At 43.9% G+C, this 57,504-nt stretch carries 56 protein-coding genes (2 of these 56 cut by a window edge); 28 read left to right on the plus strand and 28 right to left on the minus strand.

Annotated elements, in window-relative coordinates; all coding sequences use genetic code 11:
- Window positions 1-1,712: the 3' portion of an acetate--CoA ligase gene (acs, locus tag B2746_RS12920; protein WP_290794553.1), read on the plus strand. 202 nt of this gene lie to the left of the window's left edge; only the last 1,712 of its 1,914 coding nucleotides appear in the window; its start codon lies off the left edge, out of view; it ends in the stop codon at window positions 1,710-1,712.
- Here acs and B2746_RS12925 read toward each other — a convergent pair.
- From B2746_RS12925 to B2746_RS12970, 10 genes are all read right to left on the minus strand, one after another.
- Window positions 1,693-2,952, minus strand: a complete 1,260-nt coding sequence (locus B2746_RS12925; protein ID WP_290794556.1) for a 1-acyl-sn-glycerol-3-phosphate acyltransferase — start codon at window positions 2,950-2,952, stop codon at window positions 1,693-1,695. The genes acs and B2746_RS12925 overlap by 20 nt on opposite strands.
- A gap of 67 nt (window positions 2,953-3,019) precedes the next feature.
- The gene (locus B2746_RS12930; RefSeq protein ID WP_290794559.1) at window positions 3,020-5,713 is read right to left on the minus strand and encodes a T9SS type A sorting domain-containing protein; all 2,694 of its coding nucleotides are present in this window, start codon (window positions 5,711-5,713) and stop codon (window positions 3,020-3,022) included.
- A 230-nt stretch (window positions 5,714-5,943) separates the two neighbouring features.
- The gene (locus B2746_RS12935) at window positions 5,944-6,501 is read right to left on the minus strand and encodes a L,D-transpeptidase family protein (protein ID WP_290794562.1); all 558 of its coding nucleotides are present in this window, start codon (window positions 6,499-6,501) and stop codon (window positions 5,944-5,946) included.
- A 144-nt stretch (window positions 6,502-6,645) separates the two neighbouring features.
- Window positions 6,646-7,023, minus strand: a complete 378-nt coding sequence (locus B2746_RS12940) for a LysM peptidoglycan-binding domain-containing protein (RefSeq protein ID WP_290794565.1) — start codon at window positions 7,021-7,023, stop codon at window positions 6,646-6,648.
- 11 nt (window positions 7,024-7,034) lie between these two features.
- Entirely contained in the window at window positions 7,035-7,514 is a 480-nt protein-coding gene (locus B2746_RS12945; RefSeq protein WP_290794568.1) for a BON domain-containing protein, read from the minus strand.
- A gap of 44 nt (window positions 7,515-7,558) precedes the next feature.
- Window positions 7,559-7,966 carry a DUF4332 domain-containing protein gene (locus B2746_RS12950; protein ID WP_290794570.1) on the minus strand — a complete coding sequence of 136 codons (408 nt, stop codon included), beginning with the start codon at window positions 7,964-7,966 and terminating at the stop codon, window positions 7,559-7,561.
- 122 nt (window positions 7,967-8,088) lie between these two features.
- Entirely contained in the window at window positions 8,089-8,928 is an 840-nt protein-coding gene (locus tag B2746_RS12955; protein WP_290794573.1) for an outer membrane beta-barrel protein, read from the minus strand.
- A 27-nt stretch (window positions 8,929-8,955) separates the two neighbouring features.
- Window positions 8,956-10,065, minus strand: coding sequence for a hypothetical protein (locus tag B2746_RS12960; protein ID WP_290794576.1), 1,110 nt, complete (start codon window positions 10,063-10,065; stop codon window positions 8,956-8,958).
- A 25-nt stretch (window positions 10,066-10,090) separates the two neighbouring features.
- Window positions 10,091-10,576 carry an RNA polymerase sigma factor gene (locus tag B2746_RS12965; protein WP_290794578.1) on the minus strand — a complete coding sequence of 162 codons (486 nt, stop codon included), beginning with the start codon at window positions 10,574-10,576 and terminating at the stop codon, window positions 10,091-10,093.
- 113 nt (window positions 10,577-10,689) lie between these two features.
- Window positions 10,690-10,920, minus strand: a complete 231-nt coding sequence (locus tag B2746_RS12970) for a hypothetical protein (RefSeq protein WP_290794581.1) — start codon at window positions 10,918-10,920, stop codon at window positions 10,690-10,692.
- Between the two features lie 156 nt (window positions 10,921-11,076).
- Between B2746_RS12970 and kbl the strand changes: the two genes are divergently transcribed.
- Window positions 11,077-12,270 carry a glycine C-acetyltransferase gene (gene kbl, locus B2746_RS12975; RefSeq protein WP_290794584.1) on the plus strand — a complete coding sequence of 398 codons (1,194 nt, stop codon included), beginning with the start codon at window positions 11,077-11,079 and terminating at the stop codon, window positions 12,268-12,270.
- Here the strand turns inward: kbl and B2746_RS12980 are convergent.
- The gene (locus tag B2746_RS12980; protein WP_290794587.1) at window positions 12,254-12,634 is read right to left on the minus strand and encodes a RidA family protein; all 381 of its coding nucleotides are present in this window, start codon (window positions 12,632-12,634) and stop codon (window positions 12,254-12,256) included. The genes kbl and B2746_RS12980 overlap by 17 nt on opposite strands.
- A gap of 31 nt (window positions 12,635-12,665) precedes the next feature.
- Between B2746_RS12980 and B2746_RS12985 the strand changes: the two genes are divergently transcribed.
- The 4 genes from B2746_RS12985 to B2746_RS13000 all read left to right on the plus strand — a co-directional run bounded on the left by B2746_RS12985 (window position 12,666) and on the right by B2746_RS13000 (window position 15,125).
- Complete coding sequence (locus B2746_RS12985) at window positions 12,666-13,307, plus strand: 3-hydroxyacyl-CoA dehydrogenase family protein (protein ID WP_290794590.1); 642 nt, start codon at window positions 12,666-12,668, stop codon at window positions 13,305-13,307.
- Complete coding sequence (gene tsaB / locus B2746_RS12990) at window positions 13,304-13,981, plus strand: tRNA (adenosine(37)-N6)-threonylcarbamoyltransferase complex dimerization subunit type 1 TsaB (protein WP_290794593.1); 678 nt, start codon at window positions 13,304-13,306, stop codon at window positions 13,979-13,981. The genes B2746_RS12985 and tsaB overlap by 4 nt, the downstream gene beginning before the upstream one ends.
- Window positions 13,982-14,059: 78 nt before the next feature.
- The gene (locus B2746_RS12995; RefSeq protein WP_290794596.1) at window positions 14,060-14,401 is read left to right on the plus strand and encodes an ArsR/SmtB family transcription factor; all 342 of its coding nucleotides are present in this window, start codon (window positions 14,060-14,062) and stop codon (window positions 14,399-14,401) included.
- A gap of 70 nt (window positions 14,402-14,471) precedes the next feature.
- Window positions 14,472-15,125, plus strand: coding sequence for a rhodanese-like domain-containing protein (locus B2746_RS13000; protein ID WP_290794599.1), 654 nt, complete (start codon window positions 14,472-14,474; stop codon window positions 15,123-15,125).
- On the opposite strand, the gene B2746_RS13005 is transcribed toward B2746_RS13000, so the two are convergent.
- The 6 genes from B2746_RS13005 to B2746_RS13030 all read right to left on the minus strand — a co-directional run bounded on the left by B2746_RS13005 (window position 15,097) and on the right by B2746_RS13030 (window position 20,891).
- Entirely contained in the window at window positions 15,097-15,762 is a 666-nt protein-coding gene (locus tag B2746_RS13005) for a response regulator transcription factor (protein ID WP_290794602.1), read from the minus strand. The genes B2746_RS13000 and B2746_RS13005 overlap by 29 nt on opposite strands.
- A gap of 54 nt (window positions 15,763-15,816) precedes the next feature.
- Window positions 15,817-16,749 carry a lysophospholipid acyltransferase family protein gene (locus B2746_RS13010; protein ID WP_290794605.1) on the minus strand — a complete coding sequence of 311 codons (933 nt, stop codon included), beginning with the start codon at window positions 16,747-16,749 and terminating at the stop codon, window positions 15,817-15,819.
- Window positions 16,750-16,835: 86 nt separating this feature from the next.
- Complete coding sequence (nadB, locus tag B2746_RS13015) at window positions 16,836-18,437, minus strand: L-aspartate oxidase (RefSeq protein WP_290794608.1); 1,602 nt, start codon at window positions 18,435-18,437, stop codon at window positions 16,836-16,838.
- Window positions 18,434-19,114 (minus strand): lysoplasmalogenase, encoded by a 681-nt coding sequence (locus B2746_RS13020; RefSeq protein ID WP_290794611.1) that lies wholly within the window; start codon window positions 19,112-19,114, stop codon window positions 18,434-18,436. The genes nadB and B2746_RS13020 overlap by 4 nt, the downstream gene beginning before the upstream one ends.
- On the minus strand, window positions 19,114-19,902 hold the full coding sequence (locus B2746_RS13025) for a hypothetical protein (RefSeq protein ID WP_290794614.1): 789 nt from the start codon (window positions 19,900-19,902) through the stop codon (window positions 19,114-19,116). Before B2746_RS13025 ends, B2746_RS13020 begins: the two co-directional genes overlap by 1 nt.
- 26 nt (window positions 19,903-19,928) lie before the next feature.
- On the minus strand, window positions 19,929-20,891 hold the full coding sequence (locus B2746_RS13030; protein WP_290794617.1) for an aldose 1-epimerase: 963 nt from the start codon (window positions 20,889-20,891) through the stop codon (window positions 19,929-19,931).
- A 39-nt stretch (window positions 20,892-20,930) separates the two neighbouring features.
- On the opposite strand from B2746_RS13030, the gene B2746_RS13035 reads away from it, so the two are divergent.
- Genes B2746_RS13035 through ispG form a run of 4 tightly spaced genes read left to right on the plus strand, consistent with a single transcriptional unit; the run spans window position 20,931 to window position 25,401 of the window.
- Window positions 20,931-21,695, plus strand: coding sequence for a penicillin-binding transpeptidase domain-containing protein (locus tag B2746_RS13035; RefSeq protein ID WP_290794620.1), 765 nt, complete (start codon window positions 20,931-20,933; stop codon window positions 21,693-21,695).
- A gap of 21 nt (window positions 21,696-21,716) precedes the next feature.
- Entirely contained in the window at window positions 21,717-22,715 is a 999-nt protein-coding gene (locus B2746_RS13040) for a VWA domain-containing protein (RefSeq protein WP_290794622.1), read from the plus strand.
- Entirely contained in the window at window positions 22,712-23,338 is a 627-nt protein-coding gene (locus tag B2746_RS13045) for a tetratricopeptide repeat protein (protein ID WP_290794625.1), read from the plus strand. The genes B2746_RS13040 and B2746_RS13045 overlap by 4 nt, the downstream gene beginning before the upstream one ends.
- Window positions 23,339-23,382: 44 nt before the next feature.
- Window positions 23,383-25,401, plus strand: coding sequence for a (E)-4-hydroxy-3-methylbut-2-enyl-diphosphate synthase (gene ispG / locus B2746_RS13050; RefSeq protein ID WP_290794628.1), 2,019 nt, complete (start codon window positions 23,383-23,385; stop codon window positions 25,399-25,401).
- A gap of 35 nt (window positions 25,402-25,436) precedes the next feature.
- Here ispG and B2746_RS13055 read toward each other — a convergent pair whose 3' ends face one another.
- Window positions 25,437-25,967 (minus strand): hypothetical protein, encoded by a 531-nt coding sequence (locus B2746_RS13055; RefSeq protein WP_290794631.1) that lies wholly within the window; start codon window positions 25,965-25,967, stop codon window positions 25,437-25,439.
- Window positions 25,968-26,061: 94 nt separating this feature from the next.
- Here B2746_RS13055 and B2746_RS13060 point away from each other — a divergent pair, with 94 nt between their 5' ends.
- The 5 genes from B2746_RS13060 to B2746_RS13080 all read left to right on the plus strand — a co-directional run bounded on the left by B2746_RS13060 (window position 26,062) and on the right by B2746_RS13080 (window position 29,736).
- Window positions 26,062-26,472, plus strand: coding sequence for a hypothetical protein (locus tag B2746_RS13060; RefSeq protein WP_290794634.1), 411 nt, complete (start codon window positions 26,062-26,064; stop codon window positions 26,470-26,472).
- 63 nt (window positions 26,473-26,535) lie between these two features.
- Window positions 26,536-26,850 (plus strand): hypothetical protein, encoded by a 315-nt coding sequence (locus tag B2746_RS13065; protein WP_290794637.1) that lies wholly within the window; start codon window positions 26,536-26,538, stop codon window positions 26,848-26,850.
- Between the two features lie 42 nt (window positions 26,851-26,892).
- Entirely contained in the window at window positions 26,893-27,738 is an 846-nt protein-coding gene (locus B2746_RS13070; RefSeq protein WP_290794639.1) for a hypothetical protein, read from the plus strand.
- Window positions 27,739-27,748: 10 nt separating this feature from the next.
- Entirely contained in the window at window positions 27,749-28,429 is a 681-nt protein-coding gene (locus B2746_RS13075) for a response regulator transcription factor (RefSeq protein ID WP_290794642.1), read from the plus strand.
- Complete coding sequence (locus tag B2746_RS13080; RefSeq protein ID WP_290794645.1) at window positions 28,426-29,736, plus strand: sensor histidine kinase; 1,311 nt, start codon at window positions 28,426-28,428, stop codon at window positions 29,734-29,736. Before B2746_RS13075 ends, B2746_RS13080 begins: the two co-directional genes overlap by 4 nt.
- A 94-nt stretch (window positions 29,737-29,830) precedes the next feature.
- Here B2746_RS13080 and B2746_RS13085 read toward each other — a convergent pair whose 3' ends face one another.
- The 5 genes from B2746_RS13085 to B2746_RS13105 form a co-directional block, all read right to left on the minus strand.
- On the minus strand, window positions 29,831-30,913 hold the full coding sequence (locus B2746_RS13085) for a hypothetical protein (RefSeq protein ID WP_290794648.1): 1,083 nt from the start codon (window positions 30,911-30,913) through the stop codon (window positions 29,831-29,833).
- Between the two features lie 21 nt (window positions 30,914-30,934).
- Entirely contained in the window at window positions 30,935-32,302 is a 1,368-nt protein-coding gene (locus B2746_RS13090) for a vanadium-dependent haloperoxidase (protein ID WP_290794651.1), read from the minus strand.
- Between the two features lie 16 nt (window positions 32,303-32,318).
- Complete coding sequence (locus B2746_RS13095; protein ID WP_290794654.1) at window positions 32,319-33,869, minus strand: phosphatase PAP2 family protein; 1,551 nt, start codon at window positions 33,867-33,869, stop codon at window positions 32,319-32,321.
- Window positions 33,859-34,797 (minus strand): hypothetical protein, encoded by a 939-nt coding sequence (locus tag B2746_RS13100; RefSeq protein ID WP_290794658.1) that lies wholly within the window; start codon window positions 34,795-34,797, stop codon window positions 33,859-33,861. Before B2746_RS13100 ends, B2746_RS13095 begins: the two co-directional genes overlap by 11 nt.
- A gap of 72 nt (window positions 34,798-34,869) precedes the next feature.
- Window positions 34,870-35,445 carry a hypothetical protein gene (locus tag B2746_RS13105; protein WP_290794661.1) on the minus strand — a complete coding sequence of 192 codons (576 nt, stop codon included), beginning with the start codon at window positions 35,443-35,445 and terminating at the stop codon, window positions 34,870-34,872.
- Between the two features lie 149 nt (window positions 35,446-35,594).
- On the opposite strand from B2746_RS13105, the gene B2746_RS13110 reads away from it, so the two are divergent.
- The 3 genes from B2746_RS13110 to B2746_RS13120 are packed head-to-tail and all read left to right on the plus strand — an operon-like array spanning window position 35,595 to window position 42,652.
- Window positions 35,595-38,951: a methylmalonyl-CoA mutase family protein gene (locus B2746_RS13110; protein WP_290794664.1), complete on the plus strand. Its 3,357-nt coding sequence runs from the start codon at window positions 35,595-35,597 to the stop codon at window positions 38,949-38,951.
- A gap of 53 nt (window positions 38,952-39,004) precedes the next feature.
- A complete protein-coding gene (locus tag B2746_RS13115; protein ID WP_290794666.1) occupies window positions 39,005-42,211 on the plus strand; it encodes a VPS10 domain-containing protein in 3,207 nt (1,068 codons plus the stop codon).
- Between the two features lie 6 nt (window positions 42,212-42,217).
- Window positions 42,218-42,652 carry a hypothetical protein gene (locus tag B2746_RS13120; protein ID WP_290794668.1) on the plus strand — a complete coding sequence of 145 codons (435 nt, stop codon included), beginning with the start codon at window positions 42,218-42,220 and terminating at the stop codon, window positions 42,650-42,652.
- 154 nt (window positions 42,653-42,806) lie between these two features.
- Here B2746_RS13120 and B2746_RS13125 read toward each other — a convergent pair whose 3' ends face one another.
- Window positions 42,807-43,364, minus strand: a complete 558-nt coding sequence (locus tag B2746_RS13125; protein ID WP_290794671.1) for a transposase — start codon at window positions 43,362-43,364, stop codon at window positions 42,807-42,809.
- Between the two features lie 187 nt (window positions 43,365-43,551).
- Between B2746_RS13125 and B2746_RS13130 the strand changes: the two genes are divergently transcribed.
- A complete protein-coding gene (locus tag B2746_RS13130; protein WP_290794674.1) occupies window positions 43,552-44,430 on the plus strand; it encodes an aldose 1-epimerase family protein in 879 nt (292 codons plus the stop codon).
- 3 nt (window positions 44,431-44,433) lie between these two features.
- Here B2746_RS13130 and B2746_RS13135 read toward each other — a convergent pair whose 3' ends face one another.
- Complete coding sequence (locus B2746_RS13135) at window positions 44,434-45,348, minus strand: SAM hydrolase/SAM-dependent halogenase family protein (protein WP_290794677.1); 915 nt, start codon at window positions 45,346-45,348, stop codon at window positions 44,434-44,436.
- Between the two features lie 84 nt (window positions 45,349-45,432).
- Between B2746_RS13135 and B2746_RS13140 the strand changes: the two genes are divergently transcribed.
- Window positions 45,433-46,812 carry a DEAD/DEAH box helicase gene (locus B2746_RS13140; RefSeq protein ID WP_290794680.1) on the plus strand — a complete coding sequence of 460 codons (1,380 nt, stop codon included), beginning with the start codon at window positions 45,433-45,435 and terminating at the stop codon, window positions 46,810-46,812.
- A gap of 35 nt (window positions 46,813-46,847) precedes the next feature.
- Window positions 46,848-47,657, plus strand: coding sequence for an N-acetylmuramoyl-L-alanine amidase (locus B2746_RS13145; protein ID WP_290794682.1), 810 nt, complete (start codon window positions 46,848-46,850; stop codon window positions 47,655-47,657).
- Window positions 47,658-47,669: 12 nt separating this feature from the next.
- On the opposite strand, the gene B2746_RS13150 is transcribed toward B2746_RS13145, so the two are convergent.
- The gene (locus B2746_RS13150) at window positions 47,670-48,803 is read right to left on the minus strand and encodes a metallophosphoesterase (protein ID WP_290794685.1); all 1,134 of its coding nucleotides are present in this window, start codon (window positions 48,801-48,803) and stop codon (window positions 47,670-47,672) included.
- On the opposite strand from B2746_RS13150, the gene B2746_RS13155 reads away from it, so the two are divergent.
- Window positions 48,804-49,817: a DUF72 domain-containing protein gene (locus B2746_RS13155; protein ID WP_290794688.1), complete on the plus strand. Its 1,014-nt coding sequence runs from the start codon at window positions 48,804-48,806 to the stop codon at window positions 49,815-49,817.
- A gap of 240 nt (window positions 49,818-50,057) precedes the next feature.
- Here B2746_RS13155 and B2746_RS13160 read toward each other — a convergent pair whose 3' ends face one another.
- On the minus strand, window positions 50,058-51,350 hold the full coding sequence (locus B2746_RS13160; RefSeq protein WP_290794691.1) for a Y-family DNA polymerase: 1,293 nt from the start codon (window positions 51,348-51,350) through the stop codon (window positions 50,058-50,060).
- Window positions 51,351-51,390: 40 nt separating this feature from the next.
- The gene (locus tag B2746_RS13165) at window positions 51,391-51,837 is read right to left on the minus strand and encodes a LexA family protein (protein WP_290794694.1); all 447 of its coding nucleotides are present in this window, start codon (window positions 51,835-51,837) and stop codon (window positions 51,391-51,393) included.
- A gap of 107 nt (window positions 51,838-51,944) precedes the next feature.
- On the opposite strand from B2746_RS13165, the gene B2746_RS13170 reads away from it, so the two are divergent.
- The 6 genes from B2746_RS13170 to B2746_RS13195 all read left to right on the plus strand — a co-directional run.
- The gene (locus B2746_RS13170) at window positions 51,945-52,592 is read left to right on the plus strand and encodes a hypothetical protein (RefSeq protein WP_290794697.1); all 648 of its coding nucleotides are present in this window, start codon (window positions 51,945-51,947) and stop codon (window positions 52,590-52,592) included.
- 16 nt (window positions 52,593-52,608) lie between these two features.
- Entirely contained in the window at window positions 52,609-53,280 is a 672-nt protein-coding gene (locus tag B2746_RS13175; protein WP_290794700.1) for a hypothetical protein, read from the plus strand.
- 56 nt (window positions 53,281-53,336) lie between these two features.
- A complete protein-coding gene (locus B2746_RS13180) occupies window positions 53,337-54,401 on the plus strand; it encodes a PA0069 family radical SAM protein (protein WP_290794703.1) in 1,065 nt (354 codons plus the stop codon).
- Between the two features lie 26 nt (window positions 54,402-54,427).
- Window positions 54,428-55,888 carry a RapZ C-terminal domain-containing protein gene (locus B2746_RS13185; protein ID WP_290794705.1) on the plus strand — a complete coding sequence of 487 codons (1,461 nt, stop codon included), beginning with the start codon at window positions 54,428-54,430 and terminating at the stop codon, window positions 55,886-55,888.
- Window positions 55,885-56,637, plus strand: coding sequence for a nucleotidyltransferase family protein (locus tag B2746_RS13190; protein ID WP_290794707.1), 753 nt, complete (start codon window positions 55,885-55,887; stop codon window positions 56,635-56,637). The genes B2746_RS13185 and B2746_RS13190 overlap by 4 nt, the downstream gene beginning before the upstream one ends.
- Window positions 56,638-56,756: 119 nt before the next feature.
- On the plus strand, window positions 56,757-57,504 hold the beginning of the coding sequence (locus B2746_RS13195) for a DUF1553 domain-containing protein (RefSeq protein ID WP_290794710.1). Its footprint extends 2,147 nt past the window's final position; only the first 748 of its 2,895 coding nucleotides appear in the window; it begins with the start codon at window positions 56,757-56,759; its stop codon lies off the right edge, out of view.

Here is a 57,504-nt window from a genome sequence, read left to right on the forward strand (position 1 = left end):
GCCTGGATCGTCATCTGGGCTCTCTTGGTAACAAACCGGCTATCATTTGGGAGCCGAATGATCCGGAAGAACACCACCGGGTTCTTACCTATCGCGAACTTCACAGTAAAGTGATTCAATTCGCCAATGTTTTGAAAAACAATGGTGTTTCAAAAGGTGACAGGGTTTGTCTGTATATGGGTATGGTTCCTGAATTGGCAATTGCGGTGCTGGCCTGTGCGCGAATAGGAGCAATTCATTCTGTGATTTTTGGCGGATTCAGTGCGCAGAGTATTGCGGATCGTCTCATGGATGCACAGGCAGAATTTGTAATTACCTGTGATGGTGCATTCCGGGGTAACAAGGAAATACCTTTAAAATCGGTGATTGATGATGCACTGGTTCAGTGCCGGTTTGTAAAACGTGTAATTGTATTAACCCGCACCCGTACGCCGGTTTCTATGATTAAAGGACGGGATGTTTGGTGGGAAGATGAAATCAGAAAAGTGGAAACGATGGGGAATCCGGATTGCCCGGCAGAAGAAATGGATTCAGAAGACCCGCTTTTTATATTATATACATCCGGCTCAACCGGTAAACCGAAAGGAGTGGTTCATTCCTGTGCCGGTTATATGGTATATACGAACTATACTTTTGTAAATACCTTCCAATACGAGCCCGGTGATATTCATTTTTGTACGGCTGATATTGGGTGGATAACCGGTCATAGTTATATTGTTTATGGACCACTAAGTGCAGGAGCTACCACGCTTTTGTTTGAAGGCATACCAACCTGGCCGGATGCCGGACGATTCTGGGAAGTGGTAGATAAATTCAAGGTAAATGTATTGTACACAGCTCCAACTGCCATTCGTTCTTTGATGGGCTTTGGTCTTGGCCCATTGCAGGGTAAAAATCTGGCTTCGCTGAAGGTACTGGGAACGGTTGGTGAACCCATCAATGAAGAAGCCTGGCATTGGTATGATGAAAATATTGGAAAGGGTCGTTGTCCAATTGTGGATACCTGGTGGCAGACGGAAACCGGTGGGGTATTAATCAGTAATATGGCCGGAGTTACCCCCTCCAAACCCAGTTATGCCACCCTTCCGATGCCTGGAGTACAGCCTATCCTGGTTGATGAAAATGGTAAGGAAATCGAAGGAAATAATGTCAGCGGTAATCTTTGTATTAAGTTCCCCTGGCCATCGATCATCCGCACTACCTATGGCGATCATGAGCGATGCAGAACGAACTATTTTTCTGCCTACGAGAATATGTATTTTACAGGTGATGGATGTTATCGGGATGAGGAAGGAAATTACCGAATTACCGGTCGGGTGGATGATGTGTTGAATGTGAGTGGTCACCGGATCGGTACTGCAGAAGTTGAAAATGCCATTAATATGCATGCAGGGGTTGTTGAAAGCGCAGTAGTTGGCTATCCGCATGATATCAAAGGACAGGGAATCTATTGTTATGTGATATTCCAGGGTTCACACGGAGATGAAAACCTGAATCGCCAGGACATTACACAAACAGTTAGTCGAATAATCGGACCAATCGCAAAGCCTGATAAAATTCAATTTGTTTCCGGTTTACCCAAAACCAGAAGTGGAAAAATCATGCGCAGGATTCTTCGCAAAATCGCAGAAGGTGAAATGCAGAACCTGGGTGATACCAGTACGCTGCTTGATCCTGCGGTGGTGGATGAAATCAAGAAAGGTAAGCTCTGAGTTCATTCCTGATTTTTGACCTGTTTACCCGCATCAGTTGAACCGTTGATGCGGGTATTTTTTTGCCTTTAGCAATTCTGTTCGCCTGAATGATGGCTGGAGAAATTTTAAGTGAAATCCTGCCGGCGATTAAGCTTACAACCAAAAACAACAGGGCAAATCTGTATGACATAATGGAGCCAATCAGAATGAATAGGAGAAAATGCCATGCCAGGTCAATTAACGCTCCTGCTGCCACCAGGATCCATGCATAGAAATCAATCCGTTTTACTTTGTTGTCTGCTATCCATTTTGCAATGAGGAGTGGAATGCCATGGATAAGAAATCCCGGAGTTGCAAGCAGCCAATTTAGCAGATGGAGCCATCTGTTGGGAGATGGTTTTTCTGCTGCGACCATCCATTCTTCTTTTAGATGGGAAACCTTAAGTTCAGTCTGGTATGCTTTAACTGGGAAGAGTTGATTTTCTGAATAGTTGTTCAAAGCGATGCTTATATTTTTTTCGCATTGCCACTGTTTATAAGTGTCCATGGATTGATAGGCTGGCTCCGTCCGCATGACTTCAAGAATAGTAAAAAGTAAATCGGCCCTAGGTTTATCTACCTGGATAGTGATTGCTGAAATGGCCTGATAAGCAGCATCACATAGTTTTCGGATTGCCTGAGCAGGTTTGTCCTCATTGTTGAAATAATAAGCTGCGGTTTCGATTTTTTCCCCCGCCATTATCCAAACAGTGCTAAATACGGAGGTTGGATGGGAATAATGAAATCCGATTGGGAGAATTGGCAAGGATTCCAACCCTGCTTTTTCCATCGTCTGAAATGCCAGACGGAAACTGCCTTTTTTGAATGGTAAGAGATAATGCTCGATATGACTGAAACCCTCAGGAAAGAATAATACCAATTCTCCGTTTTTCAATAACTGTATTGCGGTTTCAAAACTTTGGTCATTGGCTGCCAGGGAGGATCTGCCATCCAGATGATGATGAACGGGATGCATGTGCAAAGCCCGTAAAATTGTTGAAATCAGGCTGCTTTTGAAAATATCACCTCTGGCAAAAAAATGGATCGGTCGTTTAAGTAATAGTCCTAGTAAGGCTGCATCCATGAGCGAGCCCGGGTGGTTGGCGATTAAAATAGCCGGCCCGTTTTCAGGTATTCGATCTGAGTTAAGAAAGTGAATTTTCCGATAGAAAATTCTGGTAGCAATCGTCATTAGTATTTTGACCAGTTGGTAGTGCATGCCTGGCAATAATAAAAAAAGACCGCCATTAAATCGGCGGTCTTTTTTTATTTATTCATTTCAGTGTTTACTGAATAAAGAACTGAAGTGTTTGTCTTTCAGAATTGATAGATGTTGTAATGAAGTAGCTTCCTTTTTGAAGAGCTTCCACATTGATTTTTGCACGGCTATCTGAACCGAACGTGATTTGTTCCTGACGAACGATTCCACCAATTGCGTTATAGATGGTAACTGTTACTTTTTTATTGGTCCAGTTGCCATTTTCGATGGTCAGCGGCAGGTTACCGGAAATAGGATTCGGGAAGATGCGCAGGCCTTTCAATGCAACATCGCCGTTGGAGATCCGGATGATTTCGCTGTAGCTGAACTTGCCATCACGATCCGTTTGTTTGATTCTATAATAAGCCGAACCAGTTAATGGATTGGTGTCTTTAAAGTTATAGCGGGAAATATTAGTGGTGTTTCCAACACCGTCAACCGCGCCAATAGTACTGAAGCCATGCCCGTCTGCAGAACGTTCGATGGTATATTCTTCATTGTTGACCTCAAGGGAGGTGCTCCAGTTCAGCTCAACTGAGCCATTCACGTAACGGCCGGTAAAACTTAACCAGGTTACCGGAAGCGGGTTGGCAACTTCATCAATTGTACTTAAAGTGAAAACCGGTGAACCCTGTGTAACTGTAATATTATTGGTATTGGCAGATGACACGTAATTAACGCCACCAACATTTTGAAGGCCACCATTTCCAACCAATTGCCAGAATCCAGGATTTGTCCAGGCCGCAACTCCAATGGTTGTAGGATCAGTAATACCACCACTTCTTACTGACTCAAATGACAACCACACACGTGGACCCGGAACCGGTGTTGCACTTGTTTGATCCAGTACCCAATATTCAGCCTCACTGATTTTTAAATCAGGAGGATTGGTGGGAGACTGTTGATCAATTGGGAAAGAACCATCCGGGTTAACATGGAAGTATTGAGCCCTATATGTGGCATTAGTAATATTGGCATTGAATCCACCCCCACTTATGTGGATTGGACCATAGAATCCTCCATTACCTGTCGGAAAGGTAAAAGCATTGTTGCCAGTTCTTAGAACAGGACCTTCTACATAACTTCCGGAATTTCCACCGAGTGCGATTACCCCGTTGACAGCGAAATTTAAAATATTTGTAGGAGTAGTTTGAAGAATTCCTCCTGTAAATGTTACTATCTGACCAGCTACATCTAATACAACTGGTGAATTTAGTGTAACCGGTCCAGGAGCTGATTTAACAAAAGAAATATTTCCATTAATATGACCGGATTGGCCGGCACTTAAATTGACTGACTGTGCATTTGCACCTGAAAATTCCAATTGTATCGCAGATGAAAGGGGTAATGCTCCTGGTGCAAAACTAAGGTTTCCACCAACTTCAAGAAATGAAGGGTTGGATAAAGAACCACCAATACTGATAAATGAACCGTTTGTAATTGTCAGATCATTTGTAGCGATTAATCGATCTCCGAACTCAATGTTCATAAATCCGGAAGGACTGGTATTATCCAGCACAAGATTATAAAAAGAAGTTGAACCATTTATAGCTGGAGAACTTACACTGTAATTTCTCTGAACATTAGATTGGAAAACAACTGTTCCATTATTACCTGCAAAGCTTCCTGAATTGCTAAAATTCCCGTTGAATGTCATTGTTCCCGCAGATCCAATAATTGACCCACCAGTTCCGATATTAAAATTTGTATAATCCCAATTCACATTATCGCCGTCTGGAAAATCAAGTGTACCTGAATTTAAGTTCATTGTTGAATTGGCAACAGAATTCAAATTAATCAAATTGCCTGGGAGATCAGTAACAAATGTTAAGGTTGATGCAGCATTTGACTTATTAATTGCAATGGTACTTCCACTTTGTTGTGTAAGGGGTGCATTAATATTTATTATGCCATTTGATGCGCCTACGAATTCAAAATTTGCAATAATTCCAAGTGATGTTTGAGCCACTGTTAAACCTGCACCTACCTGAATGGAGGCACTAGCTGCTCTAAATAATCCGCTCGTAAGTATCAGGTTATTGGAGATAATAACCTGATCACCAACTCCAACATTCAAATTATTTGAGGCTGGAGTTGTTTTGTTAACTTCCAAATTATAGAATGTAATAGTTCCTGCGCCTGCACCATTGTTGTTGATAGCAGCATTATTTGGGCCACCAAAAATAGCCGTACTGGTTCCTGCAAGAAAATTGTGAGCAGGAGTTGTTGTTGTTATGTTTCTCAGGAAGGTCATATTTCCTGAACCATTAAATGTTCCTCCATTAAAAGTTACGGCATCAGTAAATAGAGTGGAGGTGCTACCAGTAGTAAATGTTCCCCCATTTTGGATAAAATAAACTCCAATACTGGAAATTGCTGGCAATGTTATTGTGCCACCGTTTATTAATGCGCTTGCCTGAATGGTCAGCGAATTTGTACCTCCCGGACTTATTGTTCCTGAATAACCAGCACCAACATTCAAGCTTCTGATGGTAATATCAGGAATATCAAGTATACAATTGGCATCACTAACACCATCAAATTGTGCCGATTGACCGGCTACCGGTGCGCCAGCACCACCAGAACCTCCGGTAGAGTTTGACCAGTTAGCGGGGTTTGACCAGTTTCCGGAAGCTCCGGGCGCAACCCAAAATTTTGCTTGCGCAAATGCGCCGGTTGAAATAAATAAGAGTAGGATTGAGACGTGTACAAGTCTTCTCATGGTAGAGTATTTATGAAAAAAGAGGTTCATGGATAACACAGTTTTAAAAATGACTAAATAACCATAGTGCCAGGCACCTGGTTACGGTTCAGGAAATAGTCTTTAATAGAAGAATGGAAAACTGTGGTTATTCCGGAGGATTTTGGAAGACTTGGACTAAAGCACAAACAAAAATAGTCATATCCAAGATATGACTATAATTTTAACTAATTTATTTATTACCAGTATTTTTACTTACGTATGGTCACTTTGGTACCGATTGGGATCATTTCATACAATTCATCCATTTCAGATCGTTTCAGGCTGACACAGCCATTGGTCCAGTTTTGAAAATAATCTACGGCCATATCATCCCGCATCCAGGTACCATGAATTGCGATGCCATTTCCTATTCCTTTGTTCTTGGGAATCAATCCTTTAGTCTTTCTGTCTTTGTATTTTGCCCAGTCTGCAGGCGTCGGATAGTCCAATAGCATAATTTTCCCCCACTTATCATGTGGTCTTTTGGAGATGATTTTGTACTCCCCTTCAGGTGTTTTTCGGTCTCCTTCCCACATTTTGTCGCCGAGGGTTTTTTCTCCGAAAACTACCGGATAGGTGGCATACCATCCCTCATCATCGAAGATGCTGAGTTCATAATCGGTTTTATCGACCATAAGCCGGGGAGTGCCGTTCAATTCAGAATTCAGGCGATTAAAGCGCACTTTCCGGTAATTATGCCCGGAAAAGGACAGGAGGCCAACGGTGCAGAGGGCCAATAAGGATACGGATACGCGTGAGAGCTGCATATAGTTGATTTTTTAAAACTAGCTTCAACGGTTAGGGTATCACAAAAACGTTGCCTGTTATTCATTTATTTCGGCTGTGGATAAACTTTGGATAAACTTAACAATAAAGCCCCTGAAAAAGGGCTTTATTATATTGATGATCATTTATTTACGTGGTATTTTTAATTGCCATCCGGGCTGGATCAAATCCGGATTTTTAATCTGGTCGGTGTTCGCTTCGTAAATATCCTTCCAGCTTAATCCGGGGTATTTCTTAGCAATTTTACTCAAGTTGTCACCTGATTTTACTGTATAGAGCTCTTCCGCCCCTTCTGCCAGACTCAGATTCATGATCAGGTCTGAATCACGGAATTCAGGATTCAGGGTTTCGTAATGGTCCCAAATTGCGTCCTTAACTGCTGCACTGGGTGCTATACCATCTATGTACAGTACTCCATCCTGCTCCCTCACTTCTAAATTGCTAACACCCTCCCGGGTAGCAAGGTCAACCAGGCTTTTGTATTTATTATCCTGCAGTGCCATAATTTGGTAGTTTATTTGATGGTTAATTTGTTTTCAATTTTTTTAGGTTTCAACTCATTAAGCTTAACCATCAATCCCTGCAGATCGGCTTTTTTAATTTCACCGGTTAAGGTTATAACGCCATCCTGCACCGCTGCCTGAACTTTAGAGAGGCTTAAAGAAGAAATGGCAGCATTGGCTGTTTCCTGTAAAGTGGTATCGGGATTAATAACAACAGGCGCAGGAGGAGGTGGAATGGTGAGGTTACTGCTGACTGATTTTACCCCTTTTACTCCTTTCGCGGCTGTTTCTGCTGCTGATCGGGTGGCTTCGTCTGCAACCTCACCGTTTAAGGTGGCAATTCCGTCTTTTACCGATACCTGAACGCCCGGATATGCTCCCAATGCGGTTGCCAGACTTTTTTCAATATCGGCATCCTTGGGTTTACAACCGGTAAAGGCAACTAATCCAACAAGGAATAGTGCCCAAAGCAATCTGCTGATTCTGTTCATACTAATTATGGTTTAATGGTGAAAAAGCAAGGTTGAGGAGTTTTCTAATGAAATACTCTGGGTTCCATTTCTTTGGCAGACTGGATCATTTCTTCCAGCATTTCAACAGAGGGTACTTTCCCGGATAAACCAAACTGATTATTTACTTCCACCAGTTTCGTATGCAGGTTTGCCGGATTTCTGGTAGCCAGTTCCTTTACCGTATCTACTCCAGCTGCTTCCAGAAGCTCAGCCGTTTGTCCGGCTATGCCATTGATCCGCATCAGATCAGCATGGTTGACCCAGGTAAGAATCAATGATTCAGGCAGTTTGGAGCCTGCTGCAAGCACTTCTCTTCCAGCTTTTGTTCCGGCTTTCTGGAGCAGATCCCCAGTGGTTTTAATTCCATGTGCCTCCAGTTTTGCAGCATAAGTGCTTCCGATGCCTTCGATGTCTATTACATTATACGCCATAGTTCCTTTCTTTGATTTATCTAAATATACAAATTGTGGATAGCCTAAGTACTTATCTGTATATTATTAATAAAAAAACAGCCTGCAATTAGCAGGCTGTTTAAGTATCAGGTATTTTATAATCAGAAGGTGCTGAGACGCAGACCTACTGTATAAGGGGTGAAGTCAAGCCCTTTTTTAAACATGGATTCTGTAGCATAGGAGCCAAAGACCTGAACCGGACCAAGATGAAGTTCACCAACATAAGCCAGCTTGAAATCATTCAGTCCCAGATTGCCTTTCAGTTTTTCCTTTCCAGTTTCATCACTCCGGTATTTCTGTCTGGATCCATAGAGATAACTGCCACTTATACCCGCACTGATGCCAAATGAACGTTCCAGTGATTTCTTCGGAGTGAAATTTATATTCAGCATAACGGGCACGGTGATATAATTCATGGCCAGTTTGTTTTTGTTGTAATCGATGTCCTGATCCACATAAACGGAAGGTGGATTCTTTGTAAAACGAATGTCTTCCTCAAAGCGGAAATTATAGAATTCCAATCCCGCACCATACCGAAGGTTTACCACATGTTTGATCATATTGAGACGCCCCTGTACAAACCAGATATTCACATTGATTGATTTGGAATTCCGGAGATTGAAATCATCCCCATCCATACCCGGCGCAAAAGCCTGGGCTTCGGCACTGTTGTAATTAGTGTTATCAACAAAGTTATTGAAGCCAAGGTCGAAAGCAAACCAATACGTGGAGTTATTGGATTTTCTGTTATACCGGCGATGTTTCAATTGAATATTGACATCCCTGTTCTGGCTGGCAGATTGGCCATTTTTCAGGATGATGATATTGCCGATTCGCATGGTATCTCCTTCGGGGGAGCTTTGTTTGGTGCTGTCTGTTTGGGCCTGTACTCCGGTAAGGGCACTAATTGCCAGGGCCAAGAGGCTGATCTTCTTTAGCATATAGGTGATTTTTCTATTTTTTATGTATTACTGTTCATTGGAGGCGGTAAACACGCCGCTTTTTGCCCGGTCTTCAGATAAGGGGTTGTTTTTATCTATAAATCGACTGGCTTTTCTTAATAACCCGCGGAGTGGCGTTTTCCGAACCACCTCTTTACCGGGAACAAAAACGAAATCATCTCCGTTTTGGTCATTCATGGCAACCACGATAATCGTTTGGTCGCTTGTTTTAACCGGAATGATGCGGTCTTTCGGATTTGGTACTTCCAGTTTGGCAATCGATCCGGCATCCGGCTCCTCAATTTTATGGGCGATGGAACCTATAGCAGGTAGCCTAACTGCTCCGGATAGTTCCGGCAAACTGGCCGCTGGTAGGGCTGTATTTGAAGTTGTTGGTTTGGTTGCCGGATTGGATTTTTTTTGGTTAACTGCCAGCTGATCTGAAACTGCTGCTCCATGCTGGTTTTTTTGCGGCAATTGTGTTTCGATTTTGACCTCCTTTTCCAGCTTTTCTGCAGGTTCTTTCAGGCGGGCTGCCAGATCAGGCCTGGATTCAGTAGGAGCTGGATGAATGTTTTCTTTACCGGATTCGGTACTAGCAATCGAAGTGGTTGAATTCTTTTCCTGCCTCATCCAGAAAACCCCCAATGATAATACTAACAAAGCTGCTGCTGCATATCGGGCCCAAACCGGGAACATTGGACGAACCCTGCTTTCTTCTTTTCTATAAAGCAGGTCCTTATCTGGAAATACTATACCGGTATCAGGCCTTAGTTTGGTCTTTTGAATCAATTCAAATTCAGCCTGAAACTCAGGATTGGTATAAACAAATTGCTCCGTTGCTGCTTTTTCTTCATTGTTTAATTCATCATCTGTATACTGTACAAAAAAGGATTCATGGTTGGATATATTAACCAGACTATTGGTGTCCTCCGTACGAAATAGCCTTGATTTATCTGGAAATACAGCTGTTGGTGTCTCCTGGGGAAGAACAACGGAGGAAAGCATATCCATTTCTACCTGCAGATCCGGATTGGACCGGAGGAATTCTTCCACTTCCAATTTTTCAGCTTCGTTTAATTCCTGATCCACATAGAGCAGGAAAAAGACTTCGTAATTATTTCTGTTAATGTTCATGGCGTCAAGATTTTGGGTACTTCAATTACAACACATTCTCCGGACTCACCAGGTAATTCTTCAGCTGAATTCTGGCCCGGTGCAGGTACACTTTTACCTGACTCTCACTAAGTGAGGTAATTTGTCCGATTTCTTCATAGGAATAGCCTTCATAATCCTTCAGCAACACCAGACTCCGTTGGGTTTCGCTCAATCGGGAAAGTGCTTCTTCCAACACTTTTTTAAGATTGCTAACCGGACGGTTAATGGTTCGGGTTGTTTCAGCAAACTCCTCTTTAAGCTGGATGCGTTTGGATTTCCGGAGATGATCAATCATCTGGTGATATGCTACGGTAAACAAATAACTTTTGCTTTTATCGTATTCGATCGAATCCCGGTGCTGCCACATTTTTTCAAATGCTGACTGCACTATATCCTGTGCGTCCTCCTCGTGCCGGAGGTTCTTTAGTATAAATCGGTACACATTGTCGGCGTACGTCCTCACACATTCATTGTATTCCCTCTCTGTCATAAACAGTTTTGTTGAATTTTCAGTCGGTTCTATAGGTTATACGGATGAAGAAAGCATAAAGTTACAGGACAAGGGAGAAAAAGGAGAAAAAGGGGAAAAAGGGGGAAAAGTGTTTAGAAGCTGATAGAAAGCAAATTACCGGTTAAGGCTTCAAAAATGATGGAACTGCTGGCCGGGAGAGGAGTGCTGTCTATTTTTTGCAATTCCTCGCATGGAATGTTTTCTGCACTGGTAATATGTGCAGCAGTACCAAGGCGGGCGATAAAGGAAAAACTCAGGATTACCACAGCCAGCGCCACCAATGTGACAAAAATTAATTTTGGATGAGTAATCGTTGGTTTCATGCCGCGGTTTTCAGAATTAGACGCAAGATAGATGCCTCTTGTTACAGCGAATAGTAAAAAAAGTTAAATAAAATTGAATTTGATAAAACCCAATCGATTTCACGAACAGTTGTTAGCGAAATTTTCTTCCTTATTTTTACGCACTAAACAGGAACTATGAACGAGAATTTTGTAAAACGGATAGCAGCGGAGTTGAATGAAATTGAAACAGCAGGTTTGTTTAAAAAAGAACGCATCATAACCAGCGAACAGGGACCGGAAATAATGGTGAACGGAAAAAAAGTGCTGAACTTTTGCGCCAATAATTACCTGGGATTATCGTCACATCCAAAAGTGATTGAGGCAGCTCATCGGGCAATAGATACACATGGATATGGAATGAGCAGTGTTCGCTTTATTTGCGGAACGCAGGATATTCATAAAACACTGGAGAAAAAAATTGCCGACTTTCTGGGTACTGAAGATACCATCCTTTATGCCGCCGCATTTGATGCCAATGGTGGTGTGTTTGAACCGTTGTTTGGCGCTGAAGATGCCATCATTTCGGATGAATTGAATCACGCATCCATAATTGATGGCGTGCGGCTCTGTAAAGCGCAACGTTACCGCTATAAGCATAATAATATGGAGGATCTGGAAGCACAGCTGAAAGCATCTTCCAACGCCCGCAGCCGGATTATTGTTACCGATGGCTCCTTCAGTATGGATGGAACCATTGCCCAGCTGGATAAAATTTGCGACCTGGCCGATCAGTACGACGCTATTGTGATGATTGACGAATGCCATTCCTCCGGTTTCCTTGGAAAAACCGGCAGAGGTACACATGAATACCGGGGTGTGATGGGCAGGATTGATATTATAACCGGCACCCTGGGCAAAGCACTGGGCGGTGCTTCGGGGGGCTTCACCAGCGGCAGAAAAGAGATCATCGAAATGCTGCGCCAAAGAAGCCGACCTTACCTGTTCAGTAATACCGTCGCTCCCTCCATTGTTGGTGCATCAATTGCTGTTCTGGATATGTTAAGTGAAACTACAGAGCTGCGCGATCGCCTTGAGTTCAATACCGGGTATTTCCGTAAAGAAATGACTGCTGCAGGGTTTGATATTAAACCGGGCGACCACCCGATAGTGCCCATTATGTTATACGATGCAGTAGTGGCACAACAATTTGCCTCCCGATTATTGGAGGAAGGCGTGTATGTAATCGGTTTTTTCTTCCCGGTAGTTGCAAAAGGTCAGGCAAGAATCCGGGTACAGTTAAGTGCTGCACATACCCAGGCTCACCTGGATAAAGCAATTGCCGCATTCACAAAAGTAGGCCAGGAGCTGGGTGTTATTTTGAAGCGATAAGGCTGATTTCAACGTTTACATTACGGGGTAATCCTTTCACTGCTACAGTTTCCCGGGCTGGGTAATTGCCGTCAAAATATTTTCCATACACTTCATTAACTGCCGGAAAATTGGCCATATCAGTTAGGAAAATTGTTGCTTTTACTACCTCGGAAAAGCTGAAACCTGCCGCTTTCAATACTGCGTCCAGGTTTTTCATAACCTGTTCGGCTTCACCGGTAATATCGGTAGCTTCAATGGTATTGGTTGCGGGATTAATGGGTACCTGTCCGGATATAAATAATAAGTTACCGGTTTGTACTGCCTGACTGTACGGCCCGATTGGAGAAGGGGCTTCTTGTGTATTGATGATCTTTTTTTCCATTTTGTAAAAATAATTGCTTTGTACTTTTGTTATGATGAACCTACCAATAAAAGTGGCCATTCTTGCAAATGACCGGCAGGATTTGTTTCCGCCTCACTGCGAGGAGCCGGTGGTAATGCTTTGGGCAGACTCATTGGATAAATTCCTTGATCAGACAGCCGATCTTTTTATAGATCTGGATTTTGATGGCTCGGAAATTCGAAAGAAACAGTTGAAAACACTGCAGCCTTCCATTATTATGGTAAATTCGGTTAGCTGGACATGCAAGGACCTGCCAACCGGATTTGTTCGTCTTAATGCATGGCCTGGTTTTACCCATCCCGAAATCCTGGAACTGGCTTTTGAAATGGATGAACTCCCAGAGCCAATCAATCTTTTTGCAGCAGCATGTGGAAAAACCTGCCTTAAAGTTCCTGATACCATCGGAATGATTCGTCCTCGTATGCTTGCCATGATCCTCAATGAAGCGTGGATGGCACTGGAAGAAAAGATCAGTTCCCGAAAAGATATTGATACTGCCATGAAAATGGGTACCAATTATCCGTTGGGTCCTTTTGAGTGGACAGACCTTATAGGCAAAAAGCAGGTTCTTACACTCCTGCAGCAACTGGAAAAACAAAATCCTTCTTATAAACCATCCAGTCTGCTGGAACGCTACATCAATGAACCATGAGTTGTTTATTAACTATTGATACATCCCTGGAAATTGCTTCCGTTTCTGTTATCCGGGATGGCGAATTACTGGGTGTTGAAACCAATACCTCCCAGAAGGATCATGCAGCCTGGTTGCAGCCAGCCATACAATCCATGTTCAATAAATCGGAAATTTTGCTATCAGAGCTGGATGCCATTGGGGTTGTTGCTGGCCCGGGTTCCTATACCGGATTAAGAGTCGGAATGGCCAGTGCAAAAGGTTTCTGTTATGCTTTGAAAAAGCCGTTGATCACCCTCAATGGGTTATATGTTATGGCTTCCGCTTTTCGGAGTCAGTATTTTGAAAATGGTTTTATCTGTCCAATGGTGGATGCGCGCCGAATGGAAGTATTTACGGCTTTATATGGGGCAGATCTTAATCAGGTACTTGATCCTCAGGCCATGATATTAGAAGAAGCATCTTTTGATTATTGGCTGGCAGATCAAGCTGTTTACTTCATCGGAAATGGAGCCGCGAAATATAAAGTCCTGTTAAAATCGCCAAATGCCATCTTTCCTGAATGGCGAATTTCTCCGGCTGATATTGCACGAATTACGCAGGAAATCTACAATAGAGATGGATTTGCTGACCTTGCTTACGCGGAACCAATGTATATAAAAGCTTTTTATCACCCCGCAAAAGCAAATTCTTGATGTATTTTAAATAATTGCTATGTAAATTTGTCCTTAAGGTTAAGGCTATTCATAGAAATTTTAAATCCCATCTGAGACATGAACACAGTAGCAGGAAATTATCTATTGGTTAACGAGGTAGAAGGCGCTGAAATGAAAGTTGATTTCTTACATGTAAAAAAAGCGGCACTTACACTCAGAGCAATGAATCACAAGTTGCGTCAGCAAATCATGAAGTTGCTGGAAGAAAATGACAAACTTACCGTAACTGAAATTTATGTTCGTTTGCGGTTGGAACAGTCAGTTGCTTCCCAACATCTTGCCATTTTACGCAGAGCAGGCATTGTGAAAACTGAGCGTGATGGTAAATTCATCTATTATCGGTTGAATGAACCAAGAATTATTGAGATCAGCCGTTGCGTAGAAGACATTATCAGCTAATCCCTTTCCAAATTTGTGTGAGAGGCGGGTAACTTTTAACGGTTCCCGCCTCTTTTTTTATTTTTGCAGCATGAGTAGTACAATGATTACACCCGATGTGTTTCGGGATTTAATGGAAAAACAGTCCACACTTATATTGGACCTTCGCCCTACCTCAGATTTTATAACCGGATTTGTTCCGGGTAGTATTAGTGCCGGTACTTCTGGTAAATATGATAAATGGATAATTGAAGCAATTGGTGGCGAACCAGTTGTACTTATTTCTGAGCCCGGAAAGGAAGAAATAGCGGCTGACCGGTTTTCTAAGTTGGTTCATTCTGAATCTCTATTGGTTTTAGCTGGCGGATACGAATCCTGGGTGAAATTTGCCAGGCAGGCAGATATGATCATCGAAGTAGAAGCCGATGAATTGGCACTTGATCTTCCGCATGATCCCTATCTCCAATTGATTGACCTGAGAGGTGAAGTGGAATTTGAAAATGCACATGTCACTAAAGCTCAGCATATTCCATTAGCTGAACTGGTGGATCTTGCCACAATAGCAAATTTTGATGAAGACCAGCAATTTTACCTGTATTGTGGCGGGGGACAACGCAGTGTACTGGCAGCCAGTCTGATCAAACGACAGGGTGTTCATAATCTTCGGGTAGTGGCAGGTGGTTTTGATGCTATCCAACAAGAACCTTCCATTCCACTTACACAGAAACAAGACCATTCCGGATAGCAAAAGTTACCAGGCCAACCCTGGTTTTGAGACGTAACTTATCAAATAAAGTGTCCCTGTACCCGTCAATGGTACGGGGACTCAAATACATTTTACTGGCAATCTCCTTATAAGTTAATTCTGTGCAGGCGTATTGGAGAAATTCAATTTCCCGATCATTTAAAATGGTCAACGGATTTCTGTGCTCCGCCATATCACTGTCCTCATACTGACTGATGGTATGAATCAACCTTCCAGTTACCAGTTCAGAATAATAATAACCTTTCTGAATTAGGGCTTCCATCGCGGCATTCAGGTCACTTGGCTCACAGTATTTCATAATATAGCCCCTCACACCGGCCTTGAACATTCGGATGATGGCATTTTCCGTATCATACATGGATAGTGCCAGCGTACGGATATCAGGATAGTGCCGTTTTAACCAACTGGTGGTGGAATAACCATCCATTTCAGGCATATTTACATCCATTAATACCAGATCCGGAAGGTTTAATGGATTCAACATTTCAGTCAGTTCTTTTCCATTTGAGGCCTCAAATAAAACCTCGAACCGATCAAAGCTTTGAACGGTGGCTGCAAGGCCATTGCGGAGTAATACATGATCATCCACCAGGACCACCTTGAATTTTTGATTCATTCAGTTGTTTTTTGTGATGAAGCAAACAGGCACAGATCAGGCGGTTTTTTTGGGTTATTGAACCAGTGACCGATAGGGGGCAACTTCCTGGGCCGGAGCCGGACTTTGATCAATCCAACGGTCGGAATATTCGGGCTTCCATGGTTTCTTCCATCGTCGGTGACTCCATAACCACATATCGGGATGCCGAAGGATCGTTTCTTCCAGGAAATCGCGGTATCGACGGGTCAATTCCCCTTCCGGAAGAGAAGCCGGATTTTCTGTCGCAATCTGAACATGCAGATAATAATGACCCCGTTTTTCTTTGGTAATATGTACAAATGCAACCGGAATATTTCCTGCCCTGGCCCCTTTTTCAGGTCCGGGTATAAAGGCGGAAGGATGGCCAAAAAAATTCAACCAGTAGGCCTGATACACTTTGGATGGAACCTGATCGGCCACAAGTCCCAGTAAATATTTGGTATCTCTGTAAGGTAAAATGCTTCGTTTCATATCTGTGGCAGGAAGCAGGATGGTGCCGGTTTTACTTCTAAGCTTTCGAAAAACTTTGTCCATGGCTTTGTTCTTCAACGGCATATAAACGCCCAGAAGGGGATGTTTGCAATAATATCCATAAGCAAGGTTTCCAAGTTCCCAGTTAAAATTATGACCCATATGAACCTGGCATCGTAAATCCCGATCAAAGAGCTCATTGAATTTTTCGAAATCACCCTGCATCCGGCTGGTGATGAAGTTTTTACCAGCGGAAAACAGTTTAATTGTTTCGATAAATGTATCTATGAAATTAGTTTGAAACCTGCGCCTGATACGAGTTCGTTCCTGCTCTGTTTTGTCGGGAAATGCCAGTCGAAGGTTGTTGTTGACAACGGCTCTCCGGTAACCGGCTAATTCGAAAATAAGCCAGCCCAACAAATCACCAATGGCATATAAAACCCTAATTGGTGCAAGTGAAACCAGGTATAAAAAACCATAAACAAAATAATACATGTTGGCCAGCTATTTTTACAAATGTAATGGCCTGTTTGGCCTTGTCCAAGTTTGCGAGGGGGAGAAAAACACGGTATTTTGATCGGTTAGAGGGTGATATTCTGTAAAATCGGGCTTTTTTCAGGGTAGTCCGTGTTGAAATGCAATCCACGGCTTTCTTTTCTGAACTGCGCACCTTTAACGATAAGATAAGCCACCGTTATCATATTCCTCAGTTCACCTAATTGTGGAGAAAGAGTTGTACTGACGTATAATTTTTCTGTTTCTTCCCAAAGCAGGTCCAGTCTGCGCATCGCTCTTTCCAAACGCACATTGGTTCTTACAATGCCCACATAATCACTCATCAGCAATTGTAATTCTTTCAAACTCTGGGTAATAAGGATCATTTCTTTTGGATCGGTTGTTCCTGCCGTACTCCAGTCGGGTATCCGGCCGGGATCAATTGGGTTAATCGGGTTTTTTGACGCTGCTTCAAAGGCCCGGTGTCCAAATACCATGGCTTCCAGCAGAGAGTTGCTTGCCAAACGATTTGCACCATGTAATCCTGTTGACGCACATTCACCTGCCGCAAATAAATTCTGAATGGATGTTTGCCCCCATTCATCTGTTTTGATTCCTCCGCAACTGTAGTGTGCAGCAGGCGCAACAGGAATCTGATGTTGGGTGATGTCAATCCCTATAGACAAACATTTTTCGTAAATATTCGGAAAATGATGAATGAATTTTTCTTTATCAAAATGACGGCAATCGAGATACACATGTTCCGTACCGGTAATTTTCATTTCAGAGTCAATAGCGCGGGCAACAATGTCTCTGGGTGCAAGATCCTTGCGTTCATCATATCTTGCCATAAAGGCTTCACCATATTTATTCCGAAGAATTCCTCCGTCTCCACGTACCGCCTCAGTAATCAGGAACGCCTGTCCGCCTATACCCGGCTCATACAGGGCGGTTGGATGAAACTGAATGAATTCCATGTTTTCAATGCGGCCCTTTGCCCGATATACCATCCCCACTCCATCGCCGGTTGCAATAGACGGGTTGGTGGTGGATCGGTAAACCTGTCCATTGCCACCGGTTGCAAGCAGAGTGGTACCCGCCAGAATTTTCTCAATTCGGTTATTGGTGGTATTAAGTGCATATACGCCAAAACACTGGATATCCGGAGTGCTTTTTGTTACCAGATAACCCAGGTGGTGTTGCGTTATAAGTTCAATTACAAACCAGTGTTTGTGAAATTCAATATTTGAAAATTGTTGCACTTTTTCGATAAGTGCTCTTTCCATTTCCTTTCCTGTAACATCTTTGTGGTGTAAAATGCGGTATTCACTGTGGCCGCCTTCCATTCCCAATGAATAATCTCCGTCTGCATCCTTATCAAAATTGGCACCCCAGTTTATCAGTTCGCGAATCCGTTCAACCCCTTCCTTCACCACAATCTCCACTACTTTTTCATTACATAAGCCATCACCTGCAACCAGGGTATCATTGATATGCTTTTCAAAGCTGTCATTCTCAAAATCGGTTACTCCCGCTATGCCACCCTGTGCATATTTGGTATTGGTTTCATCGGCTGCAGCTTTGGTTACAACAGTTATTTTTTTATCCGGAAAACGTTCGGCCATTTTCAGGGCATAGGTTAATCCGGCTATACCGGAGCCAATTACCAGGAAATCAGTTTGTATCATGCGATGCGGAAAATTGAATGAATAATGAATAATTGTGCCAGTCCATAAGTTAGCATAATACCAACACCGGCTAATTGAAATGGTTGTATGAATTGATTGATGGCAAGCAGGCTGTCGGAAACAACAAATAATGCAGCACCAGTTATTAGCAGGTTACTGAAATAATTGCGCGGAACTGCAGTACTATGAAAAGCCAGCAGGAACATGGTTCCGATGGCCAGTGCATAAATCAGGACAGGAATCTTCAGCTCAACCGGCAGGTATTGGAATACCCAGCCATATAGCAGGAGAATATAGATTCCGATTCCAATAAGCAGCGGGATATTCCATTGACCACCCGGATTTTTTTGCTTTTTTATACGAATAAAAATCAGGCTGTAAACAAGTTGTGCAAGTAGAAAAGAACCTAATCCGGCCATGAAATAACCTGGTTCAGATTGCATTAGGAAGACATCTCCCAGCCAGGAAAAAATCAGAGAAATTATGACCAGGTTACGATTCGGGAACTCCCTGTTGGTGACAGAAATAAAAAAAACCAGCAACCATGTCATCAATAAGGGCTTGGTTATAAATCGAACCAACTCCCAATCAGACAGTATGGCCAGCAAATGCACTGCCAGTAAAAGCAGGTAGCCCATCAGCCAGCCATTTTTTTTTGCCCGATTGTTTTGATTCATTAATAACGAATGATTATTTCCATTGATTTGGGTGAATCAAGTGCAGCAATCATATCCCCCTTAAGAGTTACTGTTTTTTTGTCGGCAGAAATTACTGCATTGGAATTGCTTACTGATTTTACTTTTCTTGGAAGCTTTACGGTAAGATTCATATTCATATCACCCATCATGCCAAGCATACCTTTGGATTCCTGCAATTTCGGATCATTGCTCAGGCTGTCGAAACGGGCTTGGTTCAGGATGCGGCTATATTCACCATTGCTGAACTTAATATCGTACATGGAACTGATTTTTTCAATGCCAGTTCCGCTTCCTCCACCTGGAATTATGCCGGGCTGATCGGGTCCGGGTTGTTGTGCGCCACCCAGGTTTTTCAGGGAATTACCCATCATACCCATTTCATTCATGGCCTTATATAATTTGTTGGCATCGGCTAAACTATTGAAAGGATAATCCATCTTCATTTTGAACAGATTTTCTTTCATGTTCATCTGGATCTGCATCTTTCCGTTTCTTAAGAGAGCTTTGTTTTCAGCACTTAATTCCTGTACGGTATCAACAATATCTTTCATTAAGATGGTGGTATCCATTGCTTTTTCCAATCCGTCTTTCTGAAGATCTTCAGGTGAGGCAAAACCTTTCAACATCTCAAACAATTGCCCCATATCTGTGCGTACCGCCATCTTTCCGGATCCGTCTTCTTTTATTTCAACTTCTTCTTCTATTTGAATACATGCGGTAAAAAAAACAGCAATCAGGCAGGATAAGAGGAGTTTATACTTTTTCATTTATGTGGTTTAAATAGTGGAACAAGTTAATTCGTTTCTTTGGTTTGTACGCTATAATGTACAGTCATCGTTTTACTTTCTCCCGGACCAAGTTTCAACAATCCGATTCCGTTATTGAAACAGTTCGGTGCCGAACTCAGGTTCTCAATGGCAATGCTTTTACGGTCGGGTGGCGTATATAATTGCAGATAGGGATACCCTTCATCTGTTATAAATCGAATGGAAATGCCGGATGCCGGATCTGACAATTCACATACCGGCTGACCTGCTGCGGGGTCAATTAAAAAACAATTATCCAGTATGGTGTTGCCAAATGGCTTGCTTGCATTAAATACCTGATACGGCAGAATTTTTCCTGTCGGGATCAGCTGCTCATTAAATTCCAGCATGCCTTTGGCAGGGAACCGTAACCAGCAATTATTGATGGTATCGCTTAGTTGAAAATAAGGATGCCATCCATCTGCAATAGGAATGGTTTTGGTATCCAGATTGATAAGTGTGGTTTGTATTTGCAGTGTGTTTCCGTGTAATAAAGTATAGAGCACCTGGCAGGTGTAATGGAAAGGATAACCCGGATCTTCTGCCTTAAACTCATATTCAAACAAGGCAGATGAAAAAAAATCTGTTGTCTTTTGCTCCTTGATCTGAAAGGATTTGTTGAACAATAACCCGTGTATGGCAGAACCATCCGGAAACCGGTTGGCAAACTGATACTGCTCTCCTTCCCATTGGTAACTGCCCTTTTCAATGCGGCAGGGGAAAGGGGAAAGTTTACTGCTTTTATAACTTAAGGCCAGTTCCTGATCGAGTTCTGCCTTATTCGAATAGTTATTGATGATATTAACCGGACCGTTGGTGGAATTCACCGAAAATGCGTGCAACATGGCCCCATATTCAGGGGCTATGGATACGGTACAGGATAATTCATCGTCGTGCAGATGGATCAGTTGGATGCCTTTTTGGTTGGAATGGGTAATACGAAATCTCATGGAGCAAAACTACCTAACTTTGCGGCACAATTTTGAATTATGCGTTATCTCTTCGGCTGGATCCTTATATCGGTTTACCTCTTTGCCTGCTCCCCCAATAATGTGGAGCAAAATGCGGCACTCGCCAATTTATTGGAAGCAGAGAAGGTAACCGGATCAATCGGGATCTTTCATAATTTAAGCGGCGATTTCGTACTAAGTAATAAAAATTGGTTTCGCGACAGCACCGCCAATCCGGGTTCCAGCTTTGATATTATTCAATCGCTTATTGGGATTGAAACCGGACGGCTGAAGGATGACAGCTCGAGTTTGGCAGGAATAAGCCTGGATCAGGCGTTCAAAGGTGATTCCGTTGTATTTTTTAAAGCCCTTGCCAACACAATTGGACGCGATACCATGCAAAAATGGCTGGATACCCTGGGATATGCGCGCCGGTATGATACACCGCGTATTGCACAACTGGATCAGTTCTGGTTAAATAATTCATTAAGCATTACGGCGGATGAACAATTGGGCATTGTGAAACGCCTGTATTTTGATCAATTACCCTTTCAGCGCCGCACCCATTCAATTGTGAGCGATATGATGCTGCTGGTGGATAGTGCCGATTTTAAACTGGCCTATAAATTGTCCGAAACCAGGAACGCGGATAGTACGCGGGTGCTTTGGCTGCAGGGATGGAAGGAAATCCGTCAGCATCCTCATTTTTTTGTAATTCAGCTGAGAAGTAAAGAGGAGGGGGTGGATCTCAAAGCTGCTGCAAAAAGAATCCTGGATAAGGTTTTGGCCGACTTTTTGCCCTAAATTGCTCTAAAACACCGACCCTTGTTCCGATTAGAACATCCATTCTGGCTTATCGCCCTGATTCTGGTGCCACTTTTACTGGCAGCTTATCTGGTTGCCCTTCGGTTGAAAAAAAGAAAAATGGCACTGGTAGGTGATATTGAACTGGTGCAGGCGCTCACCAAATCCTATTCCCCCAGGCGATATTTATTAAAGTTTATAGCAGGTATGCTGGCCCTGGTATTTCTGGTTCTTGCGATTGCTAACCCGCAAACTAAGGGTGCAGCGCTGGATCAAAACCGGCAGGGACTCGATGTAATGCTGATTATGGATGTGAGCAAGAGTATGCTGGCACAGGATATTCAGCCCAACCGTTTGGAAAGATCACGTCAGTTAATGAGCCTGCTGATTGATAAATTATCCAATAACCGGCTGGGTATGATCTGGTTTGCAGGTCGGGCGTATTTACAAATGCCCCTAACTTCTGACTTATCCGCCGCTAAATTATTTTTACAAACAGCCGGACCGGATGCTGTTCCCACACAGGGTACAGTAATTGGCGAAGCACTGCGTCTGGCAGGTACAGCCTTCAATAGTCAGGAACAAAAATACAAGGCCGTAGTGCTGATTTCTGACGGAGAAGATCATGATCCGGAAGCAATGGAGATTGTAAAAAAACTGGTTGAATCCGGTGTAATGATTAATACGGTTGGAGTTGGCTCCACACAGGGTACAACCATTCCGGATCCGGCTACAGGCGGCGCTAAAAAAGATGCAGCCGGCAATACGGTTATCAGCAAATTAAATGAAGCGCAATTGCGTAATCTGGCGCAGGAAGGGAATGGAACCTATGTGTATTTACAGGATGCTGCTTCAGCTGCCAATTCCATCAGCACCCAGTTGGAAAGCATCGAAAAAAAGCATCTGGAAGATGGTAGTCGGGTTCAATACAACAGTTATTTTTACTGGTTTCTGTTGATCGCCTTCGGAATCTTGATTTTTGAAGTATTTCTTACTGAACGAAAACCATCGCTTGCATGAAAAGTCTGGTTACTGGTATAGCAGTTTTAAGTTTTGCCGTAATGGCAAAAGCTCAATCACCCCAAATCAGGGAGGGGAATAAATTATATAAAGAAGGCAGGTACGAGGAGGCGGTGTTGCAGTATGAGGAAGCCCTGAAAAAAAATCCGGATGATTTCACAGCAATCTATAATCGCTCCAATGCTCTGGCCAAAAAAGGCGATAAGGCTGCAGCAATGGAAGGATATGAAAAAATAATTCAGAAAGGGAAAGACCCCCGCCTGGTGGAGAAAGCCTATTATGATAAAGGTGTGTTGCATCAGCAACAGCAGCAATTGGACGAAAGCATTTCAGCCTGGATGGAAGCCCTGAAAATGGATCCGGAGGATAAAGAAGCAAGGGAAAATTTACAGAAGGCGTTAAGGGAGAAGAAGCAGCAGCAGAAAAAGGAAGAGGAAAAAGAGAAAGAGGAGAAGAAGGATAAAAAGGAGGAAAAGCAGCAGGAGAAGAAGCCGCAACAGAGTAAGTTGAATAAAAAACAGGTGGAACAATTGCTGAAAGCACTGGAGCAAAAGGAAAAAGAAGTGCAGAAAAAAATGCAACAGAAAGGCGGCAGCCCCAGTCGCCCTGAAAAAGACTGGTAACAACCAAGCGGATTCGGTTGTTATCTTTACCAAAAATCGGACAAATGGAATTTTACAGCGATTCGCTGACGAGTTATAAAAGATTGATTACCAGGGAAGTTCGTATTGGCGATTTGGTGCTCGGGAATGGGCATCCCATACGGATACAAACCATGACCACAACTGATACGATGGATGTTCAGGCAACCGTGGCTCAATCCATTCGATGTATTGAAGCAGGCGCTGAACTGGTGCGGATTACTGCCCCCAGTAAAAAAGAAGCCGAGCAATTACAGCTGATTAAGGATGCATTACGCAGCCAGGGCTATACTACACCATTGGTTGCAGATATTCATTTTACCCCCAATGCGGCAGAAATAGCTGCCCGGATTGTAGAAAAAGTAAGGGTTAATCCGGGTAATTATGTGGATAAGAAAAAATTTGAGCAAATAGATTATACAGATGCTGAATATGCGGAAGAGATTGAGCGCATTCGGGATCGGTTCACGCCATTGGTCAAAATCTGCAAAGAATATGGAACAGCCATGCGGATTGGAACTAATCATGGATCACTGAGCGATCGGATTATGAGCCGTTATGGCGATACGCCAATTGGTATGGTGGAAAGTGCGATGGAATTTCTTCGTATTTCACGCGATCAAAGTTACCATAATATCATTTTGAGCATGAAATCATCCAATCCATTGGTGATGGTGCAGGCCTATCGCTTACTGATTCAGACCATGCAAAATGAATTCGGTGAAATTTATCCGCTGCATTTGGGTGTAACGGAAGCAGGAGATGGTGAGGATGGTCGGATCAAGTCGGCAATAGGAATCGGAACCCTGCTGGAAGACGGAATTGGTGATACCATACGAGTATCCCTCACCGAAGATCCGGAATTTGAAGTGCCGGTTTGTCGTGATCTGGTAAAACGATACCAGGCGGCTGCCGGTGAGTTGCCGCTTGCTACTGCTGGAATTGTACCTGCTCTAGCGGCTGGCGGGCCTGGTTACAATCCATTTGAATACAAACGAAGAGAAAGTTTTCCGGTTGATATTATTGGTGGCGGACAGGTTCCGGTAGTGGTGGCTGATTTGAGTGGTATTGGAAAAATCACTGCGTCTGATTTGGTGGCTATCGGATATTCCTATGATCCTGCTACAGATAAGTGGACAATCGGTGATGCTGCCGCTGATTTTGTATTTACCGGTCATCAGTTACTTGATTTTGCCCTGCCGGGTACCCTGAAAGTGATTTGTTATCCGGCTGCCTGGGTGCTTGCGGAGGATAAAGAAAAATATTTTCCGATTTATCAGGACAGTGGGTTTGTTGAGGCGGAGAACAAAAGTGAACGCATGAATTTTGTGATGGTGGATTGTTTCAATGACGAAAATCCATTGCATGGATTTTCACGGCTGGAAGAGTTGGCGGCTGATTCTACCGTTGTGATTTGCTTAAGTAGTACCAATCAAAATGCAATGCAATCGGTGCGAAGAATGATGATGGAATTGATCCATCGTCGGATTCAGAATCCTGTGGTGTTTATTACAGATAGTAAATGGACAACGGTAGATGAACACCTGATTCATTTTGCAACCGAAACCGGTGCCTTGTTTCTGGAGGGATTGGGAGATGGAATTTGTTTGGGAATATCGGCTCCGGAATCTATGAAAAATATGAAGGTGAGTGGCAGAACCTATCTGCCGGTGAGTAATGTGTATCAGTTCATGAACAATACAGCCTTTTCAATTTTGCAGGCTACGCGGACACGGATTTCAAAAACTGAATATATATCCTGCCCAAGTTGCGGCCGCACCCTCTTTGATTTGCAGGAAACCACGGCAAAGATCCGCTCGGTTACCAATCACCTGAAAGGGGTGAAAATTGCGATTATGGGATGTATTGTAAATGGTCCCGGTGAAATGGCCGATGCCGATTTTGGTTATGTAGGCAGTGGTCCGGGTAAAATCACCCTGTATAAAGGCAAGGAAGTAGTGAAACGAAATGTTGCCAGTGAAGTCGCTGTGGATGAACTGATCCTTTTACTTAAGGAAAACGCCGCCTGGATAGAACCCGCCTGATCTCCACCCGACCGGTGCCACCCGACCGGTGAAAGTTAGAACCGGCGGAGAACAGCGCGTTGGTGGCTGCGCATGCCGTAGGTTTTTATTTTGGGGATGGTGGTATCGCCACCGCCGGTAATAACAATGGGTTTTTCCTGATAATTGTAGAATTCAACCAGCAGGCTGTCGCCGGAGAGCTGATAACTGTTCAGGATCGTATTTCCTTCTACTGTAAATGTTCCGCAAAACCGATCGCCGATCAGGAACTGGTCGAGCACAATACTGTTTAACTCATCGATTAGCCAGTGGCCTCTTTCCTTATTGAACGGTTTTAAGATATAAGGGCGGTTATCTTTTTGAGCAGTTCCATAAATAATTCTCCAGGTATAATGATCTGTACTGTCTGCAGGCAGTATATGTAGTTCCATCTGAACACCCGGGCGCTGCTGTAAACCCTGGTACCAGATCAGGTTGCCCTTCCATTTGCCAACCAGGTTTTGAGGAAAGGGCAGATTTTGTGCAAGCAGGTTGCCCTGTACAAGAACTAGAATAATAAAAAATAAGACCTGTTTTTTATACAACATGTAAGTTTTTTTGATTTTTCATCTTCTTTTCATCTTGGGGTGCAAGATTTGTTCCAGTAAGCAATATTGCTACAAACAAATTAAACTACCTCAAATGAAAACATTCTTATTTGTTCTTTCCGCAACCCTGATGAACGGTATCCTTTTTGCTCAGTCAAATTCATCAAAGCCTGGGCTGGCATCCAAAACCGAAATAATGGCACAGGGAACTACAGAATTGTCTGCGGAACCAACCATGGAGAAAGTACGAATCTTAAAGAATTCGACTGAAAAAAAGGCATCAGCAGCAATTTCTTCCAATATTGAAACAGCTTCAGCCGTTTCAACAAAGGTGCAGGGAGAAAGCCGGAAAACGGTTAAAGCAACTCGTCAGCAACTGGCAAAAATGCAGCCTTCACTACGGATTCAGCCTTCTGCAAATGTGCAGTCATCAGTTAAAGTGATGTCGCCCAGCGTGCAGGTAAAAACAAAAGTAAACACAGGGGCAGGTATTCGTTTACATTAAATAACCAGGGCTACCGGAATCTCTTTTAAAAAGAGGATTCCGGTAGTTTTAAGATAAATTGAAATGCGATCAGGAGGATACAGGATTATTATTAAAGGGGGATTGTTGGTTTTGTTTATAAATCTTCCAGGCACTCTTTTTGCAAGTAACGGACCAGGGTATTTTATGAATGATACCATTCCTTCAGCAGGAAAAGAAAGCAGGCCATTAAATGGTTCCGAAGTAAAAAAAGAAACAACGAAACCACTGGTTCCGGAAATAAAAAAAGTACCGATTGCCCGTAAGCAATTAAAACCAGGAATCATAACACCGGCAATCAGATTAAAGCCAATTAAGGTAATAAAGCCAAAACTGGTTAAACCAGCTATTAAACTTTGACAGGATTATACCTGCTCTGACGAATTAATCAAAACTACCCGTATGAAACAATTTCTTTTAATTGCAGCTGTCCTTTTTTCCATGGAACTGTTTGCTCAGGAAGATAGTATTTCAACCTTTGAGGAAAGCCCACATTCTACTCTTACCTTTGCGGCACTTTATCATAACAATGCCAGCTACTACGGACAAACCGCAGAAGAAAAAATGCCCTTTGCAGCTGCCTATCTGGGTTTGCGCTTTCCTTCCGGAATCTATATGTCTGCACTGGCCTACCGCCTGTTGAATCAGCCGGGGAAACTAATTTCGGCCTCCTCATTTGGTATAGGCTGGGAATTTCCGTTATATAAAAAACTGGTATTGGATCTGAGCTATAATCATTCATTTTTTTCAGAAAATTCAGGATTTGTACAGGCTGCCAATTCAGACATCGCAAGTGCCGGATTATCTTATAAACACTGGTTAACAACAACCATTACCGCTGATTTTGCATTTGGTCAGGAGAATGATGTGTTTGGTACAATTTCCAATTCAAAAAAGTTTGAACTTGGCACATTGTTTACAAAAAAAGAAACCTGGACGCTTACTCCGTCCGTTGACATAACAGCAGGCACCCAGCGGTTCTATCAGTCCTATATAACAGAAAAGATTGTTCGTGACAGTTTATTGGGGCTACCCTTGCCAACATCCAGATCTGAATCTGATACTGCCACTGTGTCTGCAAGGGAAATTAATCTACTTTCTTATAATTTGAGAGTGCCTCTTGCTTATAGCAGGTCGCACTATCTGATTGAGTTGGCATATCAACTTAGTGTATTGAGCGATAAGGTTCATACAACTGACCGGCGCCCCCGCTCATTTTTGAATCTCAGTTTTTATTACCAGTTTTAATTCAATTAAAATGCAGGTACTGATTGTTGAAGACGAACGCCTCTTGTCTGCCGAGATGGCAGCGTTTTTGAAAAAATCATTTTATACGTGCACACCGGTTTATTCTGCAAAAGAAGCTTTGCAGCAATTGGTGGACAATGAATTTGATTTTGTTTTACTTGATCTGGGACTTCCGGATAAAGATGGATTAACTGTCCTTCATGAATCCAAAAAGCATCATCCTGAAACTGCGTATATTATTTTAACCGCCAGAGGAGAAGTGGAAGATCGCATTAAGGGGCTTGATCTTGGCGCCGATGATTATTTACCTAAGCCGTTTAGTCTTCTGGAATTATTATCAAGAATGCAGGCCATTACACGTAGAAAAAGTGGTTTGGCAGATTCCCAGATTGAACTTGGAGCATTTCTGATTGATCTTAAAAACCGCTCCATTCTGGCTGGCAATGTTTCGGTAGAGCTGTCAAAAAAAGAATTTGATCTGTTAAGTTATCTGATATTGCATAAAAACAGGCCATTAACCAGAACACAATTAAGTGAACGGATATGGGGGGCTATTTCAGATGATGATTATGACTCCAATTATATTGATGTTCATATTAAAAATATCAGAAAAAAATTAGGCCTTTGGGCAGAAACAGACTGGCTTGAAACTGTAAGAGGGGTTGGTTATAAAATCAGACTTCAATCGTGAAACTACAAACTAAAATCACCCTTTTAATAACACTGTCAAAAGGCGCAGTTGTGCTGCTCTTTGTTTTTTTGTTGCCATTGCTGGTAGATCGAATTGCATTTGATTACACAAATTATTATTTGAGGCAGCAAAAACAAAAAGTTCTGAGAACTATCGATAAAAACGGATTGGATTTATATTTTCAGGGAGATTCAACATACGGCAGTTATACCATGTTGCTGGAAGAATATGTTTCCCTTGAAATTACCGATACGGTTTCAACACTTGATACTATCCTTACTTCCCGCAGGATAATTGAATCTGATACATTAAACTATAGAGTGCTTATGTATGGTTTTACTGTAGCTGATCAACCTGTATTGCTTGAAATCGGAAAAACTTCTGCGTCAATTGAGCAATATAATCGCCCATTGCAAAAGCTGGCATTTTATGTTTTGGGGAGCCTGATGATTGTAACGATGTTACTGGATCTTTTGGTAATAAAACGTGTCATCCGCCCATTAAATAATATCATCAGACATCGTCTCATTAATAGAAAATTTCCATTTGGAAAAATCAACCCGCCTCAAATTTATTCCACATCTGATTTTACTTATCTCGATGCCTCCCTGGTTACACTGATGCAGCAGGTTTACGAAGCATTTGAAAAGGAAAGAGAGTTTGCCGGAAATGCCTCCCATGAACTGATGACTCCCATAAGTATAATGCAGAGTAAACTGGAGAACCTGATGCTGGATGAGTCGGTGTCAGATGAGCAGTTGGGAAAACTGGCTGAAATGCTGCAATCGGTTACTCGATTGAAGAAAATTGTGCAGGCACTAATGCTTATTGCCCGTGTGGAGAATGAACAGTTTGAGCGAAATGATTCCGTTAACATTTCTGAATTATTAGAAGAAGTTCGAAGCGAATTAGAGCACAGGCTGGAAGAAAAAGAAATTCAGCTTTTGCTGCAATTGGAAGTTGACTGGCAAATAAGTAAGGTAAACAGAGATCTTTTGTTTCAATTATTCTTTAACCTGATTAACAATGCTATTAAATACAACCGGTTTAGAGGGAATATAACTGTCAGCAACTTTATAGGTGAAAATGGCAGGAGAAGAATTCGCATTGCTGATACCGGTGTTGGCATTCCTGAGGAAGAATTACCCTACCTGTTTGAACGGTTCAGGAAGAGCAGAGCCAGATCGCAGGATGGAAATGGCCTGGGTTTATCAATTGTCCGGACAATTGCCAATTATCATGGATTTGAGCTTAAAATTTCCTCCCCGAACCGAGAAGGCACTATTATTGATGTACTTATCCGGTAAGATTTTTTATCTGTACTCTGGGGAAAAAGAGGGCGTGATGTTCGCATCACGCCCAGCTTTTTTAAACTCAAACTAAAAAACCGACTAAACCATATTAAAACCTGATTGAATAACCCAGATTAATGGCGTAATCAGCAAATGCAGCATCACCATGGCGGTAAGTTCCGCTAGTTATGGTCGCTTCTTTATCTGTTACGCTACGGGTACGGTTTCTTTCCATTGCTACCGGTACCGTTAGGAAAAACAGGGATTTTTTCTGCTGAAATACAAGGCCGGGTTCCACTGAAACCACATATCCTGGTCTGCGGAAATACTTGCTGCCACCCAGAATATCTTTAACGGGAATTCCTTCAATTCTGCCGCCGATGCTGCCAGACAAACCTTTCAACGTACCAATAAAGTTGTATTGAAATCCGATCCGTGCCATATATTGGTCTGCCACACTCATAATGGATTCATTTGCCAGAACCGCACTTAATGTTTCCCGATAAGTACGCGTGCCATTTTGTTCACGCGGATTGGAGAGGTAGAAGAAATTTCCATAAAGTCCGGCCAGCGGTGAGAAATTATAGAAACTGTTCAGTTCAACAGCTATTCCTGTTCCGCCATCTCCCAGCTGTATGGACTGATCAACCGGCCGTAGTTCTCCATCTCCGTTGGGCCCAACATTTTCGAAAAAGTCTTCATACCCATAATCGCCCGTAGGGAGTTTCAATCCCGCCCCCAATTGAAAATTTCCTTTGCTATGTTTAGACGGATCAATCATCCAGCGATAGGCCATTATGCGCATATCGCCAATTCCAAAAGAGCGGGTATTATGTCGTTCGGTTCTGCCATGTTCGTATAAGGATGACCGCTTGTTCATTCCAATCGGCAACCCAACCTGTAAAGACCATCTGCTGTTTAATTGTTTTGAAACGGAGAGGTCGAGCAGGTGTTGCCAGTTGATTACTTCTGTTTTTTGTTTCAGACGTTCTTTCTGCTCTTCTTGTCCTTTAAAATGGCGAAAGGATTTGAAATAGCGATATCCCATATTGAATTGCCAGGAACCTGCTTCAATTTGTTGTCCGCTTGCATTGCAACTGGAACCGCCTCCGCGGATGGCAACGCAGCCCTGAGAGCGGGCCTGGAGTGTGAATGCTAATAAGGTAACAGATGCGAATAGAATCTTTTTCATTTCAGTTTGTTTGGTTGTTATTTATTTTTTCATAGTCAGACGGGACACAATTAATTCTCCCACTCTTTTACCGGATTCAATTCCTAAATCGTTATCAAACCGGAAATGAATGCCACCGTATAAGCGGCTCATGGCAGCTTCCTGAGATGCCTGACGAAAGGATTTGATTTCGCGGTTGGCAATCCCGAATTCAAGAAGTGAAGTATCGGTAAAGGAGAGGTTATCGCCAAAAACACTTGTCATGGTTTCAGCAGCAGCAGAAGATGCAGTAGCATGTCCGCTTGGAAAAGAAGGAAATGGAGGTGTTTGTATATATGGCCTCCATTCAGGATCCACCAATTGATTGATGACTGTTTCCGGACGGATATAATTGTACATGAATTTTCCTTCCCAGCAGCTGATAAAGCCATCGAAGAGGGCAATGGCTGTTTTCGTGTAACCGGTAACGGTAGTATTAAAATCGGCACCTGCTTTTTTTGCAGCGATACCAACAATATTCATCCAATGTCCGGGTGGCGAAAACCTTTTGGTAGCGAACATAACGTGGCCGGTTACATTCATCTTAAAAGGGTTATCGTCCCAGAAATCAGCAATGTGTTTTTGTTCGTCGGTCAGGCTGTCTCCAATATTTTTAACCTCCATCATTGCTTTGTAGAACTCGCTGTTTTTATTGGAGGGATCAAATTTTGGAGGAAGTAAAGCGCGACAAATAGAGGCACTATCCAATACCAGCGTACGAATCTCCATCCAGTGTGGCTCCACCGCCTGGGCATACATGGGCGGCGTAGGAACATATCGTCCGGGTTCTTCATTCACTGTATAGCGGGTAGCACTGCGGGTTTCCGGATAATTGTCTTTTTTCGCCCAGGCGAGAATGGTGGCGACAATGGTGTCGGAATATGCCATGCTGCCTGAAATACGGTTGGAAGGCATGCCCACACTGTCTGCCATATTCAACAGTTCACCATAATAATTCATCATACTTCCTTCCGGAAAAGTAACTGCATTGCCCACTTTTGTAAAAGCCAGTAAAGCAGCCAGTGGAAAATCAATGGTGCTGGTATCTTCCGGTGCCGGCATGGTAGGGAGATGCCGGATCTGACCGGATAAACTCTGATAATGTTCCGGATCTCCTGCTGCAACAATTTCATAAGCCGCAATGGTAGCATACGCATAATTACGACTCGCCACCATGGGAGGGAAATTGTTTTCCAATACTACATCGTTGAGTTTTTTTACTGTTTTACAAAATAAAATAGGATCATGAATGGTGCTGGCATAATCCGTTTTTGATTTACAGGAACAGAAAAGTACGATACCTGCAATCAGACCTGTGAAGCCTTTTTTCATTTGTTTTTTTCTGCTATTAATCATGGAAGTTGAAATCATATGTTCAATCGTTGTTTTAATTGGAGCCGTCTGCCTGGCCTTTTTTTACTGCAAAACTTCCTATGGCATCTCCGCATGCTGTACCTGCTTCTGAATCAAACCGATAATGAATGCCACCATAAATTCTTGATTCCGCCGCTTCGAGTGACATCGCTCTGTAACTGGCTGCATTGTCCGGAAAAATATATCCAAGAACTGTTGCCGCAGCTGCTGAGAAGGTTGAATGTCCGGATGTATAAGACGGGAAATTGGGAAGCCCGATAGTTTTAATTGAGGGGTCCACCTGCGATGGACGAGGATACCAATAATAGGTTTTGGCATCCCAGCAACTGATTCCGGCATCAAAAATAGCCATATTCATGAGAGCAAGTGTGCGTGCCGTTCTGAGCTCACTGAAATTGTTTTTTACAATTGCTTCGCAGGCAATTTCGTTCCAGTGACCGGGAGGGGTATACGTGCTGGCACCATCCCCCCAAAGCTGGGCAATCCGCCATACTTCACCGGATTTAACCTCGCTCATTTTTTTCACTTCTGCAAGGGCAGTTTTAAATTCTGCTGAACCAATGGCGGGTGGTGGAGGCGGACGAAGGGAATCGCGCTGCGCTGTGGTAATCAGGAATTGTTTTACGTTTCCAAAGAGGGGTAACATTCCTGGTCTGACAGGAAGCTCCAGGCTTTTCCAGGGCATGGTTATACCTCTTGCAACTGCTGCATCTTCCAGTTCTTTCCACACTGTGGGATTGCCACCCGACTGGCCCATCCCGTCTGTCCGATAGCGGGCTAATACTTTTGCTACCACCTGTGCCGCAATTGATTCACCGGCTGCAATATCAGAGGGTGATGCCAATCCGGATACCAGTTTTGCTCTTTTCTGTTCATCACTTTCTTTTTTCAGAAAAACAGTATCGTTGGGGAACATCACTTTTAACAACAGATAAGCAACATCAGCTACCACCGCATCTTCGGAAGGGTAAGATGGAAGTCCATCCTGCAATGGCTCGAGTGATTGAATGGATGGGGAATTGGCAGCAGGTGCCATCCGGTTATGAGTGAATTTGTAATGCCAGGTGGTTACCATCGCATCATACATGGCTACCTGGAGATAAGCATAGGCACGACTGGCATAGGGTGGATTGGCAAACGGAAATTTTGGATAAGCGCCCGGGTTCTGGGCATTGGGGGCGGGATAGGTTCCATCGGGGTTTGCTTCAGGCGGAATATTGTAAATCGCCACCAGTTTTCGCGCAGTTTCATTCCATTTTATTATGCCGCTGTTTTTCCATTTGGCAATGGCTTTTTTGTCGGATGCGCTTAGGTTTTGTTGAAGTGCTTCAATTTCTTCAAGCTCATCCTGATAAGCGGAGCTTCCTGTTGCTTCAGGTGCAGGGATCGTTATATCTAGAGGAGAACTTAATAAAATCGGTTTCCAGTTTCCTCCGTTTTGTTCCAGAGAGGAGGGCTCGAAATCGGGTAGGGATCGCTGTGAAATATCTTTGGAGCAGGCGGCCAGTGCGAATAGGGCAAGTAGTCCCAATGAGGCGGCCAGCTTAAAATTATTATTGGTCATTTTTCTTTTTTTGGAAGGGTTTGAACACGTATTGCAATCCGGCCATCCATCCGAAGGATTTGCCCATATTGCGGCCGGCAATGGTTTGATCGGCCATGGCATGGATGGCTAATCCTTTGATTCCCGGAATCCATAGCAGACCGGTGATTGCTACTGATTCACGGTTCATTCGATTGCCCGGATAAGGCATATCGTTGCGCCGGATATCGGTTCCGCTGGTGGCCAGCATCCAGTTGTATTGAATGCCGAGGCGCACGCGTTTATTGTCAAATCCTGCACGAATACTGGCATCCCAAACATCGGGAACCGCCATTTTATTACTGTAAAACTGATCGCCGGTATAATAGGTTTCACGATCCACTTTGATTTTACTTTTGGCTGTATAACCAGTTTGAATGGTGCCAAACCAACCTTTGTCGAATTTGTAGTGGCCGATTATTCTTGCCTGCGCAGTTGTGGCGCCCAATCCAATTGAATAAGGAAGAAAATCTGGAATATAATCTGAAACGGGAGTGGAAAAACCGACTGTTCCAAATGTAGAAAGCGTTCCTTTCCCGATTTTGGTTTTACTGAGTTGAACTTTTGCTTCGATCTGCAGGTCCTGCCAGCCTTTCAGGTGGGCCATATAACCTGCATCGGAACTGTTGGAAATATGTGGTACGGTAGCAAATAGGCTGATCCGATCGGTTAATCCGTAACCGAGCATCGGCATAAATTGTTTGGAACTGAATTTTCCTATGTTGAGGTTTTCACGAAGGCGTTTGCCTTCCCAATAGTCGGTCCAGCTCATTTCTCCATAAGCAGCTACGAGACATAATTCACCTTTGCTCATGGTGAAGCCGTCAAAAGCAGTTTGTGCAGTAGTTCGGGTGCCTGTTAGCAGAAGGGCAGCCAGCACTACCGTACTCCATTGAATACGTTTAGTCATTTTGGTTATGATTGCAGTGAGGTGGTGGAAAACGATTGGATCGATCGCATTCCGTTGAATAAAATAAGAGAGTTAAACCGTCACCACTGCATCCGGGGGTTGCTCCTGCGGAGATTTAGAAAACTTACAATCTTTCAATAGAAAGAGATTGTAAGAGGCTGACAGGGTACTGAACGCCGGTTCGAAGCCTATGACTTCTTCGAACAGGGTAAAGTCCGAGATCGTATTTTTTAAGGCCAGTACAGGTTTTACCGGCGCTTGTTTGCCATCTGGGTTACTATGCTGAAGATCGTTCACAAGTTGGAAAAAAAGATCCCTTGCATTGGTAAGATTGGTGGCCAGTGCATTGGGGATACAGCGCATTTCGAGCGAATCATTATAAATCCGGCGCTCCACATATTGATAGGTGATTCCCTGAACAGATACGGTTCCATTGGTGCGTTCGAAAATAGGGGAGTTGGTGTAGTAGGGAAGTTCGTCAATCGGAACTTTGATCGTAATGAGTTCCTTTTCCTCATATCCCATCGCATCCAGCTGTTGGTTGAGTGTTTGATGGGACTGCTTCTCAAGTATTGAAAAAACCGCCCGATAGCCCACTACATTGTAGAGGAGCATACTCATAAAAAGTATGGCAGCTAGTTTTTTCACCCCTGTAATATAGGAAAATTTTAGAATTCCAACTCCACCCGACCGGTGGCACCCGACCGGTGCCACCGGGCGGGTGGAGAATACTAACGGGTGTTCGTAATGTGAGGCGGGCTTTGTACCTTTGGCAATCAATTGAAAATGCTGGAATTATGGGAACTAGTCAGGATAGCAAGGTGAGGATCGTTACAGCGGCGGCATTATTTGACGGACATGATGCGGCCATCAATATAATGCGTCGGATTCTGCAGGCGAAAGGAGCGGAGATCATTCACCTCGGACATAACCGGTCTGTGCATGAAATTGTGGAAGCAGCAATTGAGGAGGATGTGCAGGGTATCGCAATAACCAGTTATCAGGGCGGACATGTGGAATTTTTCAAATACATGAAAGATCTGCTTGATCAGAATGAATGCAGTCATATCAAAATTTTTGGTGGTGGTGGCGGAACAATTTTGCCGGAAGAGATCCGGGAATTGCATCAATATGGAATCACGCGGATTTATTCACCGGATGATGGCCGCCAAATGGGCCTGGAAGGAATGATCGAGGAAGTGATCCGGCAATGCAGTTTTTCCCTGAATGGAGCAGTGTATAAAAAGCCAATGGGTTTGGGTGAAGTGAAGGATGTGAGGGCAATAGCAAGGAAGATAACACTAGCGGAGGAAAGGGAGACAAAGGAGAAAAAGAAGACAAAGGTGGAAAAGGGGCGAAGGGGACCGGTGGTTGGGATTACAGGAACCGGTGGGGCGGGAAAATCATCGGTAACGGATGAACTGGTACGGCGGTTTTTAACGAGGTATACAGACAAAACAATTGCAGTTATTTCGGTGGATCCATCCAAGAAAAAAACCGGAGGTGCCTTGTTGGGAGACCGAATCCGGATGAATAGCATTTCATCGCCAAGAGCCTATATGCGCTCACTCGCAACCCGGGATGATAATGTTGCGTTGAGTGCATCTGTACAGGACGCCATCGAAATTTGCCAGGATGCCGGCTATGATCTGATCGTTCTGGAAAGCGCGGGAGTAGGACAATCCGATGCGTCGATTCTGGATTATTGCGATGTCAGTTTGTATGTGATGACACCCGAATATGGAGCAGCTTCGCAATTGGAAAAAATAAATATGCTCGATTTTGCGGATCTGATCGCCATCAACAAATTTGATAAAAATGGCGCATTGGATGCCTTGCATGATGTACGCAAACAATACAAAAGAAATCATCAGTTATTCAGTGCGAAAGATGAAGAAATTCCGGTAGTTGGCACCATAGCAGCGCAATTCAATGATGCCGGGGTGAATGAGTTGTTTGAAAAGCTGATGCATGTCGTGGAGAAAAAAACAGCTAAAAATTTTGGTGCAGCAGAAACGTTTGTGCATCAACGCAATACGGTAGTTCAATCCATGGTGATACCACCAAAAAGGGTGCGCTACCTGGCCGAAATTGCAGACTCAAACCGGGCTTATAATAAATGGGTTACAGAACAATGCCGGATAGCAAGTAAGTTATATCAGTTGAACGGTGTTCTGCAGGAAAAGGGTATGGAAGGATTGACGGAGTTACAGGAAATGAAAGCACGCTATGAAAAAATGCTGGATATACATTGTCGGGAATTACTGGAGAATTGGCGGGGACTTGTAGATAAATACAATAAAGATTTTTTTGAATATCAGGTGCGGGATAAAATAATTCGTCAGCCATTAACGAGTTTATCATTGAGTGGAACGAAGGTGAAAAAAGTGGTATTGCCGAAATACCAGGACTGGGGGGATATTTTACGCTGGCAATTGCAGGAGAATTTACCGGGCGAATTTCCTTATACAGCAGGCGTGTTTGAATTGAAACGGCAGGGAGAGGACCCGACCCGCATGTTTGCGGGAGAGGGTGGTCCGGAGCGCACGAATAAACGCTTTCATTATGTATCTGCAGAGCAACCAGCCAAACGCTTGTCGACGGCTTTTGATTCGGTTACCCTTTACGGTGAGGATCCCGCAGTACGTCCGGATATATATGGGAAAGTTGGTAATAGCGGAGTGAGCATCGCCACAGTGGATGATGCAAAAAAATTATACAGTGGTTTTGATTTGTGTGATCCGCGTACATCGGTAAGTATGACCATTAATGGTCCCGCGCCGATTGTATTGGCATTTTTTATGAATGCGGCAATTGACCAGACAGTAGAAAAATGGATTGCAGCAAATGGTGGTGCGGAAAAATGGATTAAGCCTGTATTGGAAAAAAAATACGCGCATTTGCAGAAGCCGATATATTATAATCCTTCATCGCCGGAGCGGTTGCCGGATGGGAATAACGGGCTGGGACTGGCTTTGCTGGGATTGAGTGCGGATGAAGTGGTGCCGATTGATGTGTATAATCAGCTGCGTGCAGAGGCATTGAGTCAGGTTCGGGGCACGGTGCAGGCCGATATTCTCAAAGAGGATCAGGCACAGAATACCTGTATTTTTTCAACCGAGTTTGCATTGAAACTGATGGGGGATGTGCAGGAATATTTTATTAAACAGAAGGTTCGGAATTTTTATAGTGTAAGCATCAGTGGTTATCATATCGCGGAAGCAGGAGCAAATCCGATTACACAGTTAGCGTTTACGCTGGCGAATGGCTTCACCTATGTGGAATATTATTTAAGCAGGGGCATGGAGATTGATGATTTTGCGCCGAATCTTTCCTTCTTTTTCAGTAATGGGATGGATCCGGAATACAGTGTGATTGGCCGGGTAGCCCGTCGGATCTGGGCTAAAGCTATGAAGGAAAAATACAGGGGCAATGAACGGAGTCAGAAATTAAAATATCATATCCAGACATCGGGCCGGTCCTTGCATGCGCAGGAGATTGATTTCAATGATATCCGAACCACCTTACAGGCATTATATGCGATTTATGATAACTGTAATTCCCTTCATACGAATGCATATGATGAGGCGATTACAACTCCAACCGAAGAGAGCGTGCGGCGTGCCATGGCGATTCAATTGATTATTAACCGCGAACTGGGATCGGCTAAAACGGAGAATTTTATTCAGGGATCCTTTTTGATTGAAGAGATGACGGATCTGGTAGAGGAAGCGGTGTTGGCGGAATTCGACCGCATTTCAGAGCGGGGTGGTGTGCTGGGCGCGATGGAACGGATGTACCAGCGGAATAAAATTCAGGAAGAGAGTTTGCAGTACGAAATGTTGAAACATACGGGAGAGTTGCCGATAGTTGGTGTCAATAGTTTTCTTAATAAGAAAGGATCCCCTACAGTGATTCCCGGTGAAGTGATTCGGAGTACCAGGGAGGAGAAGGAACAGCAGATTCAGCAATTGCAGGCGTTCTGGAAACGGAATGAAGGAAAATCGGAGATTGCTTTGAAGCGATTGAAGGAGGTGGCGGTTGCCAATGGTAATCTCTTTGAAGAACTTATGGAAACTGTCAAATACTGTTCACTCGGACAAATTACCCATGCTTTATACGAAGTTGGTGGTCAGTATCGCAGGAATATGTAGTTTAGGTGTCAGATACATGTTAGAACACCATTCCAACACCTGTCTGACACTTTATGAGAAAATACCTGCTACTGGCGCTGGCCCTGGGAACATTCACCAGCCAGGCACAAACGAAAAAGAAAGCAACCAAGAATGCCGCTGTAACAGTTAATAGCCAAAATCCATCTTTGGAAGAACGGTTTCGTTCTCTGAAATTCCGCAATATCGGACCCTTCAGGGGCGGACGATCGGTGGCAACTACCGGTGTACCGGGAAATGATCAGCACTATTATATGGGCACTACCGGAGGCGGACTCTGGAAAACAACCGATGCCGGCATCACCTGGAAAAACTGCTCGGATGGATTTTTCGGTACCGGATCGGTAGGAGCCGTAGCCGTCGCAGAATCGGATATCAATGTAGTCTATGTTGGAATGGGTGAACATGCACCAAGAGGCGTCATGACTTCCTATGGAGATGGAATCTACAAAAGTACAGATGCCGGTGCCACCTGGAAAAAAATCGGATTGCCGGATAGCCGGCAAATTGCAGCCATCCGAATACACCCGAAAAATCCCGACCTGGTTTATGTGGCAGTGCAGGGTGCGTTAAACGGTCCGTCTGAAGAGCGCGGAATTTATAGGAGCACAGATGGCGGTGCCAACTGGAAAAAAATCCTATACATTAATAGCAGTACCGGCTGTTCCGATTTAAGTATGGATTATACCAATCCAAGAATACTATATGCCGCCATGTGGGAACACCATCGCCTCCCATGGGAAGTAAAAAGCGGCGGACCCGGCAGCGGATTATACAAATCAACCGATGGCGGTTTAACCTGGAATAAACTCGAACAGGGAATCCCAAAGGAATTGGGTAAGATGGCAATCGAAGTTTCGCGCAGCAATCCGAATAAAGTGTATGCACTGATTGAAAGCGATACCCATAAAGAACAGGGCGGTTTATTTGTTTCAGCTGATGGTGGCGCTACTTTTAACCGTGTCAGTAAGGATCACCGGCTGACCACTCGTGCCTGGTATTATATCGAACTGGCCGTAAATCCGCAAAATGAGAATGAAGTGCATTCTCTGGGTGCTGAATGGATTAAGAGTATTGATGGCGGAAAAACCTGGTCTAATCTTTCCACCGCTCATGGAGATTACCATCAATTGTGGATCAATCCCGCTAACCCAAATAACCTGGTGATGGCAGATGATGGGGGTGCTTCAATCAGTTTTAACGGCGGACAAAGTTTTAGTTCGCTCGATAATCAGCCAACAGCACAATTGTACCGGATAAATGTGGACAATCAATTTCCTTATCGCATTTATGCCGGACAGCAGGATAATACCTCTCTTGTTATTGAAAGCAGGAATTTATGGGGTAGTTCAATTGGAGAACGCAACTGGTTTTACTCGGCCGGGGGCGAAAGTGCATTTCTGGCATTTGATCCGGATAAACCAACTTATGTAATGGGAGGCAGTTACCAGGGTACCATTGAATTATTGAATCAGGAAATAAAAGAAGGAAAAGGAGTGATGGTTGTGCCATTGCAGTATCAGAGTATCATGCCGAAACAGATGCGGTATCGTTTTAACTGGAACGCGCCGATCGTTTGGTCAAAGGCGGATGGCGGAAGTTTTTACCATGCAGGAAACCGGTTGTTCAAGACCGCTAATCTGGGTAAAACCTGGACCGTACTATCGCCTGATCTGACGCGGAATGATTCCAGCAAAATGGGACAGAGTGGCATTCCCTATACCAATGAAGGAGCAGGTGGAGAAAATTATGGAACGATCTCTTATGTGAGTTGTTCAACAGATGGCAAAATCATCTGGACAGGCAGTGATGATGGCATGGTTTACCTGACCCGGGATGGCGGCGCGAATTGGAAAAATGTTACCCCGGCGGGAATGCCGGAATGTCTGGTGAACAGTATTGAAGTGTCTGCACATGATCCGGCTACGGTTTATATCGCCTGCACCAGGTATAAAGTAAATGATCTTTCTCCGATTTTGTATCGCAGTACAGATTATGGTACTACCTGGAAACGAATTGATGCAGGTATTCCGGTTGGTTCTTTTACAAGGGTTGTTCGGGAAGATCCCAAACAAAAAGGCCTATTGTTTGCAGGCACGGAAACCGGACTCTATATTTCCTGGACGAATGGCGATGCCTGGTCGAAATTGCAGTTGGGCTTACCCGTTACACCGATTACAGATTTAAAAATTCATCAGGATAATCTGATTGCAGCTACCATGGGCCGCTCTTTCTGGATTTTGGATGACCTGTTTATGGTGCGAAACAGTGCGGCTTTGGCAGATACTGCTGATGCGAAATTGTTTGGAATGGATCGGGTATTTCGGGTTGGTGGCGGAAGCGCCTTGAATGCGGTGGGTAGCACAGACGGAGCTGGACCAATGACTCCTGTGCGCGAAGGAACGAACGCAGCAACCGGTGCTGTTTTTTATTATCAGTTACCGGCTGTGGCAGATTCCGTTATGGTGGAGTTGGTGATTAAGGATGCAAAAGGAAAATTAATCCGTTCCTATTCAAGCGTAGCTGATTCAACATTTGTAGAGTTTCCAGGCGGGCCATCACCTGATCCTGTATTGCCGAAGAAAGCGGGATTGAATCGATTTGTATGGAATTTACGGCATGAAAGCTATCCGGGTGTTCCGACTGCCTACATTGAAGGAAGCTGGGATGGGCATCGGGTTGCACCGGGAAATTATACAGCGGAGTTAAAGCTGGGTGATACGGTGCTGAAACATAGGATTGAAGTAGTGGCAGATCCGCGTATTGCTGCAGGCAAAGCTGATTATGAGGAACAGGATGAATGGCTGACGAAGGTGGAAGATGATTTGAACGATTTGCATCGTTCTGTTTTATATATGCGAACAGCAAAGAAACAGGTGGCAGATCTGATTGCATTGGTTGGCGATAAAGCTGCCTATGGCGAAGTGAAAAAACAGTCGGTAGCATTGCAGGATCGCATGAATGCATGGGAAGAAGCACTGGTTCAAAACCGATCCCAGAGTTATGATGATATCATTAATTTTGTAAATAAACTCAGCGCAGATTATTTTTTTCTGAAAGGCGAAATGGATGGCTTGATTCCTTTTGTAACAGATGGACAAAAAGAACAGTATCAAACCCTGCATGCCACCTGGATGCCATTGAAAAAAGAATATGATGCGATAACCGGCAGCGGAATTACCGCGTTGAATGAAACCTGTAAACGAATGGGGATTGAGCGGATCATGATGCCCCTACAATAGTTATTGATGGAAAAAAAGAAACCTGAAATCGATATTGTGAATGAGATTTTGGAGGAATGCATACTGGCGTATCCGATCTCTTCTTTTGTGATCAGTTTGTACAAGCAATATTTGCAGCGGGGCAGTTTGAGTAAAAAACAATTGCAGGGATTATATGGGAAGGCTTCGAAGATTGAAGGTTTATCTCCTGGAAAACTGGCAACGCTGGAAGCCCTAATTGCACGGATGCCAACACGGCTGAAATCTGCCTTGCCGGTGGCGGAGCCGCAGCCCGAATTTGAACTTGATCCGGAAGCCGGTCGACTGATAGAGGCGATTCTTGCGCGGTATCCGGAACATAAACGGGTCTTGTTTCTTCAGGGAAAGTATTTACGCAAGGAGGTTTTATTGCCTGCAGATATGGCTGATCTGAAACGCTTTGCCAAGGTGCTGGGGGTTTAGGTGTCAGACAGGTGTTAGAACGTTGTTAGAGAGGTGTCAGATAGATGTTAGAACTGTGTAAGATGAAAAGGAAGAATTCCTGTTTAAAGGAAAGGAAGCTTCGAATGGCTTGGAGTATGGTGGTTCTTAAAATAGTGTGGTCCAGCTCTGCTTATTAATAATATTTCTGTTTTGAGTTAAACATCCGGTAATCTAGATCCAGTAGTTCAATCGCCAAATTTTTATTGCAGATCCCGGGAAGATGTGGATTCAGGTATTCTCTGAAGGAGGAGAATGTCCAGTCTTCCGGATAGGTGACGAGATTGGATTCCACTGGGTTTTTATGGATATAATGAAACGTATTGATCGCCTGAACGGTTGATTGGTATTCAATCGGTTTGGACTTTGCTTTTTGTTGAAAGAGATTGCCACAGATGCCGTGTTCTGAGTTGAAAGCCTTGGTGTAGGTGCTTTGCATCAGACGAACTCCTTCACTAAGATTGGAAATTGCAAGAATTCTTCCATCAATCAGTTCCGCAGAGTGTTGATTAGCATGGATAAGCAGATGGTAATGATTGGGCATCAGCGCATAACTCAGTATATCGCAATGCGGCTGGATATAAAGGATTATTTTACCCAGAAAGAAATTGTAATTGCGTTCGGAATGAAACAGTCGTTGTTTCTGATTGCCACGATTATAAATGTGGTATAGGTTGTCTTGAATGATATTCATGTTTCAAAACTAGGCGACAGCCTTATCGTAGTCAAGCGCTGAATCACCTGAATTGCTACGGTGTTTTCACAGGTGTCAGATACCTGTCTAACTGGTGTCTGACACGTATTTCCACTATGTTCTAACACTGTCCTAACACCTGTCTGACGACTGTTCTAACTAGTGTCTGACGTCTTATCTTCGCAGCATGAAAATAACATTGGAAAACGAGCAGATACGTGCGGTAATTGAAACAATCGGCGCGGAATTGCAGGAGTTGAAAAACCTCGCAAACGGGATTTCCTACCTCTGGAACGGAGATCCCGCCTATTGGGGGAAATTCTCGCCCATCCTGTTCCCAATCGTAGGAACCCTGAAAGAAAATACCTACAATTATAAAAATCATCGGTACTCGCTTCCCCGTCATGGTTTCGCAAGAGAAAGAAATTTTGAATGCATCCAGCAAACCGCAGATAGCGCCAGCTTCCTCCTCACCGATGATGCGTCCACTAAAGAAGTATTCCCATTCGATTTCCAGTTGGTAATCCGATACTCCCTGCTCAACAACCTGCTTTCCTGCGCCTATATGGTTACCAATCCCGGCACAGAAGACCTTTATTTTTCCATCGGAGCACATCCCGCATTTGCGGTACCGGTCGGATTTTCCCAGGAAGCTCCCCATTATGAAGATTATTTCCTCCAATTCAATCAGTCTTCCAGCCTGCAACGCTACAAACTCGATAAAGGATTAATCGGAACGGAAACAGCTGATATTCCCCTGGAAAATCACCGGCTTCCCCTCGAAAAAAGCCTGTTTGAGGAAGATGCCATCGTGCTGAAAAATCTTCCCGATACTTCCATCAGTCTTCGGTCCTCTAAACATTCACACGGACTCGATTTCGGTTTTCAGGATTTCCCCTTTTTCGGCATCTGGGCCGCTCCCGGTGCACCCTTTGTTTGCCTCGAACCCTGGTGCGGAATCGCAGACTCCATCAAGCATAATCAACAGCTCCAAGAAAAAGAAGGCATTAACCAACTTCAACCCGGAGCCGTATTCGAACGAAACTGGACCGTGAAAGTTTATTGATTATCACCTTTTCAAACCCGTAACTTTTTCAATCACCAGATCCCAACCCGGACCAGATCCAACCTTAAACTCCTGCGCAAAATTTCCCTGATTAATTCCCAGGGAAAAATTCAATAAACTATTAGCATAGGCCACCGGCTTACCCACAGGTACAACCGAAAACGTGTTTCCAAATAATACTGTATCCCGATAAACCTGCTGCCCCTCTTTTCGAACAGTTACCAACAACGGATCGCCATATCGGACACCAAAATCCTGCACCAGTTGAAGCGGAATATTCGTCCAGATATTTCCATATTGAGGATCCAGTACCGGAATATTCCCGCGTAACAGTTTGCCTTCGCGCCGGGCTGCCTGAAATGGAATTTTAACCACCGTTTCAGCAGGCACTAATGGACCGATAGCAGCAAAACTAATCCGCCCTGCTGCCAACCGTGCAGCCGTATACGCATATAAATCCCGACCATGAAATGTATAGGAAGCAGAAGATCCGGGAAGCCGGTTTCGTTCTTCCTCCAACAAACGCACTTCATCCATGCCGATTTCTAATGCCAGCAGGGTAAGGGTTCCATTATCAGGAGTCACAATGAATTGTCCGGTTTTCAGTTTCGCAATCACCGAACGCCGGGCTGATCCCACCCCTGGATCCACCACCGATACAAATACAGTACCTGCCGGCCAATACGGCACCGTTTGCCGAAGCCGATAAGCCGCCTGCCAGATATCATAGGGCGGGATTTCATGGCTTAAATCATACTGCGCCAGAAGGGGCGATACCCCGTATGCGACCCCTTTCATCGCAGCAACAGCCCCGTCCTTTACACCAAAATCAGTTTGATATACCAATACCGGTTTTTGTCCAAACACAGATAAACTGTCCTGCCAGCAGAAGAGAAAGATAAGTATGAAACGTACCATGGGTGAGTATTATGCCCGATAAAGTTAGTAGAAAGCTGGCCCCATTTGCACTATCTTTACGGTTCATCGAAATGTGTTTTACAAGTGAAGTTTAATGAATTGAATCTTGATCCGGGACTGATGGAAGGAATTGAAGCATCCGGATATATTACCCTTACGCCTGTTCAGGAACAGGTTATGCCATCCATTTTAGAAGGAAGAGACCTGATTGCCTCGGCACAAACCGGCACCGGCAAAACTGCCGCTTTCCTTTTACCGATACTCAGCAAATTAATTGAACATCGCCACCCCGGACATACCAGTGGCGTGATCATCGTCCCAACCCGCGAACTGGCTGTGCAGATCGCTCAACATGTAGAGGGACTTTCCTATTTCACTCCCATCAGCTCAATTGCCATTTATGGCGGTGGAGATGGTGGTGCGTTTGTTCAGGAAAAACAGGCGCTCCGAAACGGAGTAGACCTCGTAATCTGTACACCAGGAAAACTCATCGCTCACCTCAATATGGGTTATGTGGATTTTAGTGAAGTTCAATTTCTCGTATTGGATGAAGCAGACAGGATGCTTGATATGGGATTTAATGATGATATCATGCGCATTATCCGTCACCTTCCCGATAAACGGCAAAGCCTTCTTTTCTCCGCTACCATGCCCGAGAAAATCAGAAGCCTCGCAAAGAAAATTCTGAAACAACCGGTTGAAGTTAATATCGCCATTTCACGTCCGCCAGAAAAAATAGTGCAACGTGCCTATGTGGTTTATGAACCGCAAAAAAATCCTTTGATCCAGCATATTATCCGTGAAACACCCCACCGAAGTCTGGTTATTTTCTGTTCACGAAAACATACGGTAAAGGAACTGACCCAAACCCTTAAACGTGCAAAATTTACAGTAGCTGAAATTCACTCCGATCTCGAACAAACAGAGCGGGAAGATATCCTGATGGGTTTTAAAAGTGGCCGGATTCCCGTTATCGTAGCTACCGATGTACTGAGCCGTGGAATCGATATTGATACAATTGATGTGGTTGTCAATTATGATGTACCACATGATGGCGAAGATTATGTTCACCGGATCGGAAGAACCGCCCGGGCAGAAAAAGACGGTAAAGCATTTACCCTGGTAAGCGAGCAGGAAATGGGACGTTTCGGTCGGATTGAACAACTGATCGGGAACGAAGTTCCAAAACTCGAAGTGCCGGCAGAATTGGGAGCCGGACCGGAATACCACCCCGGAAAGAGAGGGGGAAAGAGGGAGAAATGGGGGAAGAAGGGGAACGGAGAAGGGAGAAAGGAGAGAGGAGAAGGGAGAAATGGAAGAGGAGAAGGGAGAAAGGAGAGGGGAGAAAGGAAAGGAGAGAGGGGAGAAGGGAGGAAGGAAAATGGGGCAGCGCAGCCTACTGGCGAAATGAGACCGAAATTGAAAATTGAAAAAAAATCGGATAGTCCCGGACCGGTTGAATAAGTCCAGGAAACAACCGGTTTAAAAATCGCATAAAGATGAAGTTGAATCTCTTGAAAGCAGGCAGCCTTTTGCTGCTTTTCTTTTTTATATTGGCAGCCTGCAGTACAAATCCCTATAAGACAACCAATAAGGCGCATAAAAAGAAAGTAAAACTTCTTACAAAACAACTGCGGCAGTATCCCCCGGTTCATTCCCTGTCAACGGCGCCTTATTGGGTTGGTACTACCAATTTCAGTATGCGCAAACCCAATTTTGTGATCATCCATCACACTGCGCAAAACAGTTGTGATCAGACCCTTCGAACGTTCACCATTCCGAGAACCCAGGTGAGTTCCCATTATGTCATCTGCAAGGACGGAACCATTCATCATATGCTGAATGATTACCTGCGGGCACATCATGCCGGGGTCGGAAGTTGGGGTTATGATACGGATCTGAATTCTTCCAGTATCGGTATTGAACTCGATAATAACGGATTTGAATACTTCGATGATCGTCAGATAAACAGTCTGCTGAATTTGCTGGATACGCTCAAAAAACGGCATACCATCCCGCAGGGAAATATTATCGGCCACGGTGATATCGCACCCACCAGAAAAAATGACCCCAATTGGAGATTTCCCTGGAAGGATCTGGCAGACAGAGGATTCGGGAAATGGTTTGCAGATACAACCGGTGTGGAACCGCCACCCTACTTTGATAAACTAATGGCGCTTCGCCTGGTGGGATTTAATACCAGCGATTCAATTGCTGCACGGCAATCATTCAAACGTCACTGGCTGCAGGATACTACGGCCGGATGGACACCCGAAGCGGAAAAAATCCTTTACCAGTTAAGCCGATGAATTATCCTGCATCTATGAACTAAGGCGTTTGGAAAGTGCTACCAGGTGTTCTTCTTCCGCAACTATACGGGTTGGTTTTCCATCAATTTTGCTCCATTTTACCAGGCGGATAAATCCCTCGGCTATTTCAAGTCCGGTTATGGTGCCATCATCAAAACAACAGCAGCCTGCATTGAAATAACTGGGACGCATCGTGTGGTAACGATGGTTTACATAATCGTATTCTCGTTTTCTTCGGGGAATTTCAGCACTGACTTTTTTGATTTTTTCCTGATCATTTTCCTGATTGGCAAGATCCAATTGCAGATACAAGCGTTCCAGATGGGTAAGCGAATTAAAAACCGGCTGATGGGTATGTCCGGTTATCAATACCATGTCCTTTTGCGCTGCACTCCATTCATACATGTACTGGTTATGCAATGTTTTAAGATCGGCATTGGAAGAGGGTGAATTGGTATTGATTTCCAGCAGGGCCTGCAACGGTCCCCAAACATAACTTACAAACCATTTGGAGAAAGCATTGCCATCGCTTTGTGCATCACCCTGATGTCCATGAGTGCAAAAAAAATCAAGATGACCATAGGGTAATTCTGCCCGTAACACGGCACCGGCATAGGCTTTCAGCGGCTTGCCATAAACTGATTTCAAAAAACTTGGTGCAAGCGGATCATTGCCCCAATACAAATCATGGTTGCCATAAATTTTTACAAACGCATTTCTTGTTACAAACTCGGTTTCTTTTTCAAAATTGATCTTATTGTATTTGATAACATTCGGAAGGATATTTTCCCATAATTCTTCACTGTCGCCCAGATTGATATAGTAGAATTTTCGCTGCTGGTAATACTCAAGAGCGGCCAGATAATTGGGTTCACAAATGCCAAAATCATCCGCGCCATCCCGGGTGCCTTTATGCAGGTCGGTAAAAATAATTACAGGATGTTCATCCGGACGAAATGCAATCAATGGTCCCTTTTTTCCTGGTTCGGTGATGATCGTTCTGTAAAGTTGCGACAGGGCCTCATTTACCTTTTCCTGTTTGGGTGCAGCACTGAATTTTGCCACTACCCATAAGACGGGTTTTTTCAACAGGAACTGTAATACAAGCTGAATGAATTCAAGAAAGGCTAACCCGATTTTTCGCATATGGAAAGGTACAAACTGACACGCATAGTTGAAATGGGTTCTTACCTTGCAGTAAAATACTGTATGGATTTTGGAAGGGTTGCATTAGATCAACTGGACAAAATAGATTTTTCTCTTGTGCCTGATCCGCCTCTTACGGAACAGGTGCTGGGAGGAGCGCGATTTGCCGGAGCAAAATTGTTCCTGGGTGCTACCCGTTGGACGGTTCCCGAATGGAGCGGAACACTCTATCCGCGTAAAGCAAAAGCAGCTGATTTTTTGACTTCCTATTCCAGGCAGTTTAATACAGTGGAATTGAATGCTACCCATTATAAACTATATGGCCGGGATGAATTGCTGAAATGGGTAAACCAGGTGGATACAGTTTCTGATTCGGTTAACCATAGCGGTGAATTTGTTTTTTGTCCCAAGTTATTTCAGGGCATCAGTCACCGTGGTGCTTTAAAAGGAAAAGAGGAGCTGGTTCGTTCGTTTGTTGAAAGTGTTCAGGTTTTGGATGAAGGTGTAAAGACCCGATTAGGTCCGGTTTTTATTCAGTTATCGGATCAGTTTTCTCCAGCACGGCAGGTGGAGTTATTGGAGTTTTTGGCATCCCTTCCTGTTGGTATTCAATGGATGCTTGAACTGCGGCATGCAGCCTGGTTTGAACAATCGCAACGGATGGCAGATTTTTATCGAACCCTGTCTGACTTAAAAATTGGACTCGTGATAACGGATGTTGCAGGCCGTCGGGATGTTTGTTCCATGCTGGTGACTGTTCCCCGGGTATTGATTCGCTTTGTGGGCAACCAGGGACATCCCACAGATTTCACCCGGATCGATGCCTGGGCCAACCGATTGCAGCAATGGTATCAATCCGGCTTGGAATCGGCCTGTTTCTTTCTTCATTTGGGGAAGGAAGAACTGGTGCCTTCATTTGGTATTTATGTGGGCAGGATATTCAAAGAACAAACCGGCATTGATACAGCAATTCCGGTGCTGGAGGAGGAACCGACACAGGGCAAACTCTTTTGAAGTTGGAAGTGGGAGGTTGGAAGTGGGAGGTTGGAGGTTGGAAGTTGGAAGTTGGAAGTTGGAAGTTGGAAGTGGAGGGTTGGAAGTGGAGGGAAAGGATGCAACGGAGGAAAATTCGTCGGGTGAAAATTTTAGCGGCAAATTGCTAACCTCGAGGATTCAATAATTCACCTTGTTCACCTCCTTCACCTCTTTCACCTCCTTCACCTCCTTCACCTTTCACCTCTCACTTTTCACCTTCTACTTCACCTCCCTCAGTTCTTCCCAGCAGGTAGTATACCGCGGACTCATTTTTTCCTGTTTCATTTTCCAGGTAGGCTGGATGCCGGTGGATGCAAAATGTATGGTATCCGAGCCCTGGCTGAAATTGATATTGTCCAGGGCTTCCATCAATTTTCGTTTGGAAGCCTGCTGTACAAGATTTATTTCTTCCATAGGAAAGAATAGATTTTCCTGAAGACTGGATTGCGGTACCAGTCCGGATAATTGAACGCCTGCCTTCAGGTATTTTCTTTTTCCCTGATAGAGCGCGTCAACAATTGGCAGAGCATATTGGATTAGCTCATTCGTGCCTGAACTGGGCTTTGGTAAGCGAATGGAACTACTGAATTTTTTGGGATGATAAGTAAACCTGTTTTCATCTGCAGCAACAATATAAATTTCCATTTCAGTTGCGGCACTATTTTGTCGGCGAAGTTTTTCAGCTGCCCTTGCCAGATAGGTTGCCACTGCTTCCCGTAGATCCTGTAATTCGTGCACTGGACGCCCGAACATTCTGGAACTTCCAATCATTTTCTTTTGTTCCAACGGATCTTTAAAATCTATACAGGCCTGTCCGTTTAATTCACGGTGCAATCGTACACCCACAACCCCTCCCAGGTTTTTCTGTACCCAGGGTTCCGGAAGCTGGCTGAATGTGAAGGCATCCGTAATTCCAAGTTGGCGAAGTTTTTCCGCATACTGGTACCCAATACCCCAAACTTCACCTATTTCAGTTTCCCGCATTGCCTGTTCAATTTCAGTGGCTTCCCGAAGCACCAACACGCCTTTTGAAACCGTTTTATTTTTTTTCGATAAACGATTCGCCAGTTTGCTTAATACTTTGCTCGGCGCAACCCCAACCGAAACTTTGATGCCCGTCCATTTTTCAACTCTTTCTTTCAGCTCTGCTGCAAATTGATTTAGCTCCTTATGCGGAATTTTATCCAATTGAAGAAAGGCTTCATCAACGGAATATACTTCCACTTTTTTCTCGTCCAGCAGCTCTCTAAGCGTGTCCATTACCCGCATGCTGAGTTCGCCATAGAGCTGATAATTGGAAGAAAAAACCGCCACCTTCTTTTCTTCGATGAGTGATTTGCATTGAAAATAAGGAGCACCCATTTTTATTCCGGCCAATTTTGCTTCATCGCTTCGCGCGATGACACAACCATCATTGTTGCTCAAAACAACAACCGGACTGTTTTCCAGATCGGGCCGAAACAGCCGTTCACAGGAACAATAAAAGGAGTTACAATCAACCAGCCCAAACATGAATCTTTTGTTGAATTAACTGTTTATTTTCTTTCACCTTTCACCTTTCACCTTTCATCTCATGTATCACATACATGACCACCCCCCATATGGAAAACCCTTCATTGGAGGGATCAATATCAATGGGTGCAAGCAGCTTGGTTGCTGGAATCAACCGCAGTTTATTAAACTGTTTTTCATACCGGCGGATCAGCATTTCGCCATTTAAACTGGCAATTACAATATGGCCGTTTCCCGGTGTGATGGATCGGTCTACAATAACGAGATCTCCCTGGTGTATGCCCGCCCCAATCATGGAATCACTTTGAATGCGAAGGAAAAAAGTGGCCGGTTTATTACGGATCAAATACTCATTCAGGTCTAAGCCACGGGTGGCATAATCATCGGCTGCAGCACCAAACCCCGTTGCATTGGCATTTCTTACATTTTGCTGCTGAAATTCTTTGGTGCCTGTATAAGCAGCAGAAAAGGCATTTCCGATTTCCATAAAAAATAGTGTGGTTTATTTATTATTAAAGGTCGCAAAAAAAATTGGAATTACTAAATTAATTAGTATTTTTATGCTAAATAAATTAGAATTATAACCGGTGGTATATGCAAGCACAAATTCCGGATAGAAACGAGGCAGGCGTACTGGTAAGTAGTGAACTGCAGGCAGGCATTGCTTTTTCAGGCAACACCTACGAAATCAGGGTGAATTTGCCGGTTGAAGTAATGCATGCTGCTGCCGAAGCAATCAGCGGGCTGGAAAATTGGCATAAACAACGGCTATTGAAAATAGCTGCACCTGCTATTTTAGTAGCGCGCTTTCATGCCAGGGAGGAAATGGAAGGCACCCTGTTGCGATGGATAAACAGAATTATTGGAACACAGGAAGGATTTCAGTTTGCCTTTAATAATTATGGCAGCATGCCCAAACAACCCTTATACTGGAGGATTCAGGATAAGGGAAATTTTCGTCAACTCACAGAGCGTTTGCGCGTATTGGATGGGTGGATGCAGGGAAATGGTTGTGGTGCATTGAGATTGATTCATTCACCCCGGCTCTTATTGGTAGAGGAAATGGACAGTTCCGTGGAGCGACAGATCCAACTGGAGTTTTCCTCCCGCTGTCATCATCTGGAAATGGAACTCCGTGAACTGGAATTAATGCGTTGTGATGCATGGAGCAACAAGTTTCAACTGGTCAGCCGCTTTCCTTTATTGCCACCCGGTTTTAAACAACCAGAACGATTCATTTAATCTTAAATAAATGGTTATGCAGGTAAATCAAGCAGGAATTGAAAGGAGAAGAGAAGGATTTTTCCAATATGCATCCTTGCCAGGCTATCAGGAACAGGAATACCAGCTGGTTTGGGCAATTCCGGAAGTCGTGAAAGAGAAAATCCGGAAACAACGTCTATTGTTTCAGGAAAAATATCCGTTACCCTATGGATATACTGCCCAGGTGGTTTTACCCCTGGTAAAATTCAAACAACGCCAATTGCTGGAGGAGCGGGTAAAGCAGTCGATTTATCAGTTGGCAACAGGATGGCGCCCTTTCCAAATCAGGTTACAAAATTATGCTGCCCAACCATCGCATAGTTTATTCATACCGGTTGCATCCAGAGCAGGGAGTTCAGCTGAAAATGGATTATGGGGTATTACAAAAGAGCTTAAATCAATTCAGCATCTCCTGCGGCCGGATAAAGAGCATCCTGCATTTTTTCCAACAGAACATAAGATCCTACTGGCAGGAAAACTCCCTTCCACCATTTTTGATTCAGCCTGGAAAGAATATGCAAATAAAACATTTACGGCTCAATTTCTGGCTGATGCCTGCCTGCTGTTGAAACGATCGCAGGGTACCACGAACTGGCAAATACTACAGCGTATTGAATTGCGTGATCTGCCAGTTGGAGTTCGGCAACAATCTTTGTTTGATGCCTGAGGGAAAAGTGCATGTTTTTGGTTCGGTTGGTTGAATCTAAGTAAATAAATACGCGTATGGAGGAAGGTGCAAAACTGAAAATGAGAGGGAGAGGCGCGCAGATCAATCCGGCTAATCGGTTTGAATCTGCACAGACTGTTCGAATGGAAGCTGTTGCCATTGACGACTGGACCGAAACGGACAGTTCAACCATCTACCTTGAACAGGAAGCAAAAAGTCTGGTTAATAAAGTAGACAGTCCGGATGTGAATATGTTCTACAGCATGAATCCATACCAGGGTTGTGAACATGGCTGTGTATATTGTTATGCCAGAAATTCACATGAATACTGGGGCTTTAGTGCCGGCCTTGATTTTGAACGAAAAATTATCATCAAACGGAATGCTGCCGAATTATTAAGGAAGTTTTTACTTCGGCCAGCCTGGGAATGCCAGCCGCTTTCCATCAGTGGAAATACGGATTGTTATCAACCGGCTGAACAGCGTTTTCGGATAACTCGCAGGCTGATAGAAGTTTGCCAGGAATTCAACCAGCCCATTGGGATTATCACCAAAAATGCCGGTGTACTCAGGGATGCCGATCTCCTGGAAAAAATGGCGGAAAAAAAATTGGCATCCGTTCTGGTTTCCATCAATAGCCTGGATGAATCACTTCGAAGAAAAATGGAACCCCGCACAACTACAGGAGAGCAACGGTTAAGAATTATCCGGGAACTAAGTGCAAAAAATGTACATACAGGGGTGATGATTGGTCCGGTTATACCCGGACTAAATGATCATGAACTTCCGGTGATTCTGGAAAGAGCAGCAGAAGCCGGGGCAAGATTTGCAGCCTATACGTTTGTTCGGTTGAATGGTGCAGTGAAACTGATTTTTCATGATTGGCTCTATGAACAGTTTCCTGATCGGGCAGATAAAGTCTGGCATGCTATTGAAAACGGGCATGGTGGAAAAGTGAATGACAGCCGATTTGGAACAAGAATGAGAGGAGAAGGACCACAGGCAGAGATTATCCGCCAGCAGTTTAAAAAATTCAGCCAGCTATATGGATTAAATTCGGAGCGTTGGAGTTTGGATACCGGTTTGTTTACCGTTCCAGGTAAGCAAATGAAGCTATTTTGAACTATCCTTATATTTGGCGCTCTAATATGGAAAAACTAATCGAACGAATTGACCAGCTTTGGCTGCAAATGACCGGACAAACAGCGGCAGAAATCAGTAAACTGCCACAGTCCGGAAGTGATCGGATGTATTTCCGGATTAAAGGTGCTGAAGGGGCTGAAATCAGCTCGGCGATTGCAACCTATAACCCGCATATCCGGGAGAATGAAACATTTTTATCCTTTACCAGGTCATTGAAAGGAGCTGGTGCGCCGGTTGCTAATGTGTATGCCGTGAATGAAGAAATGGATCTGTATATCCAGGAAGATTTTGGAGATCGTTCCTTATTAAATGAATTGGAAGAGAAAGGGTTTTGTCAGGAAGTCTATGCCTTATTCCAGCAAAGCTTATCGAAGCTGGCACATCTTCAGATTAAAGGTGGGGAAGAAATTGATTATACACATTGCCTTACCGCAAGGGAATTTGGCAAACAGGCAATTCTGAGTGATCTGCTTTATTTCAAGTATTATTTTCTGGATACCCTGAAGTTTCCCTATGATAAACAGGCATTGCTGGATGATTTTGATGCCCTGAGTTCTTATCTGACCCATACTGAAAACAAACATTTTATGTTCCGGGATTTTCAAAGCCGGAATATTATGGTTAAAGAGGGTGAAGTTCATTTTATCGATTATCAGGGTGGTATGCTGGGTGCATTACAGTATGATGTGGCTTCCATGCTTTGGCAGGCAAGAGCCAATCTGCCGGAAGAATGGAAAGATAGCCTGCTTGCCTATTATATTACCCAGGCGAATCAATACCTGGCACAACCAGTGGATCCAACTCTGTTTACGATTCAGTATAATGGCTATGTATTGATCCGTTTATTGCAGGTACTCGGCGCCTATGGTTTCAGAGGATTTTTTCAACGGAAAGCCCAGTTTCTTACAAGCATTCCGCAGGCCCTGAAAAATCTCCAGGCATTTACCGGCAATCGAAAAATGGGAATTGCGGTGCCAGAGTTTGATAAGTGTTTGCAATTCTGTACCAGCGAGGAAATTCTAAACCGGTTCGAACCACTGCATGCAGATGAAAGCACTCCGCTGGTGGTTTCCATCCATAGTTTTTCCTATAAAAAAGGGTTGCCGCCAGACCCAACTGAAAATGGGGGAGGCTTCGTATTTGATTGCAGAGGCATTTTAAATCCGGGTAGAGTTGAGGAATATAAAAAGCAAACAGGAAGGGATAAAGCAGTAAAAGATTATCTCGAACAAAGAACGGCCATGCCTGATTTTTTGAACAGCGTTTTTGATCTGGTTGATATCAGTGTAGCAGATTATATCCGCCGGGGTTTCTCAAGTCTGCAGGTGAATTTCGGATGTACCGGCGGGCAACATCGCTCCGTTTATGCAGCAGATGCCCTGGCACGCCATCTTCGCAACAAATTCCGGGTAAAAGTTGAATTGAAACATATAGAACAGGAAGCAAAAAATTGGATCAACGGATGATGAAAACGAAGATGAAAGCAATGATTTTTGCTGCCGGACTGGGCACCCGGTTCAAACCCTGGACAGACCATCATCCAAAAGCATTGGCGATGGTAAATGGTAAGTCATTATTGCAACGGAATATCGAATATCTGCAGCAATATGGAATTCGTGAAGTAGTGGTGAATGTGCATCATTTCGCAGATCAGATTATAACAGCTGTTGAAAATTCAGGGGGATGGGGGTCTGCTGTTATGATCAGTAATGAAAGCAACGAGGTTTTAGAAACTGGAGGTGGTTTGCTGAAAGCGGCCAGCCTGTTGAAGGGTAGTCCGTTTATTACCATCAATGCAGATGTGCTAACAGAACTGGACCTGAATAAATTGATGCAGTTTCATGAGCAGGAGCAGGCTTTAATCAGCTTCGGTATAACAGATCGGAAAAGTACCCGGAATTTTTTATTTGACGAAAACAGCCGTTTACAGGGCTGGGTAAATTTAGCAACCGGTCAATTTAGATTCCCGCCCGGGTCTGTTTATACTGCAGAAAATGCGATGGACCAATTAACCCCCAAAGCCTATAGTACGGTGGTGGTTTTTTCTCCTGAAATATTTTCGCTGATCAAACAGGAAGGGAAGTTTTCTCTGGTAGATGTATACCTGGATCTGGCAGCCGACCATAAAATAATGGGATTTGACCATAGTGGCGATCGGTTTATTGATGTAGGGAAACCTGAAAGTGTGGCTCAGGCTGAAAAGCTTTTCAAATAATGTCGTTGGGGTTACTAATTGAACGATTACTGGTAAAATTTTCACAAGGAGCCCTTAGTCTTTCCATAGGTGCAGGAATAAGTTAACTTTAAGCAACGATTTGTAGCTATTCCTTCGCCATGCAAAAAATGAAACGACCGAATAAAAAGTGGCTGATCCTGGCCCTTGGACTTATTGTAGTAGGTGTCCTGTCCTGGGCTATTAGCCAGGCTGCACGCGATCGCGGAGCACCTGTAGATTTCAGTACAGAAGTAAAACCCATTCTCAATAAAAATTGTATTTCCTGTCACGGTGGCGTAAAAGCCAAAGGCGGATTCAGTTTGTTATTTGAAGACGAAGCTTTTCGGGAAACCGAATCAGGAAAACCTGCCATTATCAAAGGAAATCCGGATGCAAGCGAAATGATCCGGCGTTTAACGCTGGATGATCCGGAAGAGCGGATGCCGTTTGAACACGATCCATTATCCAAAGAAGATATTGCTACGCTTCGCAGATGGATCAAACAGGGTGCACCCTGGGGCGATCATTGGGCCTACCTTCCTGTAAAAGAACCAACCGAAAAAAAATCCATCGATTCCTATATAAAAGAAGAGTTGGATAAACAGGGATTGACTGGATCTGGCAGGGCAGATGCATCCGTTTTGGTAAGAAGAGTTGGGCTTGATCTGATCGGATTATATCCCGAAAAAGCATGGGCGGATAAATTTATTCAGGCAGATGGATCAGCGGCAGCATACGAAGAATTGGTTGACAGTCTCCTGGCATCTCCCCGTTTTGGCGAACGTTGGGCTTCCATGTGGCTGGATCTGGCACGATATGCCGATACCAAAGGCTATGAATCCGATGGTCATCGACATGCATGGCCCT

Source organism: Flavihumibacter sp. UBA7668 (assembly GCF_002483205.1).
Lineage (GTDB): Bacteria > Bacteroidota > Bacteroidia > Chitinophagales > Chitinophagaceae > Flavihumibacter.

What these genes read in the sequence shown, in the direction of transcription:
- B2746_RS13020 (WP_290794611.1), bottom strand. Translation starts at nt 19,114, where the DNA reads ATGAATCAAAACAATCGGGCAAAAAAAAATGGCTGGCTGATGGGCTAC.
- B2746_RS13100 (WP_290794658.1), bottom strand. Translation starts at nt 34,797, where the DNA reads ATGACTAAACGTATTCAATGGAGTACGGTAGTGCTGGCTGCCCTTCTG.
- B2746_RS12930 (WP_290794559.1), bottom strand. Translation starts at nt 5,713, where the DNA reads ATGAGAAGACTTGTACACGTCTCAATCCTACTCTTATTTATTTCAACC.
- B2746_RS13055 (WP_290794631.1), bottom strand. Translation starts at nt 25,967, where the DNA reads ATGTTGTATAAAAAACAGGTCTTATTTTTTATTATTCTAGTTCTTGTA.
- B2746_RS13170 (WP_290794697.1), top strand. Translation starts at nt 51,945, where the DNA reads ATGCAAGCACAAATTCCGGATAGAAACGAGGCAGGCGTACTGGTAAGT.
- B2746_RS12950 (WP_290794570.1), bottom strand. Translation starts at nt 7,966, where the DNA reads ATGGCGTATAATGTAATAGACATCGAAGGCATCGGAAGCACTTATGCT.
- B2746_RS13165 (WP_290794694.1), bottom strand. Translation starts at nt 51,837, where the DNA reads ATGGAAATCGGAAATGCCTTTTCTGCTGCTTATACAGGCACCAAAGAA.
- B2746_RS13060 (WP_290794634.1), top strand. Translation starts at nt 26,062, where the DNA reads ATGAAAACATTCTTATTTGTTCTTTCCGCAACCCTGATGAACGGTATC.
- B2746_RS13190 (WP_290794707.1), top strand. Translation starts at nt 55,885, where the DNA reads ATGATGAAAACGAAGATGAAAGCAATGATTTTTGCTGCCGGACTGGGC.
- B2746_RS12985 (WP_290794590.1), top strand. Translation starts at nt 12,666, where the DNA reads ATGATGAACCTACCAATAAAAGTGGCCATTCTTGCAAATGACCGGCAG.
- B2746_RS13180 (WP_290794703.1), top strand. Translation starts at nt 53,337, where the DNA reads ATGGAGGAAGGTGCAAAACTGAAAATGAGAGGGAGAGGCGCGCAGATC.
- ispG (WP_290794628.1), top strand. Translation starts at nt 23,383, where the DNA reads ATGGAATTTTACAGCGATTCGCTGACGAGTTATAAAAGATTGATTACC.
- B2746_RS13160 (WP_290794691.1), bottom strand. Translation starts at nt 51,350, where the DNA reads ATGTTTGGGCTGGTTGATTGTAACTCCTTTTATTGTTCCTGTGAACGG.
- tsaB (WP_290794593.1), top strand. Translation starts at nt 13,304, where the DNA reads ATGAGTTGTTTATTAACTATTGATACATCCCTGGAAATTGCTTCCGTT.
- B2746_RS12925 (WP_290794556.1), bottom strand. Translation starts at nt 2,952, where the DNA reads ATGCACTACCAACTGGTCAAAATACTAATGACGATTGCTACCAGAATT.
- B2746_RS13070 (WP_290794639.1), top strand. Translation starts at nt 26,893, where the DNA reads ATGAAACAATTTCTTTTAATTGCAGCTGTCCTTTTTTCCATGGAACTG.
- B2746_RS13145 (WP_290794682.1), top strand. Translation starts at nt 46,848, where the DNA reads ATGAAGTTGAATCTCTTGAAAGCAGGCAGCCTTTTGCTGCTTTTCTTT.
- B2746_RS13095 (WP_290794654.1), bottom strand. Translation starts at nt 33,869, where the DNA reads ATGACCAATAATAATTTTAAGCTGGCCGCCTCATTGGGACTACTTGCC.
- B2746_RS13090 (WP_290794651.1), bottom strand. Translation starts at nt 32,302, where the DNA reads ATGATTTCAACTTCCATGATTAATAGCAGAAAAAAACAAATGAAAAAA.
- B2746_RS13065 (WP_290794637.1), top strand. Translation starts at nt 26,536, where the DNA reads ATGCGATCAGGAGGATACAGGATTATTATTAAAGGGGGATTGTTGGTT.
- B2746_RS13010 (WP_290794605.1), bottom strand. Translation starts at nt 16,749, where the DNA reads ATGTATTATTTTGTTTATGGTTTTTTATACCTGGTTTCACTTGCACCA.
- B2746_RS12955 (WP_290794573.1), bottom strand. Translation starts at nt 8,928, where the DNA reads ATGCTAAAGAAGATCAGCCTCTTGGCCCTGGCAATTAGTGCCCTTACC.
- B2746_RS13130 (WP_290794674.1), top strand. Translation starts at nt 43,552, where the DNA reads ATGAAAATAACATTGGAAAACGAGCAGATACGTGCGGTAATTGAAACA.
- B2746_RS13035 (WP_290794620.1), top strand. Translation starts at nt 20,931, where the DNA reads ATGCGTTATCTCTTCGGCTGGATCCTTATATCGGTTTACCTCTTTGCC.
- B2746_RS13135 (WP_290794677.1), bottom strand. Translation starts at nt 45,348, where the DNA reads ATGGTACGTTTCATACTTATCTTTCTCTTCTGCTGGCAGGACAGTTTA.
- B2746_RS13085 (WP_290794648.1), bottom strand. Translation starts at nt 30,913, where the DNA reads ATGAAAAAGATTCTATTCGCATCTGTTACCTTATTAGCATTCACACTC.
- B2746_RS13185 (WP_290794705.1), top strand. Translation starts at nt 54,428, where the DNA reads ATGGAAAAACTAATCGAACGAATTGACCAGCTTTGGCTGCAAATGACC.
- B2746_RS12960 (WP_290794576.1), bottom strand. Translation starts at nt 10,065, where the DNA reads ATGAACATTAACAGAAATAATTACGAAGTCTTTTTCCTGCTCTATGTG.
- B2746_RS13115 (WP_290794666.1), top strand. Translation starts at nt 39,005, where the DNA reads ATGAGAAAATACCTGCTACTGGCGCTGGCCCTGGGAACATTCACCAGC.
- B2746_RS13110 (WP_290794664.1), top strand. Translation starts at nt 35,595, where the DNA reads ATGGGAACTAGTCAGGATAGCAAGGTGAGGATCGTTACAGCGGCGGCA.
- B2746_RS12945 (WP_290794568.1), bottom strand. Translation starts at nt 7,514, where the DNA reads ATGAACAGAATCAGCAGATTGCTTTGGGCACTATTCCTTGTTGGATTA.
- B2746_RS12940 (WP_290794565.1), bottom strand. Translation starts at nt 7,023, where the DNA reads ATGGCACTGCAGGATAATAAATACAAAAGCCTGGTTGACCTTGCTACC.
- B2746_RS13000 (WP_290794599.1), top strand. Translation starts at nt 14,472, where the DNA reads ATGAGTAGTACAATGATTACACCCGATGTGTTTCGGGATTTAATGGAA.
- B2746_RS12980 (WP_290794587.1), bottom strand. Translation starts at nt 12,634, where the DNA reads ATGGAAAAAAAGATCATCAATACACAAGAAGCCCCTTCTCCAATCGGG.
- B2746_RS12965 (WP_290794578.1), bottom strand. Translation starts at nt 10,576, where the DNA reads ATGACAGAGAGGGAATACAATGAATGTGTGAGGACGTACGCCGACAAT.
- B2746_RS13155 (WP_290794688.1), top strand. Translation starts at nt 48,804, where the DNA reads ATGGAAAGGTACAAACTGACACGCATAGTTGAAATGGGTTCTTACCTT.
- B2746_RS13025 (WP_290794614.1), bottom strand. Translation starts at nt 19,902, where the DNA reads ATGAAAAAGTATAAACTCCTCTTATCCTGCCTGATTGCTGTTTTTTTT.
- B2746_RS13125 (WP_290794671.1), bottom strand. Translation starts at nt 43,364, where the DNA reads ATGAATATCATTCAAGACAACCTATACCACATTTATAATCGTGGCAAT.
- B2746_RS12995 (WP_290794596.1), top strand. Translation starts at nt 14,060, where the DNA reads ATGAACACAGTAGCAGGAAATTATCTATTGGTTAACGAGGTAGAAGGC.
- B2746_RS13045 (WP_290794625.1), top strand. Translation starts at nt 22,712, where the DNA reads ATGAAAAGTCTGGTTACTGGTATAGCAGTTTTAAGTTTTGCCGTAATG.
- B2746_RS13120 (WP_290794668.1), top strand. Translation starts at nt 42,218, where the DNA reads ATGGAAAAAAAGAAACCTGAAATCGATATTGTGAATGAGATTTTGGAG.
- B2746_RS12935 (WP_290794562.1), bottom strand. Translation starts at nt 6,501, where the DNA reads ATGCAGCTCTCACGCGTATCCGTATCCTTATTGGCCCTCTGCACCGTT.
- B2746_RS12970 (WP_290794581.1), bottom strand. Translation starts at nt 10,920, where the DNA reads ATGAAACCAACGATTACTCATCCAAAATTAATTTTTGTCACATTGGTG.
- nadB (WP_290794608.1), bottom strand. Translation starts at nt 18,437, where the DNA reads ATGATACAAACTGATTTCCTGGTAATTGGCTCCGGTATAGCCGGATTA.
- B2746_RS13030 (WP_290794617.1), bottom strand. Translation starts at nt 20,891, where the DNA reads ATGAGATTTCGTATTACCCATTCCAACCAAAAAGGCATCCAACTGATC.
- B2746_RS13150 (WP_290794685.1), bottom strand. Translation starts at nt 48,803, where the DNA reads ATGCGAAAAATCGGGTTAGCCTTTCTTGAATTCATTCAGCTTGTATTA.
- B2746_RS13175 (WP_290794700.1), top strand. Translation starts at nt 52,609, where the DNA reads ATGCAGGTAAATCAAGCAGGAATTGAAAGGAGAAGAGAAGGATTTTTC.
- B2746_RS13075 (WP_290794642.1), top strand. Translation starts at nt 27,749, where the DNA reads ATGCAGGTACTGATTGTTGAAGACGAACGCCTCTTGTCTGCCGAGATG.
- B2746_RS13005 (WP_290794602.1), bottom strand. Translation starts at nt 15,762, where the DNA reads ATGAATCAAAAATTCAAGGTGGTCCTGGTGGATGATCATGTATTACTC.
- kbl (WP_290794584.1), top strand. Translation starts at nt 11,077, where the DNA reads ATGAACGAGAATTTTGTAAAACGGATAGCAGCGGAGTTGAATGAAATT.